The sequence below is a fragment of the Streptomyces sp. NPDC002176 genome (assembly GCF_044903645.1).
Lineage (GTDB): Bacteria > Actinomycetota > Actinomycetes > Streptomycetales > Streptomycetaceae > Streptomyces.
Map to the genome: position 1 here is coordinate 900,642 of NZ_JBJDQW010000003.1, position 57,339 is coordinate 957,980.

Annotated in this window: 46 protein-coding genes (2 of these 46 running past the window's edge); 18 read left to right on the top strand and 28 right to left on the bottom strand. The window is 71.8% G+C overall.

Annotated features, from left to right (window positions below):
* The 4 genes from ACI2LY_RS17960 to ACI2LY_RS17975 form a co-directional block, all read right to left on the bottom strand.
* Nucleotides 1-966 carry the 5' portion of a glycoside hydrolase family 26 protein gene (locus ACI2LY_RS17960; protein ID WP_404707965.1) on the bottom strand. 285 nt of this gene lie to the left of the window's left edge, so the window shows 966 of its 1,251 coding nt (coding positions 1-966); the start codon lies at nt 964-966; its stop codon lies beyond the left edge, outside the window.
* Between the two features lie 304 nt (nt 967-1,270).
* On the bottom strand, nt 1,271-2,341 hold the full coding sequence (locus tag ACI2LY_RS17965) for a chaplin family protein (protein WP_404707966.1): 1,071 nt from the start codon (nt 2,339-2,341) through the stop codon (nt 1,271-1,273).
* Between the two features lie 123 nt (nt 2,342-2,464).
* Complete coding sequence (gene chpD / locus ACI2LY_RS17970; protein WP_404708172.1) at nt 2,465-2,692, bottom strand: chaplin ChpD; 228 nt, start codon at nt 2,690-2,692, stop codon at nt 2,465-2,467.
* Nucleotides 2,693-2,938: 246 nt separating this feature from the next.
* Nucleotides 2,939-3,349: a rodlin gene (locus ACI2LY_RS17975; protein WP_030816673.1), complete on the bottom strand. Its 411-nt coding sequence runs from the start codon at nt 3,347-3,349 to the stop codon at nt 2,939-2,941.
* A gap of 281 nt (nt 3,350-3,630) precedes the next feature.
* On the opposite strand from ACI2LY_RS17975, the gene ACI2LY_RS17980 reads away from it, so the two are divergent.
* Together ACI2LY_RS17980 and ACI2LY_RS17985 are read left to right on the top strand one after the other, a co-directional pair.
* Entirely contained in the window at nt 3,631-4,038 is a 408-nt protein-coding gene (locus ACI2LY_RS17980) for a rodlin (protein ID WP_404707967.1), read from the top strand.
* Between the two features lie 224 nt (nt 4,039-4,262).
* Nucleotides 4,263-4,670: a rodlin gene (locus tag ACI2LY_RS17985; RefSeq protein ID WP_131589631.1), complete on the top strand. Its 408-nt coding sequence runs from the start codon at nt 4,263-4,265 to the stop codon at nt 4,668-4,670.
* A 66-nt stretch (nt 4,671-4,736) separates the two neighbouring features.
* Here ACI2LY_RS17985 and ACI2LY_RS17990 read toward each other — a convergent pair whose 3' ends face one another.
* From ACI2LY_RS17990 to iolC, 8 genes are all read right to left on the bottom strand, one after another.
* Nucleotides 4,737-5,600 carry an ABC transporter permease gene (locus tag ACI2LY_RS17990; RefSeq protein WP_404707968.1) on the bottom strand — a complete coding sequence of 288 codons (864 nt, stop codon included), beginning with the start codon at nt 5,598-5,600 and terminating at the stop codon, nt 4,737-4,739.
* Nucleotides 5,597-8,227: an alpha/beta fold hydrolase gene (locus tag ACI2LY_RS17995; protein ID WP_404707969.1), complete on the bottom strand. Its 2,631-nt coding sequence runs from the start codon at nt 8,225-8,227 to the stop codon at nt 5,597-5,599. Before ACI2LY_RS17995 ends, ACI2LY_RS17990 begins: the two co-directional genes overlap by 4 nt.
* A 129-nt stretch (nt 8,228-8,356) precedes the next feature.
* Entirely contained in the window at nt 8,357-9,754 is a 1,398-nt protein-coding gene (locus tag ACI2LY_RS18000; RefSeq protein ID WP_393913642.1) for an APC family permease, read from the bottom strand.
* Between the two features lie 299 nt (nt 9,755-10,053).
* Nucleotides 10,054-11,556 (bottom strand): CoA-acylating methylmalonate-semialdehyde dehydrogenase, encoded by a 1,503-nt coding sequence (gene mmsA / locus ACI2LY_RS18005; RefSeq protein ID WP_388993851.1) that lies wholly within the window; start codon nt 11,554-11,556, stop codon nt 10,054-10,056.
* A gap of 15 nt (nt 11,557-11,571) precedes the next feature.
* Nucleotides 11,572-13,449, bottom strand: a complete 1,878-nt coding sequence (gene iolD / locus ACI2LY_RS18010; protein ID WP_404707970.1) for a 3D-(3,5/4)-trihydroxycyclohexane-1,2-dione acylhydrolase (decyclizing) — start codon at nt 13,447-13,449, stop codon at nt 11,572-11,574.
* Nucleotides 13,446-14,258, bottom strand: coding sequence for a 5-deoxy-glucuronate isomerase (gene iolB, locus ACI2LY_RS18015; RefSeq protein ID WP_404707971.1), 813 nt, complete (start codon nt 14,256-14,258; stop codon nt 13,446-13,448). The genes iolD and iolB overlap by 4 nt, the downstream gene beginning before the upstream one ends.
* 8 nt (nt 14,259-14,266) lie before the next feature.
* Nucleotides 14,267-15,166 (bottom strand): deoxyribose-phosphate aldolase, encoded by a 900-nt coding sequence (locus ACI2LY_RS18020; RefSeq protein ID WP_404707972.1) that lies wholly within the window; start codon nt 15,164-15,166, stop codon nt 14,267-14,269.
* Nucleotides 15,163-16,125: a 5-dehydro-2-deoxygluconokinase gene (gene iolC, locus ACI2LY_RS18025; protein ID WP_404707973.1), complete on the bottom strand. Its 963-nt coding sequence runs from the start codon at nt 16,123-16,125 to the stop codon at nt 15,163-15,165. The genes ACI2LY_RS18020 and iolC overlap by 4 nt, the downstream gene beginning before the upstream one ends.
* 126 nt (nt 16,126-16,251) lie before the next feature.
* On the opposite strand from iolC, the gene ACI2LY_RS18030 reads away from it, so the two are divergent.
* From ACI2LY_RS18030 to ACI2LY_RS18045, 4 genes are all read left to right on the top strand, one after another.
* Nucleotides 16,252-17,166, top strand: a complete 915-nt coding sequence (locus tag ACI2LY_RS18030; RefSeq protein WP_404707974.1) for a sugar phosphate isomerase/epimerase family protein — start codon at nt 16,252-16,254, stop codon at nt 17,164-17,166.
* 327 nt (nt 17,167-17,493) lie between these two features.
* Nucleotides 17,494-17,694 (top strand): helix-turn-helix transcriptional regulator, encoded by a 201-nt coding sequence (locus ACI2LY_RS18035; protein ID WP_404707975.1) that lies wholly within the window; start codon nt 17,494-17,496, stop codon nt 17,692-17,694.
* Between the two features lie 243 nt (nt 17,695-17,937).
* Nucleotides 17,938-18,177 carry a heavy-metal-associated domain-containing protein gene (locus ACI2LY_RS18040; RefSeq protein WP_031182388.1) on the top strand — a complete coding sequence of 80 codons (240 nt, stop codon included), beginning with the start codon at nt 17,938-17,940 and terminating at the stop codon, nt 18,175-18,177.
* Between the two features lie 84 nt (nt 18,178-18,261).
* Complete coding sequence (locus ACI2LY_RS18045; protein ID WP_404707976.1) at nt 18,262-20,526, top strand: heavy metal translocating P-type ATPase; 2,265 nt, start codon at nt 18,262-18,264, stop codon at nt 20,524-20,526.
* Between the two features lie 535 nt (nt 20,527-21,061).
* On the opposite strand, the gene ACI2LY_RS18050 is transcribed toward ACI2LY_RS18045, so the two are convergent.
* Complete coding sequence (locus ACI2LY_RS18050; RefSeq protein ID WP_388993874.1) at nt 21,062-22,363, bottom strand: citrate synthase; 1,302 nt, start codon at nt 22,361-22,363, stop codon at nt 21,062-21,064.
* A gap of 177 nt (nt 22,364-22,540) precedes the next feature.
* Nucleotides 22,541-24,829, bottom strand: a complete 2,289-nt coding sequence (locus tag ACI2LY_RS18055; protein WP_404707977.1) for an ATP-dependent RecD-like DNA helicase — start codon at nt 24,827-24,829, stop codon at nt 22,541-22,543.
* Nucleotides 24,830-25,009: 180 nt separating this feature from the next.
* Between ACI2LY_RS18055 and ACI2LY_RS18060 the strand changes: the two genes are divergently transcribed.
* From ACI2LY_RS18060 to ACI2LY_RS18075, 4 genes are read left to right on the top strand one after another with little or no spacing between them, the layout of a single operon-like run.
* Nucleotides 25,010-26,068 carry a LacI family DNA-binding transcriptional regulator gene (locus ACI2LY_RS18060; protein WP_404707978.1) on the top strand — a complete coding sequence of 353 codons (1,059 nt, stop codon included), beginning with the start codon at nt 25,010-25,012 and terminating at the stop codon, nt 26,066-26,068.
* Nucleotides 26,065-27,609 carry a sugar ABC transporter ATP-binding protein gene (locus ACI2LY_RS18065; protein WP_404707979.1) on the top strand — a complete coding sequence of 515 codons (1,545 nt, stop codon included), beginning with the start codon at nt 26,065-26,067 and terminating at the stop codon, nt 27,607-27,609. Before ACI2LY_RS18060 ends, ACI2LY_RS18065 begins: the two co-directional genes overlap by 4 nt.
* The gene (locus tag ACI2LY_RS18070; RefSeq protein ID WP_404707980.1) at nt 27,599-29,551 is read left to right on the top strand and encodes a substrate-binding domain-containing protein; all 1,953 of its coding nucleotides are present in this window, start codon (nt 27,599-27,601) and stop codon (nt 29,549-29,551) included. The genes ACI2LY_RS18065 and ACI2LY_RS18070 overlap by 11 nt, the downstream gene beginning before the upstream one ends.
* A 31-nt stretch (nt 29,552-29,582) precedes the next feature.
* On the top strand, nt 29,583-30,485 hold the full coding sequence (locus ACI2LY_RS18075) for a ribokinase (RefSeq protein WP_404707981.1): 903 nt from the start codon (nt 29,583-29,585) through the stop codon (nt 30,483-30,485).
* A 185-nt stretch (nt 30,486-30,670) separates the two neighbouring features.
* On the opposite strand, the gene ACI2LY_RS18080 is transcribed toward ACI2LY_RS18075, so the two are convergent.
* A complete protein-coding gene (locus tag ACI2LY_RS18080; protein ID WP_404707982.1) occupies nt 30,671-31,270 on the bottom strand; it encodes a TetR family transcriptional regulator in 600 nt (199 codons plus the stop codon).
* Nucleotides 31,271-31,397: 127 nt separating this feature from the next.
* Between ACI2LY_RS18080 and ACI2LY_RS18085 the strand changes: the two genes are divergently transcribed.
* Nucleotides 31,398-32,339, top strand: coding sequence for an aldo/keto reductase (locus tag ACI2LY_RS18085; protein WP_404707983.1), 942 nt, complete (start codon nt 31,398-31,400; stop codon nt 32,337-32,339).
* Nucleotides 32,340-32,400: 61 nt separating this feature from the next.
* Here ACI2LY_RS18085 and ACI2LY_RS18090 read toward each other — a convergent pair whose 3' ends face one another.
* The 4 genes from ACI2LY_RS18090 to ACI2LY_RS18105 all read right to left on the bottom strand — a co-directional run bounded on the left by ACI2LY_RS18090 (nt 32,401) and on the right by ACI2LY_RS18105 (nt 40,178).
* Nucleotides 32,401-34,248, bottom strand: a complete 1,848-nt coding sequence (locus tag ACI2LY_RS18090; RefSeq protein ID WP_404707984.1) for a glycoside hydrolase family 3 protein — start codon at nt 34,246-34,248, stop codon at nt 32,401-32,403.
* Between the two features lie 164 nt (nt 34,249-34,412).
* Nucleotides 34,413-35,846: a S28 family serine protease gene (locus ACI2LY_RS18095; RefSeq protein WP_404707985.1), complete on the bottom strand. Its 1,434-nt coding sequence runs from the start codon at nt 35,844-35,846 to the stop codon at nt 34,413-34,415.
* An 87-nt stretch (nt 35,847-35,933) separates the two neighbouring features.
* A complete protein-coding gene (locus ACI2LY_RS18100; protein WP_404707986.1) occupies nt 35,934-36,353 on the bottom strand; it encodes a hypothetical protein in 420 nt (139 codons plus the stop codon).
* 105 nt (nt 36,354-36,458) lie between these two features.
* Nucleotides 36,459-40,178, bottom strand: coding sequence for an ABC transporter ATP-binding protein (locus tag ACI2LY_RS18105; protein WP_404707987.1), 3,720 nt, complete (start codon nt 40,176-40,178; stop codon nt 36,459-36,461).
* Nucleotides 40,179-40,332: 154 nt separating this feature from the next.
* Here ACI2LY_RS18105 and ACI2LY_RS18110 point away from each other — a divergent pair, with 154 nt between their 5' ends.
* A complete protein-coding gene (locus ACI2LY_RS18110) occupies nt 40,333-40,614 on the top strand; it encodes a hypothetical protein (protein WP_404707988.1) in 282 nt (93 codons plus the stop codon).
* Here ACI2LY_RS18110 and ACI2LY_RS18115 read toward each other — a convergent pair.
* Together ACI2LY_RS18115 and ACI2LY_RS18120 are read right to left on the bottom strand one after the other, a co-directional pair.
* Nucleotides 40,607-41,605 carry an esterase-like activity of phytase family protein gene (locus ACI2LY_RS18115; RefSeq protein ID WP_404707989.1) on the bottom strand — a complete coding sequence of 333 codons (999 nt, stop codon included), beginning with the start codon at nt 41,603-41,605 and terminating at the stop codon, nt 40,607-40,609. The two genes, ACI2LY_RS18110 and ACI2LY_RS18115, sit on opposite strands and share 8 nt — an antisense overlap.
* A gap of 54 nt (nt 41,606-41,659) precedes the next feature.
* Nucleotides 41,660-42,583, bottom strand: a complete 924-nt coding sequence (locus tag ACI2LY_RS18120) for a serine hydrolase (RefSeq protein ID WP_404707990.1) — start codon at nt 42,581-42,583, stop codon at nt 41,660-41,662.
* A gap of 76 nt (nt 42,584-42,659) precedes the next feature.
* Between ACI2LY_RS18120 and ACI2LY_RS18125 the strand changes: the two genes are divergently transcribed.
* Entirely contained in the window at nt 42,660-43,583 is a 924-nt protein-coding gene (locus ACI2LY_RS18125; RefSeq protein ID WP_404707991.1) for a hypothetical protein, read from the top strand.
* 274 nt (nt 43,584-43,857) lie between these two features.
* Here ACI2LY_RS18125 and ACI2LY_RS18130 read toward each other — a convergent pair whose 3' ends face one another.
* Nucleotides 43,858-44,736, bottom strand: a complete 879-nt coding sequence (locus ACI2LY_RS18130; RefSeq protein WP_404707992.1) for a helix-turn-helix transcriptional regulator — start codon at nt 44,734-44,736, stop codon at nt 43,858-43,860.
* A gap of 123 nt (nt 44,737-44,859) precedes the next feature.
* Between ACI2LY_RS18130 and ACI2LY_RS18135 the strand changes: the two genes are divergently transcribed.
* The 3 genes from ACI2LY_RS18135 (at nt 44,860) to ACI2LY_RS18145 (ending at nt 47,959) form a co-directional block, all read left to right on the top strand.
* Entirely contained in the window at nt 44,860-46,248 is a 1,389-nt protein-coding gene (locus tag ACI2LY_RS18135) for an MFS transporter (protein WP_404707993.1), read from the top strand.
* Nucleotides 46,249-46,276: 28 nt separating this feature from the next.
* Complete coding sequence (locus ACI2LY_RS18140; RefSeq protein WP_404707994.1) at nt 46,277-46,975, top strand: alpha/beta fold hydrolase; 699 nt, start codon at nt 46,277-46,279, stop codon at nt 46,973-46,975.
* Nucleotides 46,976-47,155: 180 nt separating this feature from the next.
* Nucleotides 47,156-47,959, top strand: coding sequence for an endonuclease I family protein (locus ACI2LY_RS18145; RefSeq protein WP_404707995.1), 804 nt, complete (start codon nt 47,156-47,158; stop codon nt 47,957-47,959).
* Nucleotides 47,960-48,017: 58 nt separating this feature from the next.
* On the opposite strand, the gene ACI2LY_RS18150 is transcribed toward ACI2LY_RS18145, so the two are convergent.
* The 3 genes from ACI2LY_RS18150 to ACI2LY_RS18160 are packed head-to-tail and all read right to left on the bottom strand — an operon-like array spanning nt 48,018 to nt 52,185.
* Nucleotides 48,018-49,703 carry a thiamine pyrophosphate-binding protein gene (locus ACI2LY_RS18150; protein ID WP_404707996.1) on the bottom strand — a complete coding sequence of 562 codons (1,686 nt, stop codon included), beginning with the start codon at nt 49,701-49,703 and terminating at the stop codon, nt 48,018-48,020.
* Entirely contained in the window at nt 49,700-50,668 is a 969-nt protein-coding gene (gene speB, locus ACI2LY_RS18155) for an agmatinase (RefSeq protein WP_393596808.1), read from the bottom strand. Before speB ends, ACI2LY_RS18150 begins: the two co-directional genes overlap by 4 nt.
* Before the next feature lie 56 nt (nt 50,669-50,724).
* A complete protein-coding gene (locus ACI2LY_RS18160) occupies nt 50,725-52,185 on the bottom strand; it encodes a sodium:solute symporter (protein WP_404707997.1) in 1,461 nt (486 codons plus the stop codon).
* A gap of 196 nt (nt 52,186-52,381) precedes the next feature.
* Here ACI2LY_RS18160 and ACI2LY_RS18165 point away from each other — a divergent pair, with 196 nt between their 5' ends.
* Entirely contained in the window at nt 52,382-53,866 is a 1,485-nt protein-coding gene (locus tag ACI2LY_RS18165; protein WP_404707998.1) for a PucR family transcriptional regulator ligand-binding domain-containing protein, read from the top strand.
* A gap of 80 nt (nt 53,867-53,946) precedes the next feature.
* Nucleotides 53,947-54,735 carry a phosphatase gene (locus ACI2LY_RS18170; RefSeq protein WP_404707999.1) on the top strand — a complete coding sequence of 263 codons (789 nt, stop codon included), beginning with the start codon at nt 53,947-53,949 and terminating at the stop codon, nt 54,733-54,735.
* A gap of 67 nt (nt 54,736-54,802) precedes the next feature.
* Here ACI2LY_RS18170 and ACI2LY_RS18175 read toward each other — a convergent pair whose 3' ends face one another.
* The 3 genes from ACI2LY_RS18175 to ACI2LY_RS18185 form a co-directional block, all read right to left on the bottom strand.
* On the bottom strand, nt 54,803-55,255 hold the full coding sequence (locus ACI2LY_RS18175; RefSeq protein ID WP_404708000.1) for a hypothetical protein: 453 nt from the start codon (nt 55,253-55,255) through the stop codon (nt 54,803-54,805).
* A gap of 409 nt (nt 55,256-55,664) precedes the next feature.
* The gene (tesB, locus tag ACI2LY_RS18180) at nt 55,665-56,531 is read right to left on the bottom strand and encodes an acyl-CoA thioesterase II (RefSeq protein ID WP_393596799.1); all 867 of its coding nucleotides are present in this window, start codon (nt 56,529-56,531) and stop codon (nt 55,665-55,667) included.
* 36 nt (nt 56,532-56,567) lie between these two features.
* A protein-coding gene (locus ACI2LY_RS18185) for an acyl-CoA dehydrogenase family protein (protein WP_404708001.1) crosses the window boundary here: on the bottom strand, nt 56,568-57,339 show its 3' portion. The gene runs 386 nt beyond the window's last position; the window shows 772 of its 1,158 coding nt (coding positions 387-1,158); its start codon lies beyond the right edge, outside the window; the stop codon is at nt 56,568-56,570.

The following is a 57,339-nucleotide window of genomic DNA, read 5'->3' on the forward strand; positions in this document are numbered from 1 at the left end:
GTGCGGGCAGTAGTCGGTGAGGGTGTTGTACAGCGGCCGGTGTTCGTCCATCCAGGCGAGCATCCGTCGCATGTACTCGGGGTTGTCGCCGTTGCGGAACAGCCCCCACTCCGGGTACGAGATCGGCTTGCCGTGCGCCTTGGCGAAGTCGACGTGGGCCTGAAGGCCGTAGGGCTCGGCGATCTGCTCGTCGAAGGGCATCCCGGCGGGCTGGTCGTAGGAGTCCATGCCGATGATGTCGACGGTGTCGTCACCGGGGTAGCACTCGGTCCACGGCACGGCGTCCCGGCCCCTGCTGGGCGTGAAGTCGAACCGGAACCGCTGCCCCGGCACCGCGCGCATGGTGGCGACGATCCGGTTCCAGTACGCCTTCCACGCCTCGGGGTCGGGCCCGCAGCGGTGGGTGTAGGTGATGCCGTTCATCTCCCAGCCGAGGACGAGCACCGTGTCCGGCACCCCGAGCTTGACCAGCTTCTCGGCGAGCGTGCGGAAGTGCTGGTCGAACTGTCCGGCGGCGGCCTGCTTCAGCAGCAGCCGTACCTGGGCGTCGGAGAGGTGCTCCTCGTTGCGCTCCTGCATCGGCACGTTGAGGACGAGGGTGCGGTCGGCCTTCTCGCGCCGCCAGTGCGCCCACGGTTCCAGGAAACCGGGCGACCCCTCGATGTCCCGCCACTGCCCGCCCGGCAGATAGGTGTGCGCGACCTTCAGCTCGGCCCCGCCCAGCCAGTTGCTCAGGGCGGGAATCCGGGCGATCCCGAGCGGGCCGGAGTCGAGGAACGCCCCGAAGTCGGGGCCCCGGTTGACGGGCGGGGGTGCCGGGGTCGCGGTCGGCGCGGGGGTCGGTTCCGGTGCCGTCCGGTGCGGTCCGGCCGCGACGCCGGGTCCGGCCAGGACGACCGACACGGTGATCCCCGCGGCGAGGAGGGACAGCCGCCCTCGCCGGGTCCTGCGCCACTGTGGAGCCATCTCGGCCCCTCCCTCCGCCCGGCCCTGCCCTCGCGCCGTGTGCGACGCCTGTACTGACACCCAGTCACACACTCCGGGTGCTCGCCAGCGCGGTTACGGCCAGCGGGTGGCCGCGGCCCCCGCCCGGGTGAACGGCGAAGGCCCCGCCGGAGTTATCCGTGCGGGGCCGCCCGGCTGGCCGCTCCCGGCCCGTCGGCGTGGCGAGCCACCGGACGGGAGGCGGCCGGAAAGGATGCGTACGGCGCCGTGGCGGTACGGCGCCGTCACCTCTGGGTGCCGGGCGCTCGGGTCCGGCACCCGGTGGTCAGCGGTGCCGGGACATGGTGCGGCCGCGCCGGAACAGCAGGACTCCGGCGGCCATCAGCACGGCACCGGCACCCGAAGTCGCCCACAGCATCCGCGAGTTGTTACCTGTGTGCGGAAGGGTGGGCGGAGTGGTGTGCCCACCCGGAGGCGGAGTGGTGTGACCTCCCGGCGGGGGCGTGGTGTGGCCCCCGGGAGGCGGTGTCGTGTGACCTCCGGGCGGGGGCGTGGTGTGCCCACCGGGAGGAGGCGTGCTCTCCTCGCCGCCGTACGGAGGCGGAGTCGTCTCCTCACCGCCGTAGGGAGGAGGCGTGCTCTCGTTGCCCCCGTAGGGCGGAGGGGTGGTCTCCTCACCGCCGTAAGGGGGAGGAGACGTTTCTTCACCGCCGTAGGGAGGCGGAGTCGTCTCCTCACCGCCGTAGGGAGGAGGCGTCGTCTCGTCGTCGCCGTACGAGGGCGGACGGGTGGTCTCCTCGTCGTGGCCGTACGACGGCGGGGATGTCGTCTCGTCGTCGTGGCCGTACGACGGGGGCGGTGTCGTCTCGTCGTCGTCGCCGTACGACGGCGGAGGGGTCGTCTCCTCGTCGTCGCCGTACGAGGCGGGCGCGGTGGTCGCCGGGGCGCTCGGCTCGTCGTGGCCGTACGACGGCGGAGGAGTCGTCTCCTCGTGGCCGTAGGACGGCGGAGGGGTGGTCTCCTCGTCGTCCCCGTACGAGGCGGGCGGCTTGGTGTGCTCGGCGCCGTACGCGGGCGGGGTCTTGACCGGGGTGCTCGGCTCGTCGTCGTCGCCGTAGGACGACGGCGCGGTGGTGCGGGGCGCCTTGGGGAGGGCGTCCTTGACACAGGCGTTGCCGACGGCCGGGTTCAGCGCGGCCGTCACATCGACGGAGTGTCCGCAGATGTTGACCGGGACGTGCACCGGCACCTGGAGGGTGTTGCCGGACAACGCGCCGGGAGAGCCCTGTGCGGCTCCATGCGCTCCCGAATCGGCGAGCGCCTGACTGACGTACAAGGACAGCACACCTGTCGCGGCGGCGGCCACGACGATGCCCTTGCTCAGGGTCTGTCGCAATCTCGTGGTCTTTCTGCTCGTAGAAGAAGGGAAGGCCGGCCCCGGAACGCAGATTCAAAGTGGATCAACGGTCCGGGGCCGGCCTGTACGCAGCCGTGGGGCTGGTGCCTTGCGTTATGCGCGTCAGTCGTTGACGCAGGTGTTGCCGAACGCCGGGTTCAGCAGGGCGATGACGTTGACGGAGTTACCGCAAACGTTGACGGGGATGTGGATCGGGACCTGGATCACGTTGCCGGACAGCACACCCGGCGAACCGACCGCGGCACCCTCGGCACCGGCGTCGGCGAAGGCGGGAGCCGCCCCACCCAGAGCCAGGATGGCGCCGGCGATGACAGCAGCGCTCTTCTTCATGGTCTTTCCCTTCTCTGCGGTCATGCCTTGTGACGGCCGAAACCGAGCGAGCACAGCTTGAACGGCTCGCACCATGACCGGCAGGCTGTAGAACGAGGAATAGACGGCGGAAGAAACTATGGAACGCGCGTCGCCTGTCAATTCACTCGAACGCCCCCAGGGAATTGACAGCATGGAGCAGCGAAAACCGCCCGGGGCACGGAAATCCGTGCCGCCGGGCGGTTTTTACGAGCGCTCGCGCGTGCGTCAGTTATTGGCGACGCCGTTGCCCGCGAGGACGGAGACGTCGTCGACGAGGTGCGACAGCGGCTCGTCGTTCTTCGCCTGGGTGGAGTTCTCGGCGCACTGCTGGTTCTGCGGCGAGGACAGGACGGGGATGTCCTGGACGCCGACGTTGATCAGGGCGAGCACCGACTGGACGTTGGCCTTGACCGGCAGACCGACGCAGAGCTTGTTCAGGGAGCTCTGCACGAGCGTGGCCTGCGGGCTGAGGTCGCCGTTGGTCACGTTGTTGCCGAACGCCTCCGTGGCGCCGTTGCCGCTGAACGACGTGGTGCCCGTGTCGTTGCCGATGGCAAGCGCCTGAGGGGCCGCCGCCGCCGACACGCCCACGAAGGACGCGGCGACCGCCGCCGCGGCCATTGCCTTCTTCAGCATTTCGCTTTCCTTTCCTGGCTGCTCGCCAGACGCTTTCCTGGCTGCTCGCCAGACGTTCGTTCCTGCGGAGACATCAACCGGGAGGGCGCCGATTGGTTGCGGCAAGTCACCCGATCGGATCTTTTCGGGTGCACGGAGGAGACGGAATTCTCCTGACGGCGCGCGGCCGATTTCCCGCGCGCTCCGTCGGCCATCCGGGTGAACGGCAGCAACCCCGCCCCCGGCCCGGCAGTTGAGCCGGGCACTCCGATGGACGGGGTTTCTCCAGAAGGGAATCGCAAGTGATCAAGAAGGTTCTGGCCGTCGCCGCGGTCGCCGCGTCCGTTGCCGGCGTCTCCGCCGCCGCGTCGCCGGCCCTGGCCATCGGCAACGACACCGGCACGACGTCGTTCAGCGGCAACGGCGCCTCCCAGGCGTTCGGCAACTCCGCGACGTACGGCAACATGAGCCCGCAGATGGCGCTCATCCAGGGTTCGCTGAACAAGCCCTGCATCGGTCTGCCCGCGAAGGTCAACGCGCAGTCCCTGGTGGGTCTGCTCAACGTCGGCGTGCAGGACATCCCGATCCTGTCCTCGCCGCAGAACCAGCAGTGCGTCGAGAACTCCACCCAGGCCAAGGGCGACGAGCCGCTCTCCCACATCCTGGACGACATCTCCGCGCTGTCCGGCAACGGCGCCGCCAACAACTGAGCCGCCGCACGCTCTCGGGCCCCGCGCGGGGCCCGGCCCTCCGGGCCGCCGACACGACCGGCGGCCCGTCGGTGTTTCCGGGAGCGGGTGCGACAAGGGGGGCGTTTGTGAACTTATCGGAATGCGCTACCCCGATAGGGTCAAAGACCGCAACCCCGACGCCCGCCGACCCGTTGACGATCACGCAGCTCCTCCCCGGAGTCCGCCTTTCGAAGGGAACCAACATGAAGAAGCTGTGGGCAACCGCGGCCGTCGCCGCCTCCGTCGCCGGTCTCGCGGGCGCGGCCGCCCCGCAGGCCCTGGCCATCGGTGACGACCACGGCACCACGTCGTTCAGCGGCAACGGCGCCTCGCAGTCGTTCGGCAACTCGGCCACGTACGGCAACATGAGCCCGCAGCTGGCTCTGGTCCAGGGTTCGCTGAACAAGCCCTGCATCGGCCTGCCCGCGAAGCTCAACGCCCAGTCGCTGGTGGCCCTGGTCAACGTCGGCATCCAGGACATCCCCGTCCTGTCCTCGCCGCAGAACCAGCAGTGCGTCGAGAACTCCACCCAGGCCAAGGGCGACGAGCCGCTCTCCCACATCCTGGACGACATCTCCGCGCTGTCCGGCAACGGTGCCGGCAACGGCTGATCGAGCCCTCGCAGCGGCGGCCCACCGGTTCCGACCGGTGGGCCGCCGCCGTGTTTCCGGAACCGGTCAGGACACGATGTCCTTGCGGCTGAATCCCCGGAAGGCCAGTGCGAAAAGCACCAGGGCGTAGGTGACCGACACCGAGGCGCCCTGGGCCATGCCCGCCCACTCGGCGTTCGGCTGGAGGATGTCGGCCCAGGCGAACTGCCAGTGCGCGGGCAGGAAGTCCCGCCAGTCGCCGAGGGCCGTCACGGCGTCCAGGACGTTGCCGACGATGGTCAGGCCGACCGCGCCGCCCACCGCGCCGAGCGGGGCGTCCGTCCGGGTGGAGAGCCAGAACGCGAGCCCGGCCGTGACCAGTTGCGAGACGAAGAGGTACAGCACCACCACGGCCAGCCGCCCGACCGCCGTCCCCGCCTCCACCGCCCCGCCGGTCGGCACCAGCAGCGGACCCCAGCCGTACGCGGCCGTGCCCACGGCCAGCGCCACCGTGGGCAGCAGGATCATCGCGGCCAGGCTCATCCCCAGCCCCACCACCAGCTTGGACCACAGCAGCCGCGCCCGAGGCACAGGTGCCGCCAGCAGATAGCGCAGCGAGGACCAGCCCGCCTCGGAGGCGACGGTGTCCCCGCAGAACAGGGCGACCGGGATGACCAGCAGGAAGCCCGCCGAGACGAAGACGCTGACGGCGGCGAAGTTGGCGCCGGACGCGGTGGCCGTGTCCATCAGGGTGATCCGGCGTCCCCGTCCGGCCGGGTCGCCGCCGATCGCGAACGCGGCCAGCAGGATCAGCGGCAGCGCGGCCAGGATCGCGCCCATGACGAGGGTGCGGCGCCGCCCGAGCTGGCGGACGAGTTCCACCCGTACGGGCAGGGTGCGGGAGGCGCGGTAACCGGGTGCCGTCGCCGCGGTCTCGGTGAGCGTGCTCACGCGGAGCCTCCGATCAGGGTGAGGAAGGCGTCCTCCAGACGCCGGTGCGGGCCGACGGAGAGGACGGGCACCTCCAGCCGGACCAGGTCGACTACGAGTTCGCCCGCGGTGGTGCCGGGTTCCAGGCGGACCAACAGCCCGTCCTCGGCGCGTACCGCGGAGGCGACGCCGGGCAGCGCGGCCACCTTCTCCACGACCGGCTCGGCGACGGGGGTGCCGGTGCCGACGAGCAGGGTGTCGCCGGAGCCGACGATGTCCCGGACCCCGCCCGCCTCGACCAGTCGGCCGCGGTCCATGACCACCAGGTGGGTGCAGGACTGCTCGACCTCGGCGAGCAGGTGGCTGGAGACGATGACGGTGCGCCCGGCGGCCGCGTAGCGGATCAGCACCTCGCGCATCTCGCGGATCTGCGGCGGGTCCAGGCCGTTGGTGGGCTCGTCCAGGATCAGCAGGTCGGGCAGGCCCAGCATGGCCTGGGCGATGGCCAGGCGCTGGCGCATGCCCTGGGAGTAGGTGCGTACCGCGCGGGCCAGGGCGTCGCCGAGTCCGGCGATCTCCAGGGCCTCGTCCAGGTGGGCGTCCTCGGGCGGGCGGCCGGTGGCCCGCCAGTACAGCTCGAGGTTCTCCCGGCCGGTGAGGTGGGGCAGGAAACCGGCGCCCTCCACGAAGGCGCCGACGCGGGAGAGGACGGGGGCGCCGGGGCGGATGGCGTGGCCGAAGACGCGGATCTCGCCGCCGTCGGGCCGGATCAGGCCCATCAGCATGCGCAGGGTGGTGGTCTTGCCCGCGCCGTTGGGCCCGAGCAGGCCGAGCACCTGGCCCTTCTCGACTCGGAAGGAGAGGTCGCGTACGGCGTACCGGTCGGAGGAGCGGGTGTAGCGCTTGCTCAAGTCGTTGATGAGCAGGGGGACTTCGGCCAGCTCGGGGTCGGGAGCGGGGGCGCTCGTGCGGCGGCGGGTGGTGAGGAGGAGGGCGAGGGCCGCTGCGGCGCCCGCGAGGGGGAGCCACCAGACCCAGGAGGGCAGCGGGGTGGCCGCGGTGGTGACGGCGGGGGCCGTGGGCACGCTCAGGGGGCCCTTGAGGGAGACCGTGTAGGTCGCGGGGGCGTTCGGGGAGGCGTAGCCGAGGTCGGTGGAGGCGAGGACCAGGCGGAGCCGGTGACCCTGCTGCACCTCGTGGTCGACGGGCGGGAGCGTGACGGTGACGTCCTTGCCGGACTTGGCGCCGGTGATCCTGAGCGGGGTGACGAGCTGGCCGGGGAGCACCTGGCCGCCGCTCGGGCCGACGTCGTAGAGCTTGGCGAAGAGGACAGCGTCGTCGGTGGTGGACGTGACGTGGACGCGGGCGGTCGGGGTGCCGGTGACGCGGAGGGCGGTGCGCTGAGGGCGCGCGTCGAACTTGGCGTACTGGCCGGGGAAGTCGAAGGAGACGCCGGTGCCGAGGGCGGAGAGCTGGGCGAGGCCGCCGCCGCCGAGGCCGGGCAGGGCGGAGACGGCGGGCGGACTGGCGCCTGCCGGGTTGGTGACGCGCTGCTCGCGGCCGCCGAGGGCGATGGTGCGGGGGTCGCCACGCAGGCCGGGGTAGGCGCTGGCGGTGGCGCCCCGGCTGCGGGTGCTGCCGTCGGTGGAGTCGACGCCTCCGGTGCGGGTGATCCGGAAGGCGGGCCCGGTGCCGACCGACGAGCCCTTGAGGTAGTGGTCGAACCAGTCCCGCATCCGCCCCTGGACCCGGTCGGTCTCCAGGTCTCCCCCGTCGTGGCCGCCCGCGATCCAGTCGACCTTGACGGGCGCGCCGTTGGCCCGGATCGCGCGCTCGGCGGCGTCGGACTGGGCGAGGGTGAACAGGGAGTCGGTCTGGCCCTGGAAGAGCAGGGTGGGGACCTTGACGCGGGCGGCGACGGCGGAGGGCGAGCGGCGCTGGAGCAGTGCGCGGGCGTCGGCGTCGGGGATGCCGGACTGGGCGACGCGCTGGTACATCTGGCACAGGTCGGGCTCGAACTGCCCGCAGCCGCCGCCGGAGTTGAAGAAGACGCCGGTCCACAGCTTCTTGAAGACGCCGTTCGGGAAGAGGGCGTCGGAGAGGTCCCAGTAGGTGACGGCGGGTGCGATGGCGTCGACGCGCGGGTCGTGTCCGGCGGCCAGCAGGGAGATCGCGCCGCCGTAGGAGCCGCCCGCGATGCCGACGCGCGGGTCGCCGGGCTTGTCGAGGCGGACCTCGGGCCTCTTGGCCAGCCAGTCGATGAGGCGGGAGACGTCGGTGACCTCGTGTGCGGGGTCGTTCAGCCCGATCTTCCCGGTGGAGTGCCCGAACCCCCGTGCGGACCAGGTGAGTACGGCGTATCCGTGTCCGGCGAGGTTCTCGGCCTGGGCGCGCAGGTCGTCCTTGCTGCCGCCGAAGCCGTGGGCGAGGAGGACGGCCGGTCGGCGGCCGCCGCCCCCGGAGGTGAAGTAGGAGGTGTCCACGCGGGTGCCGTCCGCCATGGTCAGGACCTGGTCGTCACGGTGCGGGCGGGGCGTGTCGGAGGCGGTCGCCGTCCAGGTGCCGGTGGCCGCCAGCAGTACGGCGGCCCCCAGCGCGGCGGCGGCCCGCCGGGGCCTCTTCAGCAGCCGGGACACTCGAAGATCCATGACCCAACGGTACGGGCCGCCCTCCCCGCCGGACGGCGCCGCCGGGCTGAACCCCCGCCCCTCCTTCGGGAGTACGGTCCCGGCCGGGTGTACTGCGGGCGCGGTAGGGGTCTCCCCGGTCAGGCACGGTCAGGCTTCGGTGTCCTCGGGGAGCGAGACCAGCCAGTGGGTGTCGCGGCGGGGCCGCAGGTACAGCGCCCAGTAGAGGGTGGCGACGGCGGTGATGCCACCGGTCCACAGCAGGTAGGCGGGGTCCTGCTGGACGAGGACGTAGCCGAGGACGGCGATGAGTAGCACGGGCACGGCGGGCCACAGCGGCATCCGCCAGGCGGGGAGGTGCCGGTGGCTGTCGCGGCGGCCCCGCAGGGCGGCGATGGCGACGAGCAGGTACATGCCGGTGACGGAGACCCCGGTGACGCCGTAGAGGGTGTCCAGGTCGACGAAGCAGAACAGCGCGCCGGGGACGCCGACGGCGAGGGTGGCGACCCAGGGCGAGCCGAAGCGGCCGAGCCGGGACAGCAGGCTGTTGACCGGGGCGGGCCATGCCTTGTCGCGGGCGGAGGCGAACAGGACGCGGGAGTTCTGGATGACCATCACGATGCCCGCGTTGACGATGGCCAGGGCGACGCAGAGGCTGACGAAGGTGCCGACGGCGGTGTTGGACCAGGCCGTCACCATGGCACTGAGGTCGCCGCCGGTCAGTTCCCTCAGGTCGGTGGCGCCCATGGTGATGGCGGCGACCGGCACCAGGATGATCACGGTGGAGATGGCGAGGGTGGCGAGCACGGTACGGGCCACGTCCCGGCGCGGGTGCTCCAGTTCCTCGGAGAGGTAGACGGCGGTCGAGAAGCCCTGGGTGACGAAGAGGGCGATGGCGAGACCGGAGACGACCAGCAGGGCGGTCACGGGGTCGGTGCCATGGGCTCCCGCCACCTCCATGGAGACCAGGCTGCCGACGCCCCGGTGGGCGTGGGAGAAGCCGAGCACCGCGACGACGGCCGCCGCGATCACCTCCAGGACCAGGAAGACGCCGGTGATCCAGGCGTTGGCGCGCAGGTCGAGCAGTCCGGCGAGGGTGGCGAGCAGCATGACGCCCGCGCCGGTGAGCGCGGGGTCCAGGTGGACGAGGGGGGCGAGGTAGTCGGCGGTGCCCATGGCGATGACGGGCGGCACGATCATCACGACCAGCAGGGAGAGCACGAACACCAGCCAGCCCGTGAGCCGTCCGGCGAGGGTGGAGACCATGGCGTACTCGCCGCCCGCGCTCGGGATGAGGGTGCCCAGCTCGGCGTAGCAGAACGCCACGGCGATACAGAGCAGGGAGCCGATGGCGATGGTGAGGGCGGTCGCGGTGCCGAGGGTGCCGAAGAGGTCGGGGACGACCACGAAGAGGGTGGAGGCGGGCGTCACGCAGGAGAGGGTCAGCAGGGTGCCGCCGACGACGCCGATGGACCGCTTGAGTTTCTGCCTCCCGTCGCCGGTCTCTTCGGCGGTGGCTGGCTCGGCGGGGCGGAGCGTGTCGGTCATGCGGCGTCCGATCGACTCGTGCGGTGAGGATTCGGGCGGGAGCGGTATCGCCTCCGGCGGCTCGCTGTGTGTCGTACGTCTCGCTCCCGGCGCTGCATCGAACACCGACGAAAACCATCACGTCAATGGCTGTTCACCTACGAAATCCGCAGCCCTGAACACCTTTTGGTGACGTGAACGGCAGCATCTCGCAGGCGCCCGCGCCCTTCTCGCCCGTACGGGAACCGCAGGCGGTGGCCGAAAAAAGACCGGGCCCCGAGGCAGCGGGTGCTGTCTCGGGGCCCGGATGTGCGCGCGGGTCAGTGGTTGCGGGGGAAGCCCAGGTCGACTCCGGCGGGGGCGTCGGACGGGTCGGGCCAGCGGGTGGTGACGACCTTGCCGCGGGTGTAGAAGTGCGTGCCGTCGTTGCCGTAGATGTGGTGGTCCCCGAAGAGGGAGTCCTTCCAGCCACCGAAGGAGTGGTAGCCGACCGGGACCGGGATGGGGACGTTGACGCCGACCATGCCCGCCTCGATCTCCAGCTGGAAGCGGCGGGCGGCGCCGCCGTCGCGGGTGAAGATCGCGGTGCCGTTGCCGTAGGGGGAGGCGTTGATGAGGGCGACGCCGTCCTCGTAGGTGTCGACGCGCAGCACGGACAGCACCGGGCCGAAGATCTCGTCCTGGTACGCCTTCGCGCTGGTCGGCACCTTGTCGAGCAGGGAGATGCCGATCCAGTGGCCGTTCTCGTGGCCGTCCACGGTGTAGCCGGTGCCGTCGAGCACCACCTCGGCGCCCTCGTCGGCGGCGCCGGAGACGTAGGAGGCCACCTTGTCGCGGTGGACCTTGGTGATCAGCGGGCCCATCTCCGAGGTGGGGTCGGTGCCGGGGCCGATCTTGATCTTCTCGGCGCGCTCGCGGATCTTCTGCACCAGCTCGTCGCCGATGGAGCCGACGGCGACGACCGCCGAGATGGCCATGCAGCGCTCGCCCGCCGAGCCGTAGGCGGCGGACACGGCGGCGTCGGCGGCCGCGTCGAGGTCGGCGTCGGGCAGCACCAGCATGTGGTTCTTGGCGCCGCCGAGGGCCTGGACGCGCTTGCCGTGGGCGGAGGCGGTGGTGTGGATGTAGCGGGCGATCGGGGTGGAGCCGACGAAGGACACCGCCTTCACGTCCGGGTGCTCCAGCAGCCGGTCGACGGCCACCTTGTCGCCGTGCACGACGTTGAAGACGCCGTCCGGCAGCCCGGCCTCGGCCAGCAGTTCCGCCAGCTTGAGAGCCGCCGACGGGTCCTTCTCCGACGGCTTCAGCACGAAGGTGTTGCCGCACGCGATGGCCAGCGGGAACATCCACATCGGCACCATCGCCGGGAAGTTGAACGGGGTGATGCCCGCGACCACGCCGAGCGGCTGCCGGATCGCGGCCACGTCGACGCCGGTGGCGACCTGGGTGGACAGCTCGCCCTTGAGCTGGACGCTGATCCCGCAGGCCAGGTCCACGATCTCCAGGCCGCGCGCGACCTCGCCCAGGGCGTCGGAGTGCACCTTGCCGTGCTCGGCGGTGATCAGCGCGGCGATCTCGTCGCGGTGCTCGTCCAGCAGCGCACGGAACTTGAAGAGGATCGAGGTGCGCTGGGCCAGCGAGGACTGGCCCCAGGTGGCGAAGGCGTCCTTGGCGGCCGCGACCGCCGCGTCCACCTCCTCCACGGAGGCGAAGGCGACCTTGGTGGTGACCTCGCCGGTCGCCGGGTCGGTGACCGGGCCGTACGAGCCCGACGCGCCCTCGGCGGTCTTGCCGCCGATCCAGTGGTTGACGATCTTCGTCATGTCCTCGGGCTCCTTCTACAGATGGCGGCGGCGGGCCGGCAGGTGCCGTTCGTACAGCTCGCGTGCCTTGACCGCGGACGGTCGGGTCGCGGTCTCGGCCACAGGAACATCCCACCAGGCCGCGGCCCCAGGCGCGCCCGACACACTGTCGGACGTTTCGGTCTCCACGTAGACACAAGTGGGAGTGTCGGCGGCGCGGGCCTCGGCGAGGGCGGTCCGCAGGTCGGAGATGGTCCGGGCGCGCAGCACCCGCATGCCGAGGCTGGCCGCGTTGGCGGCGAGGTCGACGGGGAGCGGCGGCCCGGTGAGGGTGCCGTCCTCGGCGGGGTAGCGGTAGGCGGTGCCGAAGCGCTCGGCGCCGACCGACTCGGACAGCCCGCCGATGGACGCGTACCCATGGTTCTGGATGAGCACCATCTTCACCGCCACGCCCTCCTGGACGGCGGTGACGATCTCGGTCGGCATCATCAGATAGGTGCCGTCGCCGACCAGCGCCCAGACGTGCCGCTCGGGCGCGGCGAGCTTCACGCCGAGGGCGGCGGGGATCTCGTAGCCCATGCAGGAGTAGCCGTACTCCAGGTGGTACTGGTCGCGGGCGCGGGTCCGCCAGAGTTTGTGCAGGTCGCCGGGGAGGGAACCGGCGGCGTTGACGATGATGTCGCTCTCGTCCACCAGGGCGTCCAGCGCGCCGATCACCTGGGCCTGGGTCGGCACCGCGTCCGGGTCCTCGGCGGCGAAGCAGGCGTCCACGCGAGCCTCCCAGCGGGCCTTGCCCTCGGTGTACCCGGCCACCAGGGCGTCCGGCACCCGATACCCGTGCATCCCCAGCGCCTCGGTCAGCTCGCCGAGGCCGCTGCGGGCGTCGGCGATCAGCGGGAGTCCGGCCATCTTGTGGCCGTCGAAGGGCGCGATGTTGAGGTTGAGGAAGCGGACACCGGGGTCTGCGAAGAGGGTGCCGGAGGCGGTGGTGAAGTCGGTCCAGCGGGTGCCGATCCCGATCACCAGGTCTGCCGTGCGGGCGAGTTCGTCGGCGGTGTCGGTGCCGGTGTGGCCGATGCCGCCCACGTCCTGGGGATGGTCGTGACGCAGGGAGCCCTTGCCCGCCTGGGTGGCGGCGACCGGGATGCCGGTGGCGGCGGCGAACTCCGCGAGCGCGTCCTCGGCGCGGCTGTGGTGGACCCCGCCGCCCGCGACGACGAGGGGACGCCGGGCCGCCCTGATCTCCCGTACCGCTTCCGCGAGTTCGGCCGGGTCGGCACCGGGCCTGCGCACGGTCCACACCCGGTCGGTGAAGAACTCCTCGGGCCAGTCGTACGCCTCCGCCTGCACGTCCTGCGGGAGGGCGAGGGTGACGGCGCCGGTGTCCACCGGGTCGGTGAGCACCCGCATCGCCGCCAGCGCGGCCGGGATCAGGGCCTCGGGGCGGGTGACGCGGTCGAAGTACCGGGACACCGGGCGCAGGGTGTCGTTCACCGACACATCGCCCGCGTAAGGGAGTTCGAGCTGCTGGAGGACGGGGTCGGCGGGGCGGGTGGCGAAGACGTCGCCGGGGAGCAGCAGGACGGGCAGGTGGTTGATCGTGGCGAGGGCGGCGCCGGTGACGAGGTTGGTGGCGCCGGGGCCGATGGAGGTGGTCACCGCGTGGGTGGAGAGGCGGTTCGACTGGCGGGCGTACCCGACGGCCGCGTGCACCATCGCCTGCTCGTTGCGGCCCTGGTGGTAGGGCATCAAGTCCCGGTGTTCCAGCAGGGCTTGGCCGATCCCGGCGACGTTGCCGTGGCCGAAGATCCCCCAGGTGGCGCCGATGAGCCGCCGCCGTACGCCGTCGCGCTCGGTGTACTGGGCGGCGAGGAAGCGGACGAGCGCCTGCGCGACCGTGAGCCTGGTGGTCACCGGTAACCCCCTGCGTGGTCGGGGTGGAAGCTGATCCGCCATTCCCGGTCCGCGCCGGGTCCGGCCATCACGTTCAGGTAGTACATGGCGTGGCCGGGCTGGGCGATCGACGGGCCGTGCCAGCCGTCGGGGACCAGCACCGCGTCACCCGTGCGGACCTCGGCGAGCAGGTCGGCGCCGCCGGGGCGGGAGGGGAAGACGCGCTGGTAGCCGAGGCCGCCGTCCTCGATCTCGAAGTAGTAGATCTCCTCCAGCTCGGACTCCTCCCCCGGCCGGTGCTCGTCGTGCTTGTGCGGCGGGTAGGACGACCAGTTGCCGCCGGGGGTGATGACCTCCACGGCGATGAGCCGGTCGCAGTCGAAGGTGTCGGCGGCGGCGAAGTTGCGCACCTGGCGGGCGCAGCCGCCGCTGCCGCGTTCTTCGACGGGGACCTCCGGCGCGGGGCCGTAGCGGGCGGGGAGTCGTCGCTCGCACTTCGCTCCTGCCAGGGCGAAGCGGCCTCCCGCGCCGGAGGCGATCTGGACCCGGCTGTCGCGGGGGGCGTACGCGAAGTCGGAGACTGCCGCGAACACGTTCTCCCGGCCCCGGATCTGAAACTCGTTCTCGTCAATTTGTACGGTACATGCACCTTGCAGGGGGAGCACGATCCATTCGGCGTCACCGGTGTCGAAGGTATGGGTGCCGCCCGCTTCCAGCGCCACGACGCGCAGACGCGTATACGCCCAACCCTCCTGACCTGGCCCGATGTCGAGCGCGTACGGGCCGTTCGCGGCCTCGCCGTGCGGGAGGTGGAGTCGGGTGCTGGTCATGCGGGCCCTCACAGCAGTCCTGCGGCGGTGTCCACGGCGGCGACCACGTCGCCGTCCGCCGGGTACAGCAGTGTGCGGCCGACCACCAGGCCGCGCACGGTGGGCAGTCGCAGCGCGCCGCGCCACTTCTCGTACGCGGCGGCCTGCTCCTGCGGGGAGCCGCCGGTCTCGCCGCCGAGCAGCACGGCGGGGAGCGTGGTGGTCGCCATGACGTCGGCCATGTCGTCCGGGTTCTCCGTGACGGGCACCTTCAACCAGGTGTAGGCGGAGGTGCCGCCGAGTCCGGAGGCGATGGCGAGGGAGGTGGTGACGGCTTCGGCGGACAGATCGTTGCGCAGCTGCCCGTCCGGGCCGCGTCGGCTGAGGAACGGCTCGACGAACAACGGGAGTCGGCGTTCCGCCATGGCGTCGACGGCGCGGGCGGCGGCCTCCAGCGTGGTCAGCGAGCCGGGGTCGGTGTGGTCGATGCGCAGCAGCAGCTTGCCCGCGTCGAAGCGGCGGCGCTGGATGTCCTCGGGGCGGTGTCCGGTGAAGCGGTCGTCCAGTTCGAAGCGGGCGCCCTGGAGACCGCCCCGGTTCATGGAGCCGAGGACGACCTTGCCGTGCAGGGCGCCGAGCAGCAGCAGGTCGTCGAGGATGTCGGCGGTGGCCAGCACCCCGTCGACGCCGGGCCGGGACAGCGCCACGCACAGCCGGTCCAGCAGATCGGCGCGGTTGGCCATGGCGAGGGGACGGCCGCCCGCGCCGAGCGCCCCGCGCGCCGGATGGTCGGCGGCGACGATCAGCAGCCGCTCGCTGGGCCCGAGCAGCGGGCGCCGCACCCGGCGCGCGGCGGCCTCGGCGATCGCCTCGGGGTGCCGGGTGCGCAGGTGGACCAGCGCGGCCACGTCGACCTGGGCGGTGCTCATCGCACCGCTCCGGCGGACAGCGCGGCCGCCACCTCGTCCGGGGTCGGCATCGCCGAGGAGCACTCCAGGCGGGAGGCCACGATGGCCCCGGCCGCGTTGGCGTGCCGCATGACCGTCTCCAGGTCCCACCCGGCCAGCAGGCCACGGCACAGCGAGCCGCCGAACGCGTCGCCCGCGCCGAGGCCGTTGAGGACGGTGACGGGCAGCGGGGGCACCTCCGCGCTCTCGCCGTCGCGGTGGACGGCGAGGACGCCCTTGGGGCCCTGCTTCACCACCGCCAGCTCCACCCCCGCGGCCAGCAGCGCGCGGGCGGCGGCGTGCGGTTCGCGGGTGCCGGTGGCGATCTCCACCTCGTCCACGTTGCCGACGGCGACGGTGGCGTGCCGCAGGGCCTCCGCGTAGAAGGGGCGGGCGGTGTCGGGGTCCGCCCAGAACATGGGGCGCCAGTCCAGGTCGAACACGGTGATGCCGGACCGGGCGCGGTGGGCGAGGGCGTCGAGGGTGGCGGTGCGGCTGGGCTCCTCGCTCAGGCCGGTGCCGGTGACCCAGAAGACGCGGGCCGCGCGGATCGCGTCGAGGTCGAGTTCGCCGGGGTGGATCTCCAGGTCGGGGGCCTTGGGCAGCCGGTAGAAGTAGAGCGGGAAGTCGTCCGGCGGGAAGACCTCGCAGAAGGTGACCGGGGTGGGCAGTCCGGGCACCGGGGTGACCCAGCGGTCGTCGACGCCGAAGCCGCGCAGGGCCTCATGGAGGTACGTACCGAACGGATCGTCACCGGTACGGGTGATGACGGCGGTTCCGAGTCCGAGGCGGGCGGCGGCGACGGCGACATTGGTGGCGGAGCCGCCGAGGAACTTGCCGAAGGAGGACACCCGGGCGAGCGGGACACCGGTCTGGAGGGGGTAGAGGTCCACCCCGATACGTCCCATGGTGATCAGGTCGTACGCCGCCGAACTCGCCATCGACTCCCCTTCGTCACGTCTCTCCCCCGGCTTTCTAGTCCGGTCCGGTGAGCCCTGTCAACGTTTTGTCCAGACATTCGGACCAGCTATTGACACCCTGTTCGGACGGCCCGCACGCTGGCGGCCATGACGTCGATGCCGTCCTCCCCACTGTCCCGCGTCCGTATCGGGTCGGCGCCCGATTCCTGGGGTGTCTGGTTCCCGGACGACCCCGCCCAGGTCCCCTGGCGGCGCTTCCTCGACGAGGTGGCCGAGTCCGGCTACGAGTGGATCGAGCTGGGCCCCTACGGGTATCTGCCCACCGACCCCGAGGTGCTCGCCGAGGAGACCGCCCGGCGTGGCCTGAAGGTGTCGGCCGGGACCGTCTTCACCGGGCTGCACCACGGCCCGGCGGTGTGGGAGAAGACCTGGGAGCACGTCTCCGCCATCGCCGCGCTGACGCGGGCGACGGGTGCCCGGCATCTGGTCGTCATCCCGTCTTTCTGGCGGGACGACCGCACCGGCGCGGTACTGGAGCCCGCCGAACTGACCCCGGCCCAGTGGCGCGACCTGACCACGCAGACCGAACGGCTGGGCCACGAGGTGCGGGAGCGGTACGGCCTGACGATCGTCGTCCACCCGCATGCCGACACCCACATCGACACCGAGGCCAACGTCACCCGCTTCCTCGACGCCACCGACCCCGCCCTGGTCTCCCTCTGCCTGGACACCGGCCACTACGCCTACTGCGGCGGCGACAGCGTCGAGCTGATCGAGACCTACGGCGAGCGGATCGGCTACCTCCATCTGAAGCAGGTCGACCCGGAGATCCTGGCCCGGGTGCGGGCGGACGGCACCCCGTTCGGCCCGGCGGTCGCGCGGGGCGTGATGTGCGAACCCCCCGCCGGGGTACCCGCCCTCGGCCCGGTCCTGGAGGCGGCCGCGAAACTCGACACCGACCTCTTCGCCATCGTCGAGCAGGACATGTACCCCTGCGCGCCGGACCGCCCGCTGCCGATCGCCCGCCGCACCCGCGCGTTCCTGAGGTCCTGCGGCGTATAAACGCACCGCAGACCGGACGCCCCCCTGATAAACGCACCGCGGAACGCCCCGCGCGCGGGCGTGCGCGACGGTCCCGCCCGTACGGGTCAACCCGCCACGCCCGGCGTACGCCCGCCTCTTCTGCTGTGGTTGTGTCACGAACGCGCCCCTCCTGTCACATATGTCGCGCGTACGCGGGTTCTCCGTCACACCCGGCCCACAGCCGCTTGCTCGTGGTCACTCTGCGTCGTTGACCGGGCACAGGCTTGGTGATCACCAGCACAGCGCCCGGCTCCCCCGACGGCCGTTCCCCGGCCGCCGCCGCGGCGCGCGCAGGAGGTGCGACGCATGACCGACCGCAGGCTCTGGTCCTACAAGGAGATCGCGGCACACATCCGGGTGCAGCCGGACACCGTACGGTCCTACCGGAAACACGGCCTGCTGCCACCGCCCGACCTCGTGGAGAGCGGCAAGCCCTTCTGGTACGCCGACACCGTGCGCGCCTGGGTCGCCTCCCGACCCGGCAACCGGGGCCGCAGGGACGACTGACGCCCACGCCACCCGACCAGGAACGCCCGTGCGCCTCTCCTCCGGGACGGCGTGCGGGCGTTCGTCGTACTGCGACAAAGCGGGCGTATACATAGGGTGCCGGTGAATTCCCCTCGCATTCGGCACCCCCTTGGGGAATACCCCCTAGGGGTATAGTGTTCGAAGAGTGAGGGTCCCCCGAGGACACCCCGGTACGACCCCAGTACCACCCCAGTACGACCCCAGTACGACGAGGAGAACGACATGAGCGCCCAGACCGACACCCCCGGCTCCGTCACCGCCGTCTACCAGGTGAGCGGCATGAGCTGCGGCCACTGCGAGGGCTCCGTCTCCGCCGAGATCTCCGAGATCCCCGGCGTCAGCTCGGTGAAGGCCGTCGCCTCCAGCGGCGAGGTCACCGTCGTCTCGGCGGCCCCGCTCGACGAGGAGGCCGTGCGCGCCGCCGTCGACGAGGCCGGCTTCGAGCTGACCGGCCGGGCCTGAGCGAGAAACCCTTCCCCGACCGGGCCGTACCGACCAGCTCATACTGGATTCCGTAAGGTCCGGTCCGATGTCTGGAGTCCGGGCATGACCAGCACCACCGCAGAGACGGGGCGCACGGCGCCCGAGGCGGACGAAAGCCGGGTCGAGCTGCTCATCGGCGGCATGACCTGCGCGTCCTGCGCCGCGCGCGTGGAGAAGAAGCTCAACCGCATGGACGGCGTGAGCGCCACCGTGAACTACGCGACGGAGAAGGCGAAGGTCAGCTTCGGCGACGGCGTCCGGGTCGCGGACCTGATCGCGGTCGTCGAGAAGACCGGGTACACCGCCGAGGAGCCCGCGCCCCCGGAGCCCGAACCGGCCGCCGGAGCAGGCGAATCCGCTGGACCGGCCGAGCGCGACCCCGAGCTGGCCGCGCTCCGGCAGCGGCTGCTCGTCTCCGCCCTGCTCGCCGCGCCCGTCATCCTGATGGCCATGGTCCCGGCGCTCCAGTTCGACAACTGGCAGTGGCTCTCGCTGACCCTCGCCGCGCCCGTGGTCGTCTGGGGCGGGCTGCCCTTCCACCGGGCCGCCTGGACCAACCTGCGGCACGGCGCGGCCACCATGGACACCCTGGTCTCGGTCGGCACGCTGGCCGCGTTCGGCTGGTCGCTGTGGGCGCTGTTCTTCGGGCACGCGGGCATGCCCGGCATGCGGCACGCCTTCTCGTTCACCGTCTCCCGCACCGAGGGCACCTCCGTCATCTATCTGGAGGTCGCCGCCGGGGTCGTCGCGCTGATCCTGCTCGGCCGCTATCTGGAGGCCCGCTCCAAGCGCCGGGCCGGTGCCGCGCTCAGGGCGCTGATGGAGCTGGGCGCCAAGGACGTGACCGTGCTGCGGGACGGGCGCGAGACCCGGATTCCGGTGGGCTCGCTCGTCGTGGGCGACCGGTTCGTGGTGCGGCCCGGCGAGAAGATCGCCACCGACGGCACGGTGCTGGAGGGCACCTCCGCCGTCGACGCCTCCATGCTGACCGGCGAGTCCGTGCCCGTCGACGTCTCCCCCGGCGACCGGGTCACCGGCGCCACCGTCAACGCGGGCGGGCGGCTGCTGGTCGAGGCGACCCGGGTCGGCGGCGACACCCAGCTGGCCCGGATGGCCCGGCTGGTGGAGGACGCGCAGAACGGCAAGGCCGAGGTGCAGCGCCTGGCCGACCGGATCTCCGCCGTGTTCGTGCCCGTCGTCATCCTCATCGCACTCGGCACCTTCGGCGTCTGGCTGGGCGTCACCGGGGACACGGTCGCCGCGTTCACCGCCGCCGTCGCCGTGCTGATCATCGCCTGCCCCTGCGCCCTGGGCCTCGCCACCCCGACCGCGCTGATGGTCGGCACCGGGCGGGGCGCGCAGCTCGGCATCCTCATCAAGGGCCCCGAGGTGCTGGAGTCCACCCGCCGCGTCGACACCGTCGTCCTGGACAAGACCGGCACCGTCACCACCGGGCGGATGACGCTCCAGGAGGTGTACACCGCCCCCGGCGAGGACGAGAAGCAGGTGCTGCGGCTGGTCGGCGCCCTGGAGCACGCCTCCGAGCACCCCGTGGCACGCGCCGTCGCGGAGGGCGCCGAGGAGCGGGTCGGCACGCTGCCCCCCGCCGAGCACTTCGAGAACGTCCCCGGCCGTGGCGTACGCGGCCGCGTGGACGGCCACGAGGTGGCCGCCGGACGGCTCTGGGACGACCTGCCCCAGGAACTGGCCGCCGCCCGCTCCAGGGCCGAACAGGAGGGCCGTACGGCCGTCGTGGCGGGCTGGGACGGCGCGCCGCGCGCGGTGCTCGCCGTCGCGGACGCGGTGAAGGAGACCAGCGCCGAGGCGGTACGCGAGCTGCGCGCCCTCGGCCTGACGCCGGTGCTGCTCACCGGGGACAACCACACGGTCGCCGAGGCGGTCGCGCGCGAGGTCGGCATCGACGAGGTCATCGCCGAGGTGCTGCCCGAGGACAAGGTGGACGTGGTCCGGAAGCTGCAGCGGGAGGGCAGGTCCGTCGCCATGGTCGGGGACGGGGTGAACGACGCGGCCGCGCTCGCCACCGCCGACCTCGGTCTCGCCATGGGCACCGGCACCGACGCGGCCATCGAGGCCGGGGACCTCACCCTGGTCCGCGGTGATCTGCGGGTGGCCGCCGACGCCATCCGGCTCTCCCGGCGCACGCTGGCCACTATCAAGGGCAATCTGGTGTGGGCCTTCGGCTACAACGTCGCCGCGCTGCCGCTGGCCGCGGCGGGGCTGCTGAACCCGATGATCGCGGGGGCGGCGATGGCGTTCTCCTCGGTGTTCGTGGTGACCAACAGCCTGCGGCTGCGCCGGTTCCACTGAACCGGGCCAGGAAGTCACCGGGAAGAAGCTGGCCCAGGAGAAGTAAGAGTCCCCCTAGAGTCCGGCGCGCACCTCACATAAGCTCTTCACAAGGCTCGCGCATCTTCCTTACGCTTGGGTCCCGATAGCCGTATCGGGGCTCTTGCGCAGTTATGGGACGTATGCAAGAGACGCAGATCACAGTGACGCGAACGTAACCATCGAAGGGGTTCGAAGGTCTAAGTTGGCGGTGTCAGTCCAGCGTCTTGGGGGGCGCCGGCTGGCATCTGGAGTCGTCTTGGGGGACTTCTTCAGAGATGCGTTGCCGGGGCACGTACACCGGGAAGCTTTGAGCGGCCCTCCCAGCGTGCGCTGTCCCGGCAGACCGCACACACGTTTCACATCACTGACAGCGAATTCAGGCGCTGTCTCTCCAAGCGCCCGGCCCGGATCCCGTGGGGGGAATCCGCACCGGGGCATGGGAAGGCGCCCTGGACGTCGGCCCGTGGGGGGACCGACGCCAGGGCGCCTTCCGCTTTTCTGCTTTTCTACGTGGTTAGCGCTGCTCGACCGGCACGAAGTCGCGCTCGACGACGCCCGTGTAGATCTGGCGCGGGCGGCCGATGCGGGAACCCGGCTCCTTGATCATCTCGGTCCACTGGGCGATCCAGCCCGGCAGTCGGCCGAGGGCGAACAGGACCGTGAACATCTCGGTCGGGAAGCCCATGGCCCGGTAGATCAGACCGGTGTAGAAGTCCACGTTGGGGTAGAGGTTGCGCGAGACGAAGTAGTCGTCGGAGAGCGCGTGCTCCTCCAGCTTGAGCGCGATGTCCAGCAGCTCGTCGGACTTGCCGAGCGCGGAGAGGACGTCGTGCGCGGCGGCCTTGATGATCTTGGCGCGCGGGTCGAAGGACTTGTACACCCGGTGGCCGAAGCCCATCAGGCGGACGCCGTCCTCCTTGTTCTTCACCTTGCGGATGAAGGAGTCGACGTCGCCGCCGTTGGCCTTGATGCCCTCCAGCATCTCCAGCACCGACTGGTTGGCGCCGCCGTGCAGCGGGCCCCACAGCGCGTTGATGCCCGCGGAGATCGAGGCGAACATGTTGGCCTGCGAGGAGCCGACCAGCCGGACCGTGGAGGTCGAGCAGTTCTGCTCGTGGTCCGCGTGCAGGATCAGCAGCTTGTCCAGCGCGGAGACGACGACCGGGTCGAGGTCGTACTCCTGCGCGGGCACCGAGAACGTCATGCGCAGGAAGTTCTCGACGTAGCCGAGGTCGTTGCGCGGGTAGACGAACGGGTGGCCGATCGACTTCTTGTACGCGTACGCCGCGATCGTCGGGAGCTTGGCGAGCAGCCGGATCGTGGAGAGGTCGCGCTGCTGCTCGTCGAAGGGGTTGTGGCTGTCCTGGTAGAAGGTGGACAGCGCCGAGACCACCGAGGACAGCATGGCCATCGGGTGGGCGTCGCGCGGGAAGCCCCGGTAGAAGTTCTTGACGTCCTCGTGCAGCAGGGTGTGCCGCGTGATGTCGTTCTTGAACGTGGCCAGCTCGTCGACGGTCGGGAGCTCACCGTTGATCAGCAGGTACGCCACCTCGAGGAAGGTGGAGCGCTCGGCCAGCTGCTCGATCGGGTAGCCGCGGTAGCGGAGGATGCCCGCCTCGCCGTCGAGGTAGGTGACGGCGGATTTGTACGCGGCCGTGTTGCCGTAGCCGCTGTCCAGGGTCACCAGACCGGTCTGGGCGCGGAGCTTCCCGATGTCGAAGCCCTTGTCACCGACGGTGCTGTCGACCACCGGATAGGTGTACTCGCCGTCGCCGACCCGCAGTACTACCTGGTCGTTCTTGGTGTGCTCGCTCACGTCTTCCCTCACCGACTTAGTGCCTCATCTTCGAGGTGCCCTGACTGTCTCTACCATCCCCCATTTGGCTCAGGAGAGTGCACTCGGGGTCGCCACTTGGCCCACTGGCGGCACTCAGTGCCGTCAACCTGCTCATCCTGCCCCCTGGGCGGGGCATCCGGAAGTGCTCTGTGACCTTCACGACTCGTTTGATCGATCATTTTCGCCGAGGCGTCCGGAACCGGCGAGCCTGAAGTCGAGCGCCGTGCACCGCCGACCGGCCGACACGGTGCGTACGGCCTGCCCGATGGCCTTGCGCGAACCCACCAGCACCACAAGCCTCTTGGCGCGGGTCACCGCCGTGTACAGCAGGTTCCGCTGGAGCATCATCCAGGCCCCGGTGGTGACCGGGATCACCACGGCCGGGTATTCACTGCCCTGGGAGCGGTGAATGGTCACGGCGTAGGCGTGGGCCAGTTCGTCCAGTTCGTCGAATTCGTACCCCACCTCCTCGTCCTCGTCCGTCAGCACCGTCAGCCGCTGCTCGACCGGATCGAGTGAGGTCACCACGCCCACGGTGCCGTTGAAGACGCCGTTCTCGCCCTTCTCGTAGTTGTTGCGGATCTGGGTGACCTTGTCGCCGACCCGGAAGACCCGGCCGCCGAACCGCTTCTCCGGCACGTCGGGGCGGCCGGGGGTGACGGCCTGCTGGAGCAGGGCGTTGAGGGCTCCGGCCCCCGCGGGGCCCCGGTGCATGGGGGCGAGGACCTGCACGTCGCGGCGGGGGTCGAGGCCGAAGCGGGCCGGGATGCGGCGGGCGGCCACGTCCACGGTGAGCCGCCCGGCCTCCTCGGTGTCGTCCTCGACGAAGAGGAAGAAGTCGTCCAGCCCCTCGGTGAGCGGGTGTTGGCCCGCGTTGATCCGGTGCGCGTTGGTGACCACACCGGACCGCTGGGCCTGACGGAAGACCCGGGTGAGCCGGACGGCGGGCACCGGGCTCCCCTCGGCCAGCAGATCGCGCAGCACCTCCCCGGCACCGACGCTGGGCAGCTGGTCCACGTCGCCGACGAACAGCAGATGGGCGCCGGGCGGTACGGCCTTGACCAGCTTGTTGGCGAGGAGGAGGTCCAGCATGGACGCCTCGTCCACCACCACGAGGTCGGCGTCCAGCGGGCGGTCGCGGTCGTAGGCGGCGTCCCCGCCGGGCTTCAGCTCCAGCAGCCGGTGCACGGTGGACGCCTCGGCGCCGGTCAGCTCGGCCAGCCGCTTGGCGGCGCGTCCGGTGGGCGCGGCGAGCACCACCTTGGCCCGGCGGGCGCGGGCGAGTTCGACGACCGAGCGGACGGTGAAGGACTTGCCGCAGCCGGGGCCGCCGGTGAGGACGGCGACCTTCTCGGTGAGCGCGAGCCGGACGGCGGCCTCCTGCTCGGGCGCGAGGTCGGTGCCGGTACGGCCCTTCAGCCAGCCGAGCGCCTTGTCCCAGTTCACGTCCCGGAAGGCGGGCATCCGGTCCTCGCCGGTGCGCAGCAGGCGCGACAGCTGGGCGGCGAGGGAGAGTTCGGCCCGGTGGAAGGGCACGAGGTACACGGCGGTGACGGGCTCCCCGCCGTCCGGTCCGGGGACCTTCTCCCGTACGACGCCGGGTTCCTCGCCCTCCTCGCCGGGGGCCGCGAGGTCGGCCAGGCACTCGATGACCAGGCCGGTGTCGACCTGGAGGAGCTTGACCGCGTCCGCGATGAGGCGTTCCTCGGGGAGATAGCAGTGGCCCTGGTCGGTGGACTGGGAGAGGGCGTACTGGAGCCCGGCCTTGACGCGTTCGGGGCTGTCGTGCGGGATGCCGACGGACTGGGCGATCTTGTCGGCGGTGAGGAAGCCGATGCCCCAGACGTCGGCGGCGAGCCGGTACGGCTGGTTCTTCACCACGGAGATGGAGGCGTCGCCGTACTTCTTGTAGATGCGCACGGCGATGGAGGTGGAGACCTCGACGGTCTGGAGGAAGAGCATCACCTCCTTGATCGCCTTCTGCTCCTCCCAGGCGTCGGTGATGCGCGCGGTGCGCTTGGGGCCGAGGCCGGGGACCTCGATCAGGCGCTTCGGCTCCTCCTCGATGATCCGCAGGGTGTCCAGGCCGAAGTGCCGGGTGATGCGGTCGGCGAAGACCGGGCCGATGCCCTTGACCAGTCCGGAGCCGAGATAGCGGCGGATGCCCTGGATGGTGGCGGGGAGGACGGTCGTGTAGTTCTCGCAGGTGAACTGCTTGCCGTACTGCGGATGCGAGCCCCAGCGCCCCTGCATCCGCAGCGACTCCCCCACCTGGGCGCCGAGCAGCGCGCCGACCACGGTGAGCAGGTCGCCGCCGCCCCGGCCGGTGTCGAGGCGGGCGACGGTGTACCCGGTCTCCTCGTCGGCGTAGGTGATGCGCTCCAGTACGCCTTCCAGCACGGCCAACTGCCGTTCGCCCGTGGGGTTCCCCGCCTTCTGAGCCATGGGGTGACGGTACCGGCGAGGACGGACAGGGAACCTCACACCGCTCGCGCTCACATGAGCGGACTTCATCACAATCTGATTTCAGCCACCCCTGAGGGGGTTGTCCGGAACCCGTGTAATCGATTCCAATCCTCCGGAACACGTCGTTGAAAACGATTCCACAAGGAGGTGGAGCCGTCGATGGCGAGCATCAAGGACGTCGCCGCCGCGGCGGGTGTCTCCGTCGCCACGGTCTCGCGCGTGCTGAACGCTCATCCCTCGGTGAGCGCCGAGGCGCGCTCCCGTGTGCTGGCCGCCGTGGCCGCGCTGGGCTACCGGCCCAACGCCGTGGCCCGCTCCCTGCGCACCGACCAGACCCACGCCCTCGGCCTGGTGATCGGCGATGTGCTGAACCCGTACTTCACCGAGCTGGCCCGCTCGGTGGAGGAGGCGGCCCGCGACCTCGGGTACAGCGTGATCATCGGCAACGCCGACGAGCGCCCCGACCTCCAGGACCATCACGTACGGACCCTGCTGGACCGCCGGATCGACGGTCTGCTGGTCTCCCCGGCCCCCGGTGACTCCCCGCTGCTGCTGGACGCGGCCCGCGCGGGAACCCCGGTGGTCTTCGTGGACCGCTGGATTCCGGGCGCCGAGGTCCCGGTGGTCCGGGCCGACGGGCGCCGGGCGGTACGGGACCTGGTGGCGCATCTGCATCTGCTCGGGCACCGGCGGCTCGCCATCATCGCGGGCCCGGCGGGCACCACGACCGGCAGCGAGCGGGTCACCGCGTTCCGGGACGCGCTGGCCGCGTACGGGCTGCCGCTGGCGGCCGAGTACATCGGCCACGGCGACTTCCAGGCGGCCAGCGGACGGCGGGTCACCGAGGGCTTCCTCGACCTGCCCGAGCCGCCGCACGCGGTGTTCGCCGCCGACAACCTGATGGCGCTCGGCGCGCTGGACGCGATCCGGGCGCGCGGGCTGCGGGTGCCGGACGACATCGCGCTGGCGGTGTTCGACGACATCCCGTGGTTCGTGCACACCGACCCGCCGATCACCGCCATCGCCCAGCCCACCGGCGACCTGGGCCGGGCCGCCGTACGCGCCCTGGTCGACCGGATCGAGGGGCGCGCCGCCGAGTCCGTGACCCTCGACGCCCGGCTGGTGGTCCGCCGCTCGTGCGGTGCCCCGGCCCCCGTACTCATTCCTCCCACGTCCCCCATGCGAAGGAGCACCCCCGTGCAGAGGAGCACACCGTGAGCGATCCCGACGAACTGCTGCGCGTCGAGGGCATCCGCAAGGCGTTCCCCGGTGTGGTCGCGCTGGACGGCGTCGACTTCGGCCTGCGCCGGGGCGAGGTCCATGTCCTGCTCGGCGAGAACGGCGCGGGCAAGTCCACCCTGATCAAGACCCTGTCCGGCGCCTGCCCGCCCGACTCCGGGCGCATCCTGGTCGACGGCACCGAGGTCCGGGTGCGCACCGCGCGGGACGCGGAGGCGCTCGGGATCGCCACCATCTACCAGGAGTTCAACCTCGTCCCCGATCTGACGGTGGCCGAGAACATCTTCCTGGGCCGCCAGCCGCGCCGGTTCGGCATGGTGGACCGGGGGCGGATGGAGGCGGACGCCGAGGCCCTGCTGAAGCGGGTCGGCCTGGACGTCCACCCGCGCACCCGGGTGCGTGAACTGGGCATCGCCCGGCTGCAGATGGTGGAGATCGCCAAGGCGCTCAGCCTGGACGCCCGCGTGCTGATCATGGACGAGCCGACCGCGGTGCTCACCTCCGAGGAGGTCGGCCGGCTGTTCACGCTGGTGCGCTCGCTGCGCGCGGACGGCGTCGGCATCGTGTTCATCACCCACCACCTGGACGAGATCGCCGCGCTCGGCGACCGGGTCACCGTGATCCGGGACGGCCGCAGCGTCGGCCAGGTCCCGGCGTCCACGCCCGAGGACGAACTGGTCCGGCTGATGGTGGGCCGCTCCATCGAGCAGCAGTACCCGCGCGAGCGCCCCGAGCGGGGCGAGCCGTTGCTCGCCGTGGAGGGGCTGACCAGGAACGGCGTCTTCCACGACGTGAGCTTCGAGGTGCGCGCCGGTGAGGTCGTCGGCATCGCCGGGCTGGTCGGCGCGGGCCGTACGGAGGTGGCGCGGGCGGTGTTCGGCGCCGACCCGTACGACGCGGGCACGGTCAAGGTGCGCGGCACCGTGCTGCGGCGGCACGACGTGGACGCGGCGCTGACCGCCGGGATCGGGCTGGTGCCCGAGGACCGCAAGGGCCAGGGCCTGGTGCTGGACGCCTCGGTGGCGGAGAACCTGGGCCTGGTGACCCTGCGTTCGGCGAGCCGGGGCGGGCTGGTGGACCGCAAGGGCCAGTACGCGGCGGCCGGGCGGATCGCCGAGCGGCTGAACGTGCGGATGGCGGGCCTCGGCCAGCACGCGCGCACCCTGTCCGGCGGCAACCAGCAGAAGGTCGTCATCGGCAAGTGGCTGCTGGCCGACGCCCGGGTGCTGATCCTCGACGAGCCGACGCGCGGCATCGACGTCGGTGCCAAGGTCGAGATCTACCAGCTCGTCAACGAACTCACCGCGGCCGGTGCCGCCGTCCTGATGATCTCCAGCGATCTGCCCGAGGTGCTCGGCATGAGCGACCGGGTGCTGGTGATGGCCCAGGGCCGGATCGCGGGCGAACTCGACGCCGCCGAGGCCACCCAGGACGCCGTCATGTCCCTCGCCGTGGGCACCCCCGCGGCCGACCCCTCGACCGACCCCAGTACCGAAACGGAGGCCCCCGGTGGCCACTGACACCCTCAAGAGCCGGGCGGAATCCGGCAGTTCCACGGCGGGCGGCTTCGGCCGGCTGCTGCTCGACAACGGCGCGCTGACCGCGCTGATCGTCCTCGTCATAGCCCTGTCGGTGCTGTCGGGCGACTTCCTGACCACCGACAACCTGCTCAACATCGGTGTGCAGGCGGCCGTGACGGCGATCCTCGCCTTCGGTGTGACCTTCGTGATCGTCTCGGCGGGCATCGACCTGTCGGTGGGCTCGGTGGCCGCGCTGTCGGCGACCGTGCTGGCCTGGAGCGCCACCTCGCACGGCGTACCGGTGGCCCTCGCGGTGGTCCTGGCGCTCGCCACGGGCATCGCGGCGGGCCTGGTCAACGGCTTCCTGACGGCGTACGGGAAGCTGCCGCCGTTCATCGCGACGCTGGCCATGCTGTCGGTGGCGCGCGGTCTGTCGCTGGTGATCTCCGGGGGCGTGCCGATCCCGTTCCCGGACTCCGTCTCCCACCTCGGGGACACCCTCGGCGACTGGCTGCCGGTGCCGGTGCTGGTCATGGTGGTGATGGGGCTGCTCGCGGCGTTCGTGCTGGGGCGGACCTACATCGGCCGGTCGATGTACGCGATCGGCGGCAACGAGGAGGCCGCGCGCCTCTCCGGCCTGCGGGTGAAGCGGCAGAAGCTCGCCGTGTACGCGCTGTCCGGCGTGTTCGCGGCCGTCGCCGGTGTGGTGCTGGCCTCCCGGCTGTCCTCGGCGCAGCCGCAGGCCGCCGACGGCTATGAGCTGGACGCCATCGCGGCCGTCGTCATCGGCGGTGCCTCGCTGGCGGGCGGCACCGGCAAGGCGTCGGGCACCCTGATCGGCGCGCTGATCCTCGCGGTGCTGCGCAACGGCCTCAACCTGCTCTCGGTCTCCGCGTTCTGGCAGCAGGTCGTGATCGGTGTGGTCATCGCGCTGGCGGTGCTGCTGGACACCGTGCGCCGCAAGGCGGGGGCGACCCCGGTGGCGGCCGGTACCGGCGGCGGGAACCGGGGCAAGCAGGCGGCGACGTACGGACTCGCGGCCGTGGTGACCGTGGCCATCGTCGGCGCGACCTCCTTCCTGCACAACGGTTCCGCCTCGGCCAACCCGAAGCTGGGCCTGTCCCTGTCGACGCTGAACAACCCGTTCTTCGTGCAGATCCGGGACGGCGCCCAGGCGGAGGCGAAGAAGCGGGGCGTGGACCTCACCGTCACCGACGCCCGCGACGACGCCTCCCAGCAGGCCGACCAGCTGCAGAACTTCACCAGCTCCGGCTACGGCGCGGTCATCGTCAACCCGGTGGACTCCGACGCGGCCGGTAACTCGGTGAAGGCCGCGGGCAAGGCGGACATCCCGGTGATCGCGGTGGACCGCGGGGTCAACAAGGCGAAGGTGGCCGCGCTGGTCGCCTCCGACAACGTGGCGGGCGGCGAGCTGGCCGCGAAGACGGTCGCGGAGAAGCTCGGCGGCAAGGGCCGGATCGTGGTCCTCCAGGGCCAGGCGGGCACCTCCGCCGCGCGTGAGCGGGCCGAGGGCTTCGCCAAGGGGCTGAAGAAGTTCCCCGGCATCAAGGTGCTGGCCCAGCAGCCCGCCGACTTCGACCGGGCCAAGGGTCTGGACGTGATGTCCAACCTGCTCCAGGCCCACCCCGACGTCCAGGGCGTCATCGCGGCCAACGACGAGATGGCCCTCGGCGCGATCAAGGCGCTCGGCGCGAAGGCGGGCAAGTCCGTGCAGGTCGTCGGCTTCGACGGCACCCCGGACGGACTGAAGGCCGTCAAGGACGGCAGTCTGTACGCGTCGGTGGCGCAGCAGCCGACCCAGCTCGGCCGGATCGCCGTCACCAACGCCCTCAAGGCGCTGGACGGCGGCAAGCTCGCGCCGATGGTGAAGGTGCCGGTCAAGGTGGTCACCCGCGAGAACGTGACCGGCTTCACCGGCTGACCGCGCCTCACATCTCTTAGGGAGCCTCTTGATGTACGACTACGACCTGCTGGTCGTGGGGTCCGCCAACGCCGATCTGGTGGTCGGGGTGGAGCGGCGGCCGGGTGCCGGGGAGACGGTGCTCGGCGGTGACCTGGCCGTCCATCCGGGCGGCAAGGGCGCCAACCAGGCGGTCGCCGCCGCCCGCCTCGGCGCCCGTACGGCGCTGCTGGCGCGGGTCGGTGACGACGGCCACGGCCGTCTGCTGCTGGACTCGCTCCGCTCGGCCGGGGTGGACACCTCGGCCGTGCTGACCGGCGGGGCGCCGACCGGGGTCGCGCTGATCACCGTCGACCCGTCCGGGGACAACAGCATCGTGGTCTCCCCCGGCGCCAACGCCCGTCTCACCGAGGGTGATGTGCGGGCGGACGTGCTGGGCGCGGCCCGGGTGGTGTCGGCGCAGCTGGAGATCCCGTTGGAGACGGTGGCGGCCGTGGTGCGGGGGCTGCCCGAGGGCACCCGGTTCGTACTCAACCCGTCCCCGCCGCGCCCGCTGCCCGCCGAGGTGCTGGCCGCCTGCGATCCGCTGGTGGTCAACGAGCACGAGGCGCGGGTGCTGCTCGGCGACGCGGAGACCGGCGACGACCCGGCCGACTGGGCGCGGCGGCTGCTGGCCCTCGGCCCGCGTTCGGTGGTGGTGACGCTGGGCGCGAAGGGCGCGCTGGTGTGCGACGCCTCGGGTGCGCGGGCGGTGCCGTCGGTGGCGGTGGCCGCGGTGGACACCACGGGTGCCGGGGACGCGTTCACGGCCGCGCTGGCCTGGCGGCTGGGCGCGGGGGCCGAGTTGGCGGAGGCGGCGGCGTTCGCGGCCCGGGTGGGCGCGGCCGCGGTGACCCGGCGCGGGGCGCAGGAGTCGTACCCGACGGCGGCGGAAGTGGCGGCGCTGGACGCCTGACCTATTTCGAGGGGGCGTCCCCGGTCTCATCGACCGGGGACGCCCCCTCGGCTTTCCCCCTCATTGCCAGAACTTCGCGATCCCCCCACGGAATCCCCCCCCGAAGCCCTGACGCGTAGTACGACACGGGATGGCGGCGAAGGGTTGCACGTCCGCTGAAGATTTTTTTCGCGGGCTCCCGGCTCTCAGGACGCGGTGGCCGGAAATAGGCGGTGCACCGCCTGGACGACGGCGGCCCGGCGGGCGGCGAGGAAGGCGGTCCGTTCGGCCTCGTCGGTGGGCAGAAGCTCGCTCTGGCCGACCCAGGACATGGCGAGCTGGCTGACGAACAGCAGGATGTCGGCGGGGTCCCAGTCCGGGTCGAGCCCGCCGGACCGCTGTGCGGCGCGGAGCTGCTCGGTCTTGTGCCGCATGGCCGCTTGGACCGGGTCGTCGGCGCTCGCGGGCGCGGCCCCGTCCAGTTCCAGGCGGCCCCAGCCCATCAGCCGCAGCCGCTCGGGGTGGGCCGCGAAGTGGTCGTGGAGTCGGCCCGCGTATCCGGGCAGGTCCAGGGGGTCGAGCCGGGTGGCCTCGGTGACGGCCGTCAACTCACGGGCGGCGACGGTGGCGTACAGCTCCTCCTTGCCCCGGAAGTGGGCGTAGAGGCGCTCCTTGCTGGTCCGCGCGGCCTTGGCGATCCGCTCGATACGGGCCCCCGCGATCCCGTACTGGGCGAACTCGGCGGTGGCCGCGGCGAGGATGCGTTCGCGGGTCGAGTCGGGGGCGGAGGTCGTCGCGGAAGGCATACGCCCAGAATAACGGACCGAACCGTTCGGTTTGGAGAGTGGCCGGACGAGGCGTACGGTAGAACCAAACGGTTTGGTTTGGTCCCGCCGCCGGGCGGAGACCCCCTACGGACAAGCGGGAGATCACATGGAACTGCGGACTCTGGGGTCACAGGGGCTCAAGGTCTCTGCCCTCGGCTACGGCGCGATGGGCACGGCGATGGGGTACGGACCGTCGGACGACACCGAGTCGATCGCCGCGATCCGGCACGCGCACGAGCTGGGCGTCACGCACTTCGACACGGCGGAGATGTACGGCTGGGGCGAGGGCGAGAAGCTGCTCGGGCACGCCCTGGCGCCGATCCGCGACGAGGTCACCATCGCCACGAAGTTCGGCCTCACCCCGACCTTCGCCAGCGACTCGCGACCCGAGCACATCCGCGAGGTCGTCGACAACAGCCTGCGCAACCTCGGCGTCGACGTGATCGACGTCCTCTACCAGCACATGCCCGACCCCGAGGTCCCGGTCGAGGAAGTGGTGGGCGTGATGAAGGAGCTCGTCGACGCGGGCAAGGTGCGGCACCTCGGGCTGTCCAACACCGACGAGGACGCCCTTCGCCGGGCCCACGCCGTGCACCCGATCTCGGTGCTGCAGCAGGAGTACTCGGTCTTCGAGCACGGCGTGCGGTCCCTGCTGCCCGTCCTGGAGGAGCTGGGCATCGGCCTCGTCGCCTACTCGCCCCTCGCGCGCGGCTTCCTCAGCGGCGCCCCGGTGAAGTCCCGGGAGCACTACGCCGCCGACGACTTCCGTCAGCGCCTGGCCTGGTGGGCGCCGGAGAACATCGACGCCAACCGTGCCGTCGCCGCCGAACTCGGCCGCCTCGCGGACGACAAGGGCGTCACCCTCTCCCAGCTCGCGCTGGCCTGGCTGCTCGCGCAGAGGGACTACATCGTCCCCATCCCCGGCTCGCGCGACGCCGGACGCGTCGCCCAGAACGTCGCCGCGGCCGAGGTCACCCTGACCGCCGGGGACCTCGCCCGCATCGCGGAGATCGCCCCGGCCGGGGCCGTCGGCGGGCACCTGGGCTGACACCGGGCACGGCCTCCGACCGGCACCGATCCGGTCGGAGGCCGACTGGCGTCCGGGGCCTCTAGTACGTCAGCCCGTACCCGAGCGGATACAGCTCCTTCGCGGGGTCGTCCGCCCGGGCGATGGGTACCGGGAGCTTGCCGCGCGGCTTCACACGGCCCGCGATCACCCGTGCGGCGGCCCGGAGTTCGACGTCGGTCCAGCAGTAGGCGGCGAGGTGTGCCTTGACGTCGGGGAGCTGGGCGACGTCGTACGGGTTGCGGATCGCCAGGGCGATCACCGGGCGTCCGGTGGCCAATAGCCTCTGCACCAGGGTGCGTTGGGAGCTGGACGCCGTCACGTTGTACGTGGCCACGATCACCGCGTCGGCGGCCTGGGCGGCGGTGACCGCCTTGGTGATGGCGTCCGCCGTGGGGGCGGTGCCGGTGGACAACGCCGTGGCGGTGAAGCCGAGTTCGGTGAGCGCGGTGGCCAGTACGCCGGTGGGCGGGCCGGTGGTGCCGGACGGGGAGGCCGGGTCGGCGCCGACGACCAGGATCTTCGGCTGCCTGCGGCGGTCGAGCGGGAGCAGGCGGCCCTCGTTGACGAGCAGGGTCGTGGTGCGCTCGGCGATGTGGTCGGCGGCGGCCAGGTGCTGCCGGTTGCCGACGGTCCGGTCGACTCCGGCGCGGGTGACGCGGGTGCCCTGGAAGAGGCCGAGCTTGGCCTTCATGCGCAGGATGCGGAGAACCGATTCCTCCACGCGGGCCTCGGTCAGCTCGCCCCCGCGCACGGCCGCCAGCACCGCGTTGTAGGCCACGTCCATCGAGGGCGGGTTGAGCAGCTGGTCCACCCCGGCCTTGAGCGCGAGCACCGGCACCCGGTCGTCGCCGTACTTGGTGCGGACGCCCTCCATGCCGAGGGAGTCGGTGATGACGACGCCGTCGTAGCCGAGTTCGCCGCGCAGGATGCCGGTGACGATCGGGTGGGAGAGGGTCGCGGGGTCGCCCGAGGGGTCCAGCGCGGGGAACTGGATGTGCGCGGTCATCACGGAGTCGATGCCCGCGGCGACGGCGGCCCGGAACGGCACCGCGTCCAGCTTGTCCCACAGTTCCCGGCTGTGGGTGATGACCGGGAAGCCGGTGTGGCTGTCGACGGCGGTGTCGCCGTGGCCCGGGAAGTGCTTGGCGGTGGCCGCGACCCCGGCCGCCTGGTAGCCCTTCACCTCGGCCGCCACCAGGGCGCCGACCAGTTCGGGGTCGGCGCCGAAGGACCGTACGCCGATGACCGGGTTGGCCGGGTTGACGTTGACGTCGGCGTCGGGCGCGTAGTCCTGGTTGACGCCCAGCGCGCGCAGCTCGGTGCCGGAGATGCGACCGGTGGTGCGGACGTCGGTGCGCGAGCGGCCCGCGGCCAGGGCCATGGCGCCGGGGAGCAGGGTGGCGGGCTTGCCGATCCGGCAGACGGCGCCGTGCTCCTGGTCGGTGGCGATGAGCATGGGCAGCCCGCGCGGCCGGGTCAGCGAGGAGCGCTGGATGCCGTTGGAGAGGTCGGCGATCTGGTGCGGGTCGCGGGTGTTGTGCGCCCAGGTGAAGTAGATGATGCCGCCGACCCGGTACCGCTCGATCAGCTCGTCGGCCGTGCGGACGCCGAGTTCCTTGAGGTTGGCGTCGATGTCCGCCTGGTCGGGGGCGGTGGCGGAGTGGCCGTAGATCCGGGAGACGAAGAGCTGGCCGACCTTCTCCTCCAGCGTCATCCGGGCGATGACCGCGCGCAGTGCCGCGTCGTTCGGGGTGGCCGCGTGGGCCTGTGCCTTGCCGGAGGCGGCGGGGACGGCGAGCGCGGCGCCGAGGCCGGCCGTCGCGGCGAACAGGGACCGTCTGGAGGGCCCCGCGGTGTTTCCCGTGCTTCCCGTGCTGGTGTGGTGCACGTGCGCCCCTTCCGAAGGAGAGAACCGCTGAAGGAAACTTTCGGAAGTCACCAATATCCGGGAAGTTTCTTTCCGTCAAGGGAACGCACGGGACGTCATCCGCCGGGCCGGAAAACGGCGAAGGGGGCGCCGGACCAGACCCGACACCCCCTCCCCCGCCTGTCCTACGGGCGCAGCGCGGGCTCGCGCTCCACGTCCCGTACGTCGAGCTTGCCGTCGAACCGGGCCAGCGGCTTGGCCGCCGACGGGTCGGCCTGGACCGCCGGGGACGCCACCCCGGCCCACTTGAGGATGCGGGCGGTGGCGAAGGCCCGCTCGTCGGCGACGAGTCCGGCGACGTTCGCGCCGTGGTTCATGCCGGGCGCGGTGAACACGTAGGAGTCACGGGCGCCCGCGCCGGGGCGGAACCGCTCGGAGCCCCACGGGTCGTTCTGCCCGTACACCCAGAGCATGTGCCGGGCGTCGTGCCGGACCCAGTTGTCCACGTCCCGCATGGCGCCCTTCTGGAAGCGCATCGGGATGGAGCGGGGCACGAAGTTGCGCGGCGGCTGGTAGCCGTAGCGGATGTACTTCCGCTCGATGTGCGGGAAGCCGATGGTGGGCGCGCCGAGCTGGGTGCCCGCCTGGTAGTAGTACGGCGTGTACTGCTCCAGGCCCTGGTCGGTGTAGGCGGAGAAGCCGGAGATGGTGTCGACCGAGTCCCAGATCGCGTCGTCGGTCGCGGTGGCCGCGCCGGACGGGATGGAGTCGCAGTCGGCGAGGCCGCTGTACTGCCAGAAGCCCCACACGTAGTCGAGGACGACGGCCTCGTACGCCTTGTCCAGGGAGCCGATGGTGGTGAAGGTGTAGCCGTTGTCGGCGGCGTACTGGGCGTACTTCTTCTCCAGCGGCTCGCGGCGGACGAGGGCCTCGCGCTGGACGGCGTTGAGCTTGTCGCGGCACTCCTTGGTGCCGACGCGCTCGAAGAAGCGGTCGTAGGCCGAATCCTCGTCGTTCACCACGTCATTGGGGGCGACGTAGGCGACCACGCCGTCCATGTCGCGGGGGTAGAAGCGCTCGTAGTAGGTGGCCGTCATGCCGCCCTTGGAGCCGCCGGTGGCCAGCCAGTTGGCGGAGTACAGCGGCTTCAGCGCCTCGTAGACGGCGTGCTGGTCGCTCGCGGCCTGCCAGATGTCCAGCTTGGACCAGTCGGCCGGGGCCGGGCGGGACGGGGTGAAGAAGCGGTACTCCAGCGAGACCTGGTTGCCGTCCACGATCTGGGTGGGCTCGCGGCGGGACGGCGTGGTGGAGACGTTGTAGCCGCCGGTGTAGAAGACGGTCGGGCGGCTGGTGTCCTTGTGCAGCACGGTGATCCGCTGCTGGAAGGTGCCCCTGGCCGGGTGCCGGTGGTCGACCGGCTGGGTGAAGTTCAGGACGAAGTAGCGGTAGCCGGTGTACGGCTTCTCCTCCACCAGGCTGATGCCGGGTATCGCCAGCAGCCGGTCCTTGATGTCCGTGGGTGCCTGCGGTGCGGTGGTGGCCGCCCCCGCTGTGCCCGCCGTGCCCAGTGTGCCGATGAGCACCGTGAGCGCCAGCAGCCATCTCAGCGCCTTGCGCATGCGCACTCTCCCCTGTGAGACAGATGTCCGCCGGAAGCTATCCGAGCAACTGCCTTCGCACCAGGGGGGATTGACCGGTTCGCGTGATCAGCACAGAATCCAGCCGGAGCTGACGGCACCCCGGCCGGCCGCTCCGCGCACCTTGACGCACCGGTGCCCGGCGTGGACGGTGACGGGTCCGGCCTGGTACCGGTAGCGGCCCTGGTCGGTCACCGGCCGGTTGCCGCGCGCCTGCACACTGACCAGGAGGACGCCGGAGCCGGGCTTCCTGGCGACGGTGGTGGCGCAGACATAGCCGTTGTGCCGGTAGAGGTGGACGGTGCCGGTGGCGAACGGCAGGGCGCGCACCTGGCGCCCGGCACACCGCCCGGCCGTGGCGGCCTCGGCCGTGCCGGGGGCCGCGAGGGCGAACACCCCGGACAAGGTCAGCGCGGCCGCGCCGAGCGCCGCGAACCGCCGTACCGCCCCACCGGCCCCACCGTTCACGGCCGTCCCTCCCCGCCCCATGGGCACGCTCTCGGCCCCATGGGCACACTTTTGCGATCTACGTACTGATGTACGGACGCACCGGATGTGCCGGATGGTTGCGCGGCCGTCAGCGAGACGCGTCACTCAGGGGGTGACGCCGACCGGCTCCTCCGGCTCCGACTGGCCCACGAAGGTCCGCCACATGTCGGCGTACCGGCCGTCGAGGGCGAGGAGTTCGGTGTGGTGGCCGTCCTCCACGACCCGGCCGTGCTCCATCACCACGACCCGGTCGGCGCGGGCGGCCGTGGTCAGCCGGTGCGCCACCACCAGGGTGGTACGGCGGCCCGCGAGCCGGTCGGTGGCGTGGTTGACCTGGGCCTCGGTGGCCAGGTCCAGCGCGGCGGTCGCCTCGTCCAGCAGCAGCACGTCGGGGTCGACGAGTTCGGCGCGGGCGAGCGCGATCAGCTGGCGCTGGCCCGCCGAGAGGTTGCGGCCGCGCTCGGCGACCTCGTGCAGATAGCCGCCGTCGAGGGTGGCGATCATCTCGTGCGCGCCGACCGCCCGCGCCGCCGCCTCCACCTCGGCGTCACTCGCCTCGGGCCGCCCGTACGCGATGGCGTCGCGCACCGTGCCGGGGAACAGGTACGCCTCCTGCGGCACCACCCCGAGCCGGTGCCGGTACGAGGTGAGGTCGAGCGCGCGCAGATCGGTGCCGTCGGCGGTGACCCGGCCCGAGGTCGGGTCGTAGAACCGCGCGACCAGCTTGACCAGGGTCGACTTGCCCGCGCCGGTCTCGCCGACGAACGCCACGGTCTGCCCGGCCGGGATGGCCAGGTCGATCCCGGTGAGCGCCTCCTCCTCGTCGCCGTACGCGAAGGACACGTCCTCGAAGGCGATGTCCCCGCGCAGCGAGAGCACGTCCAGCGGGGCGTCGGCGGACCCGGTGGAGGCGGGTTCGCGCAGCAGCTCCTGGATGCGGCCCAGCGAGACGGTGGCCTGCTGGTAGCCGTCGAAGACCTGGGAGAGCTGCTGCACCGGGGCGAAGAACAGGTCGATGTAGAGCAGGTAGGCGACCAGCGCGCCCGTGGTCAGCGTGGCCGCCTCCACCCGCCCGGCGCCGGAGATCAGCACGGCGGCGGCCGCGACCGAGGACAGCAGCTGCACGAACGGGAAGTAGATCGAGATCAGCCACTGGCCCCGGATACGGGCCCGCCGGTAGTCGGCGCTGCGCTCGGCGAACCGGCGCCCGCCGTCCCGCTCGCGCCGGAACGCCTGCACGATCCTGAGGCCCGCCACCGACTCCTGGAGGTCGGCGTTGACCACCGACACCCGCTCCCGCGCCAGCTCGTACGCCTTCACGCTGGCCCGGCGGAAGAAGAAGGTGGCGAGGATCAGCGGGGGCAGGGTGGCGAACACGACCAGCGCCAGCTGGATGTCCAGCACCAGCAGGGTGCCCATGATGCCGAAGAAGGTGACGACCGAGACGAACGCGGTGACCAGACCGGTCTGCAGGAACGTGGACAGCGCGTCCACGTCGGTGGTCATCCGGGTCATGATCCGCCCGGTCAGCTCGCGCTCGTAGTAGTCCAGGCCGAGCCGCTGGAGCTGGGTGAAGATCTTCAGCCGCAGCGCGTACAGCACCCGTTCGCCGGTGCGGCCGGTCATCCGGGTCTCGCCGTACTGCGCGGTCCACTGCACCAGCACGGTGAGCAGGCCGAGCAGGGAGGCCGCCCAGACCGCGCCGAGGGCGGTCCGGGTGACGCCCTCGTCGATGCCGTGCCGGATCAGCACCGGCAGCAGCAGGCCGGAGCCCGCGTCGACGGCGACCAGCGCCAGGCTGATCAGCAGGGGGCGACCGAAGCCGTGCAGCAGGCGGCGCAGGCCGTAGGAGTCCTCGGCGCGGACCGCGCGGGCCTCGTCGACGTCCGGGGTGTCGGTGGCCGGGGGCAGCGCCTCGACCTGGGCGAGCAGCTCGGGGGTGGTGGGGGCGGAGGAGAGCGTCTGTTCCCTGGGCGTGCGGTCGCCGGTCCACAGCCGGGGGGTGACCCCACGCTCGGCGTCGAACTCGGCGTCCAGCTCGTCGCGGAGGGTCGTGTCCTCGGTGGGCTCGGCCGGGCGGGCGTGGCCCGGCGAGGGGGCGCCCAGTTCGTCGGGGTCGGTGAGCAGCCTGCGGTAGAGCGGACAGCGCTGCTGGAGTTCCTCGTCGGTGCCGAGGTCGACCAGGCGGCCGCCGTCCAGCACGGCGATGCGGTCGGCGAGGCTGAGGGTGGAGCGGCGGTGGGCGATCAGGAGGGTGGTGCGGCCCGCCATGACGTGGGCGAGCGCCTCGTGGATCTCGTGCTCGACCCGGACGTCCACCGCCGAGGTGGCGTCGTCCAGCACCAGCAGGCGGGGGTCGGTGAGCAGGGCGCGGGCGAGCGCGAGGCGCTGGCGCTGGCCGCCGGAGAGGGTGAGGCCGTGCTCGCCGACCTTGGTGTCGTACCCCTCGGGCAGCTCGCGGACGAACCGGTCGGCCTGGGCGGCGCGGGCGGCGGCCTCGATCTCGTCCTGGGTGGCGTCGGGGCGGCCGTACGCGATGTTCTCGCGGACGGTGGTGGAGAACAGGAAGGAGTCCTCCGGGACCAGGCCGATCGCGGCGCGCAGCGAGTCGAGTGTCAGCTCGCGCACGTCGTGGCCGCCGACCAGGACGGCGCCGTGGGTGACGTCGTAGAAGCGCGGCAGCAGCAGGGAGAGGGTGGACTTGCCGGAGCCGGAGGAGCCGACGACGGCCAGGGTCTCGCCGGGGCGGATCTCCAGGCTGAGCCCGTCGAGCACCGGGCGCTCGGGGTCGTAGCCGAAGGAGACGTCGTCGAACTCGACGGAGGCGGGGGCGTCGGCGGGGAGGGTCTTGGTGCCGTCCTTCAGGGTCGGCTCGGTGTCGATCAGCTCCAGCACGCGTTCGGTGCCCGCGCGGGCCTGCTGGCCGATGGTGAGCACCACGGCGAGCATCCGCACCGGGCCGACGAGCTGGGCGAGGTAGGTGGAGAAGGCGACGAAGGTGCCCAGCGTGATGTGCCCGCGCACCGCCAGCCAGCCGCCGAGGGCCAGCATCGCGACCTGGCCGAGCGCCGGGACGGCCTGGAGGGCGGGGGTGTACCTGCTGTTCAGCCGGATGGTGCGCAGCCGCCCCGCGAACAGCCTGCGGCCGACCTCGCGCAGCTTCCCGGTCTCCTGGTCCTCCTGCCCGAACCCCTTCACCACGCGGACACCGCTCACCGCGCCGTCCACCACACCGGCGACGGCGGCGGCCTGGGCCTGGGCGTACCAGGTGGCGGGGTGCAGCCGGGTGCGGCTGCGGCGGGCGATCCAGCCGAGGGCGGGGGCGACGGCGAGCGCGACCAGGGTCAGCGGGAGCGACAGCCAGGCCATGATGCCGAGCGAGATCAGGAAGAGCAGGACGTTCCCGATGGTCATCGGGAGCATGAACAGCAGGCCCTGGATCAGCTGGAGGTCGCTGGTGGCGCGGCCGACGACCTGCCCGGTGGACAGCTCGTCCTGGCGGCGGCCGTCGAGCCGGGTGATCGTGTCGTACATCCCGGTGCGCAGGTCGTGCTGGACGTCCAGGGCGAGCCTGCCGCCGTAGTAGCGGCGGACGTAGGTGAGGGCGTAGATCAGCACGGCGGCGCCGAGCAGGGCGCCCGCCCAGGGGGCCATGTCCCGGGTGTGGTCGCCGATCACGTCGTCGATGATCACCTTGGTGATCAGCGGGACCACGGCCATGACGGCCATGCCGCCCAGGGAGGCGCCGAGCGCCAGGACGACGTCCTTCGGATGGCGCCAGGCGTAACCCGCCAGCCGTCGCGCCCATCCCCGTTGCGGTCCCACGCGGGTGTCCTCCGTCGCTCTGCCTGATCTTCCGTGAGGCACAAACGCGGGGTGGCAGGGGGGTATTCCGGGCGGGGGTGTCGCCCGGCGGGCAGGGTGTATGGATATGTGCTGGAATGCGTCGCGTCGTAGGGACTCCGCACGGGAGGCTGGCATGGACAAGGGCAACATCGACACACCGGACGCGGCCGACCTGGACGCGGCGGCCCGGCGCTACTGCGCCGCGGAGGGCTGGGCCCTGCCGGACGGCGGCTACCCGGTCCGCCCGGCGGACCTGCACGGCGCGGAGGACCTGCGCCGGGCGATCCACGCGGTCGGCCGGGGCCGCCGCGATCCGCACGACGAGATCCGGCGGCACATCGAGGAGCGGGCGCGGGCGCTGGGCCTGACGGCGGAGATCCCGGCGGACTGGAACGCGGACGGGAGTCTCAGCTGAGGCGGACGCGGAGGCGGTAGAGGCGGGTCGTCTGGGCCGGGTTCTGGTTGTCGTCGCTGACGAGGAGCACCTTGAGGGTGTGCCGGTGACCTGTGACCGCCATCCCCTCGATGTTGTCCAGCAGCGGGTTCGGCTGGGGCTGGCGGGCGGTCGCGCCGAGGGTGGGGCAGTCGGCGAGGTCGGCCAGCCGGGTCTTGCCCATCGGGCGTACGCCGGGCTGCCCGGTGAGGTGCTCGACGCGTGAGGTGTCCGTGGCACGGCTCGGGTCGGCGAGGCTCAGCCGGACCGTATTGCCGACGCCCGCCTCGAAGCCGCGCTCCAGCACCAGGAGGCGTCCGTCGGGGGTGGCCTGCACCTCGGGCACGCCCAGGCTGGGGTCGTCGGTGCGGTACGCGTACTGGGCGCCGAGGCGGAAGCGGCCGTGGTCCCGCGTCCAGGTCTGGAAGCGGACGGTGCCGGGGTCGTCACCGGCGAGGGCGTACTCCATGGCGGCGAGGAGGGCGCGGCCGCCGGGGAGGAGGGTCAGGCCCTCGAAGGTCTGGTTGGCGGTGGCGCGGCCGACGGGGGTGACGTGGAGGTCCGGCGGGACGGGGAGCCGCTCCAGGAGCTGGCCCTCGCGGGAGTAGCGGCGTACGGAGGGCTCGGTCTCGGAGGTGACCAGGCGGGTGCCGTCCCGGTCGATGGCGAGTCCCTCGGAATCGAGGTCGCCGGGGAGCGTCACGACTCCGGTCGGCCCCTTCGCGTCCAGCCGGAACAGGGCGGACCGGTCCGAGAGCGCGGCGAGTTTCCCGTCGCGGTCGACGGCGAGGGCGGAGAGGTTGCCGACGTAGGCGCCGTCGTAGGTGGTCTTGTCGAGGGCGTCGGAGAAGCCGTCGAGGGCGACGGAGGCCGAACAGGCGTGCTTTTCAGGGGGGTTGGCGTTCGCGGTGCCGGGGATGGTCGCGGCGAGGGTGGCGGCGGCGAGGGCCGCGAGCACGATGCGTGGGCGCATGCCGGTCACCGTAGGGCGTGCACGGTGACCGGCGGGAGAGCGCCCGGTGAAGGATCAGCCCTGCGGCGGGGTCGCGACGAACGCCTCGCGCGGGGTGCTGGTGGGGACGTAGAGGGACGTCTTGGCGGCGGTGGGGACGAGGTCCTTGTGGATGGCCTTGGCGACGTTCTGGATGGTGGTGACGCCGTAGTCCATCGTGCTGTTGTCCTGGGTCAGCACGGTGATCGTGTAGTCGTGGCCGCCGCCGTTGAAGGTGCCGAGGCTGTGGACGCGCCAGCCGTGGGTGGCGCGGCTGAGCCAGCCGTTCTTGACGTGCACGGCGACGGTGGAGGGGGCGCCGGCGGGGGTGCCCCAGCGCTGGGACGAGACGACCTGGCCCATCAACTTCAGGATGTAGGCGCGGGAGTTGTCGCTCAGCACGGAGTTCTTGGCGGTGACGAGCTTGAGCAGCTTCTGCTCGTCGGTGACGTTGATCTGGGTCAGGCCCCAGTAGCCGTTGGCGCCCGGCGTCGTCTTCGTCATCCCGGCGGCCGTCAGGAAGCTCTTGACCTTCGTCGCGCCGAGCTGCTTCCACAGCTTGCTGGTCGCGGTGTTGTCCGACTTCGTGATCATCGCCGTGGCGAGCGAGGTCTCGGTGCTCGTCAGATACCGGTTGTGCTTCTTCGCGTCCCACAACAGGGTGGCCAGCACGGTGACCTTGACGGTGCTGGCCGAGTCGTACGCACTGGTCGCGCGCAGCGTGCACGTGGTGTTGGTGCCGCGCTCGTACACCCCGAGCGCGACGCTTCCCTTCCGCTGGGCGAGCGCGGCGGTGATGTCCTTGCTCAACTTGGCCGCGAGGCCCGCCTTGGCGGAGGTACAGCTGACCGCGGTGGCGGCGGATGCGGGGGCCGCGCCGACGACGGGCACGAGCAGCGCCCCTCCGACCACGGCGGCGAGCGCTCCCTTGCGGGCGCGGGGTGATATCCGGTGCGTCATGCACGGATTGACTCTTGGGGAGGGGGGAGGGTTGCACTGGTGTTCGTGAAGGTGTGGGGACGATTAGGGTTTTCGGGTGGGGAGATCGCAGGGCGGAGAGAACGGCGACGGTATGCGATACCGCTTCCACAGCCCTCTCGGCGGCCTGGCAGCGGATCTGACGGCCGAATGGAGTCCGCTGGGCGCCTACCGCGGATTCTCGCTGCAGGTCGAGCGGAAGATCCACCTCGCCCCGCCTGCCGGAATCCACTGGCGTGACGCCACCTGGCTATCCTTCGGCCTGGCCGCGCATGCGGAGGCCTTGATGGGACGGCACCCCAGCGGACTCGTCGTCTGCGTCACCGAACTCACCTGTCCACTCGCACACTTCCGTCCGGAGGTGGCCGCACTGGCCATCGACAGCTGGATCAGGGGAGAGTTCGGGGTTCCGGACAGGGGATTCCGAGTGTCGTTCGACCGGGACGCCGATGACTACCGCTTCGCGTGGGGGGCGTGTGCGCCTCCCACCGAGGCCGTTGGGGCGGCTCGGCTGGACTCGGACCCCTCGTGGCAGACCTGGGAGGCAGCGCGCGACCGGGCCGTCGGCCGGATGTACGACGACTGTCAGGACATCGAGACCAGGCTTCGGTGGGCGGAACTCGCGATCGCGGCCTCCAGGCGGAGGGACGTGTCCTCCGGCTTCGACGCGGCTAGGACACTTGCCGATGAGGCCAACGTCCGGGCTTACGCCATCCGGGAGTTCGGCGTGGTGCCAGGAGATGAGATCCGCGACGCGGCCGACCTGTGCGAGACCGTCTTCCGAGGTATCGGGAGGTCACACGAGGAAGTGGCGGCCGAAGCGATCGACTGGCGAGAACTTCCCAGAGAACGGATGCTCCACCTTCGGCACGTGAAGAACCTGCTGACACCGCTTCAGGGGATCGTGGACGTGTTCCCCCCGGACGACCCGCTCCACCCGGAGCTGTCGGCATGGCTGACCCTGATTCCCGATCTTCCCTGAATCGGCCGCGCGGACCGGTGCCCCCAAGGAGGCGTGGATGGACTCGGCTGCGAAATTGCAGATCTACTCGGTCGAGGAGCGGGACTTCGGTACGGCCGTATGCGTTGTTCGCTGTGTGGGTGGCATCGCACGGGTCGGGCAGGAGTTCGCGGGACTCATGACCCTGGACTGGATTCTTCGCTACGAGAAGGAAGTCGGTTTCCTGGACCACCGAACAGTGCGAAGGTCCGTCTGTCGGGAGCGGCGGTCCGCGTGCTCGAACGGAGCGTCGTCGTCACCGCTCTACGGACCGGGGAATGACCGGGCATTCCGCCGGAGGGGCCTGCGTCAGGTCCTGGAGCGCTCGCTCTGAGGTCGAGCCCGCCTCCGCCGTGTAGGTGATCAGGCGTTGGCCCGACGGGGACGGGAGGGTCAGGGTTTCGAAGGTCAGGTCCAGGGGGCCCACGGTCGGGTGATGCAGGCGCTTCACGCCCGAGGTGCACGTACGGACCGGGTGGCGCTTCCAGTGGGACGTGAATTCGTCGGAGTGGATCGTCAGTTGGCCCACCAGGTCCGTCAGCCGTCGGTCGTCGGGATGGCGGGCCGTCACCTGGCGGAGGGAGGCGACCGCCAGAACCGCTTCCGTGGGCCAGTCTCGGTGCAGGGCGCGGTAAGTCGGGTCCAGGAAGAGCATGCGGGTCAGGTTGGGACGGGTGGCGGGGGTCTCCGGGGAGTCGGCGGGGAGGTGGGGGGCCAGGAGGGCGTGGCCGGGGATGTTCCAGGCCAGGATGTCGTTGCGGCGGTCCAACGCCAGGGCGGGGACGCCCGGCATCGCGGACAGCAACTGGCGCACCGACGCGCTCGCGTGCTCCGGGCGGGCCGGGGCCGTACGGCGGGACGGGCGGGCCAGGGCGCGCAGGTGGGCCGTCTCGTCGTCGGTCAGGCGGAGGGTGCGGGCGATGGCGGTCAGGACGGAGTCCGAGGCGCCGGACGCGCGGCCCTGTTCCAGGCGGGTGTAGTGGGTGACGCTGACGCCGGAGAGCATGGCCAGCTCCTCCCGGCGCAGGCCGCTCACCCGGCGCCGGGTCGGCAGCGGAGTGAGGCCCACCTCCTCCGGACGCAGCGCGGCACGGCGGGACTTGAGGAACTCGCCCAGGTCGGAGGGGACGTCCATCGCTGCCTCCTGGAAGTCGGGGCTCCCATGATGGCGCGCTCCGCCCCGCCAAGGGTGGTCACGTCATGACCACCCTCGTCAGGGTTCTGGCTGGCCCCAGCCCCTCCGGCCAGCCTGACGGGCATGACGACGACGCTCGCACCGACTCTCACCCCCCGCCTCCGCCTCACCCTCGTCCTCCTCCTCGCCGCCCAGTTCATGCTCGCCGTGGACTTCTCCATCCTCAACGTCGCCCTCCCCGTCATCGGTGAGGGCCTCGGCTTCCCCCTCGGTCGACTCCAGTGGATCGGGACCTCCTTCGCCCTCTGCGCGGCAGGCTTCACCCTCCTCTTCGGCCGCGTAGCCGACCTCTTCGGGCGCCGTCGGCTGTTCCTGGGCGGCCTCGCCGTACTCGCCGTCGCCTCCCTCGCGGGCGGCCTCGCCACCAGCCCCGAGGTGCTGCTCGCCGCCCGCGTGTTGCAAGGGCTGGCCACGGCCGCGGTGACCCCGGCGGGGCTGTCGCTGATGACGACCTCGTTCCCCGAGGGACCTCTGCGGGAGAAGGCGCTCGGGCTCAACGGAGCTTTGATGTCAGCGGGGTTCACCACCGGCGCGGTCCTCGGCGGCGTTCTGACCGACCTGCTCTCCTGGCGCTGGGCCTTCTTCATCAACGTCCCCGTCGCCCTCGCCGTACTGCTCCTCGCCCCGACGGTCGTCGCGGAGTCCAGGCCCGTCCACCGTCCCCGGCTGGACCTCCCCGGCGCCCTCACCGTCACCCTCGGCCTGCTCGCCGTGGTCCTCGGCCTCACGCAGGCCGGTGAGCGCGGCTGGACCTCCCCGTACGCGCTGCTCTCGCTCGCCGTCGGCGCCGCCCTGCTGCTTGCCTTCCGCGCCGTGGAGCACCGCGCGCCTGCTCCGCTGGTGCCGCTCGGGGTGCTGCGGAAGCCCACCGTGGCCTGGGGGAACGTCGTCGGGCTGCTCGCGTTCCTCACCGAGACCTCGCTGGTCTTCCTGCTGACGCTCTACCTCCAGGAGGTGCTCGGCTTCTCCCCGCTCGCGGCCGGGCTGGCCTTCGGCGTGCTGGGCGCGGGTACGGTCATCGGGGGCTCGGCCGCGCCTCGGGTCATCGGGCGGCTGGGCAACAGGCGGACGCTGATCGTCGGCGGCCTCGTCCAGGCGGTGTCCACGGCCGCGCTGCTGGGGCTCGGCGAGGGGCACGGCTCGCTGGCCCTGCTGCTCGCCGCCACCTTCACCGGCGGCGTCGGCAACATGCTCGTCATCGTCGGCTTCATGGTCACCGCCACGTCCGGGCTGGCCGACCATGAACAGGGCCTCGCCACCGGCCTGGCCACGATGACCCAGCAGATCGGCATCACCATGGGCGCCCCGGTCATGAGCGCGATCGCCACCGCCGCGATGCCCGGCACGACCGCCCCGGCCGTCCTGACCGGCCTGAAGACGGCGATCGCGGTGAACGCGGCCCTCGTACTCCTGGGCGTGCTGGCCGGACGCAGGGCCGCCCGGCGGTCCTGACGCCCGGGACCACCGCTACCGTGCCCCCATGGTCAACTTCGTACTGGTGGCGGGCGCTCGTCTCGGCGCGTGGGCGTGGGACGACGTCGTGCCGTGGCTGCGGGAGGCCGGGCACGGGGTGCGTCCGGTGACGCTCTCCGGGCTCGCCGAGAAACAGGGGGTCCCGGCGGGGCAGCAGACCCATGTGCGGGACATCGTGGACGAGGTCGAGCGGCTGGACCTGCGCGATGTCGTGCTGGTGGCGCACAGTTACGCCGGTGTCCCGGCCGGACAGGCCGCGGAGCGGATCGGGAAGCGGCTGGCCCGCGTGGTGTTCGTCGACTCCGATGTCCCGGTCGACGGGGAGTCGTTCGCCGGGGCGTGGCCGGACGGAGGAGCGGGCGTGGAGGCGTCCCTCGCCGAGAACAACGGCTTCTGGCCGCCCGCCCCCGCCTCCCACTACGACGGCCACGGTCTCACCGAGCGGCAGATCGCCCGGATCGTGGCCGACTCCACGCCCCACCCGGGCCGCACGTTGACCGAGCCCGCCGTACTGTCCGGCCCGCTCAGCAGTCTCCGGGCGACCTACGTCCTCTGCGCGCCCGCGGGGGAGGAACCCGACGACGACGTGGCCCAGTTGGTGGCCGACGGCCACTGGCGGCTGGTCCGCATGGACACCGGCCACTGGCCGATGTTCTCCCGGCCGCGCGAGCTGGCACAGGTGCTGCTCGACGCGGCCGGGGAGTGACGCCCTCCAGAGCCACCGCCCCAGCTCGTCCAGGTCCGCCACCGCCGCGCCGGACCACGCTCATGACAGGCGACGTGCCGGATCTCGACACACAACAGCCACTTCTCCTTCACCGCCATGTACGCGTGTCCATGTCACGCTCGTCGTCCGCTCAATCAACCCGCGTAGATCGGCACCCTCATGCCCGTGACGCACATGCACCGTTGGAAGGCTCCGGCACTGGCCGTTTCGGCCCTGCTCGTCGGCCTCACTCTGCCCGCGGCGGTCGCCACCCCGGCAAGCGCGACGACGACCTCGTACGACACCACGTACTACAAGAATGCCGTCGGCAAGACGGGCGCGAGTCTCAAGTCCTCGCTGCACACCATCATCAGCAGCCAGAGCAAGATCTCGTACGCGGCGGTCTGGGACGCGCTGAAGGTCACCGACCAGGACCCGAACAACAGCAACAACGTGATCCTGCTCTACAGCGGCGTCTCACGCGCCAAGTCCCTCAACGGCGGCGACGTCGGCGACTGGAACCGCGAGCACGTGTGGGCCAAGTCGCACGGCGACTTCGGCGAGGTGACCGGTCCCGGCACCGACCTGCACCACCTGCGCCCCGCGGACGTCCAGGTCAACAGCGTGCGCGGCAACAAGGACTTCGACGACGGCGGCAGCGCGGTCAGCGGCGGGGGCGGCAGCCTCACCGACTCCGACTCCTTCGAGCCGCGCGACGCGGACAAGGGCGACGTGGCCCGGATGATCCTCTACATGGCGGTCCGCTACGACGGGGGCGACGGCTTCGCCGACCTGGAGCCCAACGAGAAGGTCAGCAACGGCAGCAACCCGTACATCGGCAAGCTGTCCGTCCTCAAGCAGTGGAGCGACGAGGACCCGCCGAGCGCCTTCGAGGAGAAGCGCAACCAGGTCATCTACGACACCTACCAGCACAACCGCAACCCGTTCATCGACCACCCGGAGTGGGTCGACGCGATCTGGTAGGAGCACGACGGTGGTGAACTCCCGCGTGTGAAAGGGGAATTCACCACCGTCCGGCCGGTCAGTCCAAGTGCGTGGGGGCGAACATCCGCAGCACCGCCGGGAGGACGACCACCGACGGGCCGGGGGAAGCCAACGCCTTCGACAGGTCCGCCTCCAGGGTCTCGGGGGACGTGCGTACCCCCGGCACCCCGAAGGACTCCGCGAGGGCGACATAGTCCGGCCGGGTCAGCTCGGTCGCCGTCGGTTCGCCGAAGGCGTCCGTCATGTACTCGCGGAGGATGCCGTAGCCGCCGTCGTCGATGATCAGCCAGGTGACGGGGAGGTCGTACTGCTTCGCCGTCGCCAGCTCGGCGATGGAGTACAGGGCGCCGCCGTCGCCGGAGACGGCGAGGACCGGGTGGGTCGGGTCGGCGGCGGCCGCGCCGAGGGCGGCGGGGAAGCCGTAGCCGAGGCCGCCCGCGCCCTGGGCGGAGTGCATGGTGTTGGCGCCGCGCGGGTCGAAGGCGGACCAGGCCCAGTAGGCGAGGATCGTCATGTCCCAGAAGGACGGTGAGCCTGCCGGGAGGGCGCGGCGGACGGACGCCAACACGTCCTGTTCCAGGGTGAGTTCCTGGCCCGCGATCCGGTCCGCGACCCGGCTCAGTACGTCCCGGACCCGGTCCGGCGCCATCGAGTCCGTCCGCTCCGTCACCGTCTCCAGCAGCGCCTGCAGGGCGAGGCGGGCGTCCGCGTGGATGCCCAGTGCCGGGTGGTTGGACTCCAGCTTGCCGAGGTCGGCCTCGATCTGGATGACGCGGCCGCGTGGCTTGAACGTGTGGTAGTTCGAGGAGAGTTCGCCGAGCCCGGACCCGACCACCAGCAGGACGTCCGCGTCCTCCAGCAGGTCGGTCATGTGCCGGTCCTCCAGCCAGGACTGGAGGGACAGCGGGTGCTCCCAGGGGAAGGCGCCCTTGCCGCCGAAGGTGGTCACCACGGGGGCGTCCAGCTTCTCGGCGAGCTGACGCAGCTTGCCCGAGGCGTCCGACCGTACGACTCCGCCGCCCGCGATGATCGCGGGACGCAGCGCACGGGACAGCAAGTCGGCCGCCACGGCCGTGAGTTCGACGCGCGGGACGAGTTCCTCCGGGGTCGCGTCCGGGGCCGTCACCACCGGCAGCGAGGTCTCCGCGAGGAGCACGTCCTGCGGGATCTCCACCCACACCGGGCCGTGCGGAGCGGTGAGCGCGGACCGCCAGGCTTCCGCGATGGCCGACGGGATCTGCGACTGCGCGCGGACCGTGTGAACCGACTTCACCACGCCCCGGAACGACGCCGACTGATCGGGGAGTTCATGCAGATAACCGTGTCGACCACCGCCCAGCCCCGCCGTCGGGATCTGGCTGCTGATCGCCAGGACGGGCGCCGAGGCCGAGGCCGCCTCCTGGAGCGCCGCCAGCGAGGTCAGCGCCCCCGGCCCGGTGGAGAGCAGCAGCGGTGCCGCCTCCCCCGTGATCCGGCCGTACGCGTCCGCCGCGAAGCCCGCGTTGTTCTCGACCCGGAGGCCGATGTACCGCAGCGCGGAGCGGCGCAGCGCGTCGAACATGCCGAGCGCGTGCTGGCCGGGCAGGCCGAAGACGGTCGTCGCGCCGAGCCCGGCCAGGGTCTCCACGACCAGGTCGCCGCCGTTGCGCCCCGGCGGGGGATTCAGGGCCGCCTCTGTCTGCGCCTCGGTCGGGCGGAGTTCCAGGTCGTGGTCGTGCGTCACTTGGCGCGTGCCTCCGCGATCTGCCGGGACATGATGGTGGTGAGTTCGTACGCGGTGTGCGAGGCCGCGACCGAGGTGATCTCCGCGTGGTCGTAGGCCGGGGCGACCTCGACCACGTCGGCCGAGACCAGGTTGCAGGAGGCGAGGCCGCGCAGGATCTCCAGCAGCTCGCGGGAGGTCATGCCGCCCGCCTCGGGGGTGCCGGTGCCGGGGGCGTGGGCCGGGTCGAGGCAGTCGATGTCGATGGAGATGTACAGCGGGCGGTCCCCGATGCGCTGGCGGAGCTGGTCGGCGACCTCGTCCGCGCCCCGGCGGTAGACGTCGGCCGAGGTGACGATGCCGAAGCCCAGCTTCTCGTCGTCGGTGAGGTCCTGCTTGCCGTACAGCGGGCCGCGGGTGCCGACGTGGGAGAGCGCCTCGGTGTCGAGGATGCCCTCCTCCACCGCGCGGCGGAACGGCGTGCCGTGGGTGTACTCGGCGCCGAAGTAGGTGTCCCAGGTGTCGAGGTGCGCGTCGAAGTGCAGCAGGGCCACCGGGCCGTGCTTCTTGGCGACCGAGCGCAGCAGCGGCAGCGCGATGGTGTGGTCGCCGCCCAGCGTCATCAGGCGGGCGCCGGTGCCGAGCAGGTCGTCCGCGGCGGCCTCGATGGTGTCGACGGCCTCGTTGATGTTGAACGGGTTCACCGCGATGTCGCCGCCGTCGGCGACCTGCGCGAGGGCGAAGGGGGAGGCGTCCTGCGCGGGGTTGTACGGGCGCAGCAGCCGGGACGCCTCGCGGATGGCGTTGCCGCCGAAGCGGGCGCCCGGCCGGTACGAGACGCCGGAGTCGAACGGCACGCCGACCACGGCGACGTCGGCGCGGCCGACCTCGTCCAGCCGGGGCAGCCGGGCGAAGGTCGCGGGGCCCGCGTAGCGCGGGATGCGGGAGGAGTCGACGGGCCCGCGGGGCGTCTCGGAGCTGCTCATCGTGAAATGCCTTCTTCCTTGCGCTTCGTCGCGCATGTACTGCTTTCCGTACGACTCTACTGGTGAGCCGGGACCGGTTCGGACGGGAGTTCGGGGGACTGTCCGGCGAGGCGGTCGCGCCAGACGGCGAGGACGCGTTCGTCGGTGGGCTTCGTGGCCAGGGAGACCACGATGTAGGCGGCCAGGGAGGCGAGCAGGCCGTAGTAGACGGGCTCGTTGGCGAGGATGCCGTAGCCCGCCATCAGGCCGATCACCGCGAGGCCGCCGACGATCACGGAGGCCAGCGCGCCCTGCACGGTGCCGCGCTTCCACAGCAGGCCGCCGAGGATCGGTACGAGGAGGCCGCCGACGAGGAGGTTGTACGCGACGGTCAGCGCCTCGACGACGTTGTTCAGCGCGATGGCGGTGCCGATCACGGCGAGGCCCATGATCAGGATGAAGACGCGGTTGCCCTTCACCTCGTCGTGCTCCTCGTCGCCGGGGCGGACCAGGCCCCGCAGCCGGGACCAGATGTCGTTGTTGGCGACGGTCGCGCAGGCGATCAGGGCGCCGGAGGAGGTCGACATCACGGCGGCGAGGGCGGCGGCCAGCACCAGACCCCGGACGCCGATGGGGAGTTCGTCCTTGACGATGGTGGCGAAGGCGTCGTCCGGGCTGGAGAGCTTCGGGTAGAGCACCTTGGCGGCGGTGCCGATCACCGCACCGGCGACGGCGTAGACCAGGCAGTAGGTGCCCGCCACGGTGCCGCCCCACTTGGCGGTGCGGTCGTCGCGGGCGGTGAACACGCGCTGCCAGATGTCCTGGCCGATCAGCATGCCGAAGGTGTAGATCAGCACATAGGTGAAGATCGTCTCGCCGCCGATGCCCAGCGGGTCGAAGTACGAGGTCGGCAGCTTGGCCTTCATCTCCGAGAAGCCGCCCGCCTTGACCACGGCGATGGGCAGCAGCAGGAGCAGCACCCCGATGGTCTTCACCACGAACTGCACCATGTCGGTGAGCGTGATCGACCACATGCCGCCGAGGGTGGAGTACGCGACGACGATCGAGCCGCCGAGGACGATCGCCAGGGTGCGGTTCATGTCGAACAGCACGTCGAAGATCGTGGCGTAGGCGATGGTCGAGGTGACCGCCAGCATCAGGGTGTACGCCCACATGACGACGCCGGAGATGACCCCGGCCCGGCCGCCGTAGCGCAGGTCCAGCATCTCCGAGACGGTGTAGACCTTCAGCCGGGCGATGCGGGCCGAGAAGAACACCGACAGAGCGAGCAGGCCGAGGCCGATGGTGAAGACCATCCAGGCGCCGGAGAGGCCGTACTTGTAGCCGAGGCCGACGCCGCCGATGGTGGACGCGCCGCCGAGGACGATGGCGGCCATGGTGCCGGAGTACATGGCCGGGCCCAGTCTGCGGCCGGCCACCAGGAACTCGCTCTTCGACTTGGCGCGGCGCATGCCCCACCAGCCCATGGCCAGCATCCCGACGAGATAGACGACGATCACTGTGTAGTCGACGGCCATGGTGCGGGGCCCTCCTTCGCGCGCTTGTCCGGTGGCGTGTCGTGCGGTGGCGTGGGGGTTTCGACGGCAGCGGCTCGCGGGGACATCCGCCCGTACCCGCGGCTGCCGTTCCGCCTAGACACTAGGTGGCCGGAAAGCGACTGCGAAGTGTACGTTTCATCCATATGAACGGGGTGGACAGGAGGATGTGCACACCATGTCGGAGCCAACCACCCCGTCCGTCCCGCCGACCCCGCCCGTGCCGCTCTCCGCGCTGCTGGCCCGCGAGGACCTGGGCCTGCGCCAGATAGCCGGTCCCCCGGCCCCGGACACCGTGATCCACTGGGCGCACACCTCGGAGATGGCCGACCCGTACCCGTACCTGCTGGGCGGCGAGCTGCTGCTGACGGCGGGGGTGCATGTGCCGGAGGCGGCGGGGGCAGGCGCCTACTTCGACGACTACGTGTCCCGGATCGTCGCCGCGGGCGGCGCGGCCCTCGGCTTCGGCCTGGCCCCGGTGCACGACACGGTGCCGCGCGCACTGGTCGCCGCCTGCGACGCGTACGGGCTCCCGCTGCTGGAGGTGCCGCCCCGGACCACGTTCTCCGGGGTCGCCCGCGCGGTGTGGCAGCTGATGGCGCAGGCCCGGCTGGCCGAGCTGCGCCGGATCACGGAGGCCCAGCAGAGCCTGGCCGCCGCCGCCTCCCGCCCCGACCCGGTGCCCTCGGTGCTGCGCCAGCTGGCCCAGCGCCTCTCCGCCCAGGCTCTCCTGTACGCCCCCGACGGCACGGTGATCGCGAGCGCGGGCCGCGCCCCGGTACCGGGCACCCAGGAGGCGCTGCGCCAGCTGACCGGGGTCGTGCGACCGGGCACCGCCCGCGACGCCCCCGCCTCGGCCACCGACTCCCTCGGGGACATCCAGCTCGCCGCCTACGCCCTCGGCGGGAGCAGCGGGTTCGTGCTCGGGGTGGCGACCGGGCGGCGCGAACCGGCCGACCACACCATCGCCTCCGTCGCCGCCGTGCTCCTCTCCCTGCTGACCGGTGAGCACCAGAGCGGGGCGGGCGCGGCCCGCTCCTCCGCGCTGGTCCGGCTGCTGCTGGGCGCGGCCCCGGCGGAGGTGGCCGCGCTGCTCGGCGGTACGGACGGCGCCGGGTGGCTCGTGGTGCACGCCCGGCCGGAGAACGGCACGCCGGACCCGGTGGGCGCGGCCGCCCTCGGCACGGCGCTCGGCTCCCCCCTGATCGACCTGGCCCGTGACGTCGTACGCGTCCTCGTGCCCGCCGGGCGGGAACCGGTCGCGCAGCCCGGCTGGACGCTGGGCGTCGGCGCGCCCGCCGGGCCCGCCGACTGGCCGTCCGCCGACGCGCAGGCCGCCCGCGCGCTGGCCCGCGCCCGCGCCACCCGTACCCCGCTGGTCCGGCACGGCGCCCGGCCCGGGCTGTCGGAGCTGGTGCCGCGCGCGGACGCGGAGGAGCACGCGCGGGCCCTGCTCGCCCCGCTCGCGGCGGGCCCCGCACTCACCGAGACCCTGCGCACCTGGCTTTCCCTGCACGGGAGTTGGGACCGTACGGCGGTCGCGCTGGACGTGCACCGCAACACCGTCCGCCAGCGCATCACCCGCTGCGCGGCCCTCCTCGACACGGATCTGGACGATCCGGACGTCCGCATGGAGCTGTGGTTCGCCCTGCGGCAGGGATAGGTCTACAGAGATCCACAAGGTCCCCCGGAAGAGGGGCGTCCCGGAGACGGCAGATCGTTCGCTGCCCCACAATGGGGGGCATGCCGATATCCGGGACGCCCAGCCGTGCTCAGCTCGTCGACCATCTGGTGAGAACGCGGATCGCGGGGGACGTGGCCACGCCCCGCGAGAACAACCTCTCCCACTACCGCAGGCTGGCCAACGGCGACCGGCACTACTGGCTCGGCCTGGAGCTGGGCGACCGCTGGACCGACGAGCAGGACGTGCTCGCGGTGATGGCCGAGCGGGTCGGCGTGAACGACGACGCCGAGCACCGGTACGGGCAGGACACCATCGACCCGGAGCTGACGGTGGACGCGCTGGAGCGGCTCGCGCTCAGGCTGCGCAAGGCCGCCGAGGACCGGCAGCGGGTGCTGTTCGCCACCGGGCACCCCGGCGGCCTGCTGGACGTGCACCGGGCCACCGCCGCCGCGCTGCGCGCCGCGGGCTGCGAGATCGTCGTCATCCCGGAGCGGCTGCAGACCGACGAGGGGTACGTCGTGCAGTTCGCGGACGTGGCCGTGCTGGAGCACGGCGCGACCCTCTGGCACACCCACTCCGGTGAGCCGATGCGCGCCATTCTCACGGGACTTGAGCGCGAGGGCCGCGACCTGCCGGACCTCGTCGTGGCCGACCACGGCTGGGCCGGGTACGCGGCGCAGCACGGCGTGGACGCGGCCGGGTACGCCGACTGCAACGACCCGGCGCTGTTCCTCGCCGAGTCCGAGGGCACCCTCCAGGTGGCGGTGCCGCTCGACGACCATGTGGTCAGCCCCCGGCACTACGACCCGATGACGGCGTATCTGCTGAGCGGGGCCGAGCTGCTCTGAGCCGGGCCCCGAACGCGAGGTGCGGCCCCCGATGAGGGCCGCACGTCGCGCTCAGATCGCGGTGCTGTCAGCGACCGTGGCCTCCGCCACCGCCGTGACCGCCACCGCCGTGGCCGCCACCGCCGTGGCCGCCGCCACCGTGGCCGCCGCCGTAGCCGCCGCCATGGCCGCCACCGTAGCCGCCGCCGTGACCGCCGCCGTAGCCGCCGTCATGGCCGTAGCCGCCGTGGCCGTAGCCGCCGTGGCCGTAGCCACCCCAGTAGTTGTCGTTGTCGCCCCAGTAGTTCCAGTTCCAGTTGTTGTGGTGACGGTGGTGACGGCCCCAGCCGTCATCGTTCCACCAGCCGCGGTCGTTGTTGTACCTGTTGTGGTGACCGTCCCGGTAGTCCCGGTCGTAGGAGCTGTGGTGCCCGTTCTGGGTCGCCGAAGCGGTGCCCGCGGCGCCCACCGCTGCTCCGCCGGCCAGCAGGAGACCGGTGGCGGACAGGGCGACGAGGCGCCTCGCGCGCGTTGATCGCATGGGAAATTACCTTCCATCTCCATCGTTCTCGCGATCCCGATCTGGGCGCGAGGTGGATGGCCGTCACCGCGAAGAGGAAGATGCGGCACGGTCTTCAGGTATCCGCAGTCTGCTGAGCGGCACGGTCTGGTGCCGCCGACGCCTGCAGGTCACTCGGGAACGCGCTCACGCCCCGGGCGCCGCGGCTGAGGTCCGGGACACCGGAGTCCTCGTCGGCCGGGCAAACCGTGTGCTGCGGCTTTCACTCATAGAGCCTAGTCCCGGATGCGTCGCGCGTCCTGTTGAGCGGTCTACTGAGTGACGGGGCCTCGCAGGCACCAGCCGCACGGCCCGGCACCCCTGGCAACCGAGGGCGCCGGAGACCCCGTGGGCGGGGTCATCTCCGGCGCCCGGCAGCGGAATTGACGCCTCAGCGGGGGACCCGGACCACGCCCTCCTGGACGACGGAGATGGCGAGCCTGCCGTCCGTCGTGTAGATCCGGGCCTGGCCCAGACCCCGGCCGCCGTGCGCGGACGGTGACTCCTGGTCGTAGAGCAGCCACTCGTCGGCGCGGAAGGGGCGGTGGAACCACATCGCGTGGTCCAGGGAGGCCCCGACGACGTCCCCGACGGCCCAGCCGCCGCGCCCGTGGGCGAGGAGCACCGAGTCGAGCAGGGTCATGTCGGAGACGTAGGTGGCGAGGACGACGTGCAGCAGGGGGTCGTCGTCCAGCTTGCCGTTGGCGCGGAACCAGACCTGGCTGTGCGGTTCGCGCGGGGTGCCGAACTCGCCGTACGGCGGCTCGTCCACGTACCGCAGGTCGATCGCCTCGCGGGCCTCCAGGAAGCGTTCCACGACCTCGGGGTCGAGGTGGGCGTAGCCGCGCAGGCGTTCCTGGGACGTGGGCAGGGTGGCCGGGTCGGGCGCGGGCGGCATGGGGGCCTGGTGGTCGAGGCCGTCCTCGTACGCCTGGAAGGACGCGGAGAGGTGGAAGATCGGCTTGCCGTGCTGGACGGCGACCACGCGGCGGGTGGTGAAGGAGCGGCCGTCGCGGATGCGGTCGACGCTGTACACGATGGGCGCGCCGGGGTCGCCGGTGCGCAGGAAGTACGCGTGCAGCGAGTGGGCGGCGCGGTCGGCGGGGACCGTGCGCCCCGCCGCGACCAGCGCCTGGGCGGCGACCTGGCCGCCGAAGACGCGGGGGACGACGGCGGAGCGGGACTGCCCGCGGTAGATGTCCTCCTCGATCCGCTCGAGGTCGAGCAGATCGAGGAGGTCCTGAAGTGCCTGGCTCATGGCGTGTAGTTGTACCGGCCAGTCATTGCGGGGGCCTTACAGGCCCATGTCCTTGGCGATGATCGACTTCATGATCTCGCTGGTGCCGCCGTAGATGCGGTTGACGCGGTTGTCCGCGTACAGGCGGGCGATCGGGTACTCGTTCATGTAGCCGTAGCCGCCGTGCAGCTGGAGGCAGCGGTCGATCACGCGGTGGGCGACCTCGGTGCAGAACAGCTTGGCGGAGGCGGCCTCGGCGGGGGTCAGCTCACCGGCGTCCAGCGCCTCGGTGGCGCGGTCGGCGACGGCCTCGGCGGCGTCCACCTCGGCCTGGCAGGCGGCCAGCTCGAACTTGGTGTTCTGGAAGTGCGAGACCGGCTTGCCGAAGACCGTACGGTCCTGCACGTAACTCTTGGCGAAGCGGACGGCGGCCTTGGCCTGGGCGTAGGCGCCGAAGGCGATGCCCCAGCGCTCGGAGGCCAGGTTGTGGCCGAGGTAGGAGAAGCCCTTGTTCTCCTCGCCGAGCAGGTCCTCGACGGGGACCTTGACGTCCACGAAGGCGAGTTCGGCGGTGTCGGAGGTCTTCAGGCCGAGCTTGTCCAGCTTGCGGCCCACCGAATAGCCCTCGGACTTGGTGTCCACGGCGAAGAGGGAGATGCCGAACCGGCGGTCGTCCTCCTTCGGGGCGGAGGTGCGGGCGCAGACGATGACCTTGTCGGCGTGCACACCGCCGGTGATGAAGGTCTTGGCGCCGTTGAGGACGTAGTGCGTGCCGTCCTCGGAGAGCTTGGCGGTGGTCTTCATGCCCGCGAGGTCCGAGCCGGTGCCG

Excerpts from the sequence above, each read along its gene's own strand:
- tesB (WP_393596799.1), bottom strand. The coding sequence starts at position 56,531 with ATGAGCCAGGCACTTCAGGACCTCCTCGATCTGCTCGACCTCGAGCGG.
- ACI2LY_RS18085 (WP_404707983.1), top strand. The coding sequence starts at position 31,398 with ATGGAACTGCGGACTCTGGGGTCACAGGGGCTCAAGGTCTCTGCCCTC.
- ACI2LY_RS18115 (WP_404707989.1), bottom strand. The coding sequence starts at position 41,605 with ATGCGCCCACGCATCGTGCTCGCGGCCCTCGCCGCCGCCACCCTCGCC.
- mmsA (WP_388993851.1), bottom strand. The coding sequence starts at position 11,556 with ATGACGAAGATCGTCAACCACTGGATCGGCGGCAAGACCGCCGAGGGC.
- ACI2LY_RS18140 (WP_404707994.1), top strand. The coding sequence starts at position 46,277 with ATGGTCAACTTCGTACTGGTGGCGGGCGCTCGTCTCGGCGCGTGGGCG.
- ACI2LY_RS17985 (WP_131589631.1), top strand. The coding sequence starts at position 4,263 with ATGAAGAAGCTGTGGGCAACCGCGGCCGTCGCCGCCTCCGTCGCCGGT.
- ACI2LY_RS18045 (WP_404707976.1), top strand. The coding sequence starts at position 18,262 with ATGACCAGCACCACCGCAGAGACGGGGCGCACGGCGCCCGAGGCGGAC.
- ACI2LY_RS18055 (WP_404707977.1), bottom strand. The coding sequence starts at position 24,829 with ATGGCTCAGAAGGCGGGGAACCCCACGGGCGAACGGCAGTTGGCCGTG.
- ACI2LY_RS18020 (WP_404707972.1), bottom strand. The coding sequence starts at position 15,166 with ATGAGCACCGCCCAGGTCGACGTGGCCGCGCTGGTCCACCTGCGCACC.
- ACI2LY_RS17995 (WP_404707969.1), bottom strand. The coding sequence starts at position 8,227 with ATGGATCTTCGAGTGTCCCGGCTGCTGAAGAGGCCCCGGCGGGCCGCC.
- iolC (WP_404707973.1), bottom strand. The coding sequence starts at position 16,125 with ATGGCGAGTTCGGCGGCGTACGACCTGATCACCATGGGACGTATCGGG.
- ACI2LY_RS18165 (WP_404707998.1), top strand. The coding sequence starts at position 52,382 with ATGTCGGAGCCAACCACCCCGTCCGTCCCGCCGACCCCGCCCGTGCCG.
- ACI2LY_RS18040 (WP_031182388.1), top strand. The coding sequence starts at position 17,938 with ATGAGCGCCCAGACCGACACCCCCGGCTCCGTCACCGCCGTCTACCAG.
- ACI2LY_RS18145 (WP_404707995.1), top strand. The coding sequence starts at position 47,156 with ATGCCCGTGACGCACATGCACCGTTGGAAGGCTCCGGCACTGGCCGTT.
- ACI2LY_RS18095 (WP_404707985.1), bottom strand. The coding sequence starts at position 35,846 with ATGCGCAAGGCGCTGAGATGGCTGCTGGCGCTCACGGTGCTCATCGGC.
- speB (WP_393596808.1), bottom strand. The coding sequence starts at position 50,668 with ATGAGCAGCTCCGAGACGCCCCGCGGGCCCGTCGACTCCTCCCGCATC.
- ACI2LY_RS17975 (WP_030816673.1), bottom strand. The coding sequence starts at position 3,349 with ATGCTGAAGAAGGCAATGGCCGCGGCGGCGGTCGCCGCGTCCTTCGTG.
- ACI2LY_RS18130 (WP_404707992.1), bottom strand. The coding sequence starts at position 44,736 with ATGGACGTCCCCTCCGACCTGGGCGAGTTCCTCAAGTCCCGCCGTGCC.
- ACI2LY_RS18080 (WP_404707982.1), bottom strand. The coding sequence starts at position 31,270 with ATGCCTTCCGCGACGACCTCCGCCCCCGACTCGACCCGCGAACGCATC.
- ACI2LY_RS18175 (WP_404708000.1), bottom strand. The coding sequence starts at position 55,255 with ATGCGATCAACGCGCGCGAGGCGCCTCGTCGCCCTGTCCGCCACCGGT.
- ACI2LY_RS18030 (WP_404707974.1), top strand. The coding sequence starts at position 16,252 with ATGACGTCGATGCCGTCCTCCCCACTGTCCCGCGTCCGTATCGGGTCG.
- ACI2LY_RS18120 (WP_404707990.1), bottom strand. The coding sequence starts at position 42,583 with ATGACGCACCGGATATCACCCCGCGCCCGCAAGGGAGCGCTCGCCGCC.
- chpD (WP_404708172.1), bottom strand. The coding sequence starts at position 2,692 with ATGAAGAAGAGCGCTGCTGTCATCGCCGGCGCCATCCTGGCTCTGGGT.
- ACI2LY_RS18035 (WP_404707975.1), top strand. The coding sequence starts at position 17,494 with ATGACCGACCGCAGGCTCTGGTCCTACAAGGAGATCGCGGCACACATC.
- ACI2LY_RS18110 (WP_404707988.1), top strand. The coding sequence starts at position 40,333 with ATGGACAAGGGCAACATCGACACACCGGACGCGGCCGACCTGGACGCG.
- ACI2LY_RS18000 (WP_393913642.1), bottom strand. The coding sequence starts at position 9,754 with ATGACCGACACGCTCCGCCCCGCCGAGCCAGCCACCGCCGAAGAGACC.
- iolB (WP_404707971.1), bottom strand. The coding sequence starts at position 14,258 with ATGACCAGCACCCGACTCCACCTCCCGCACGGCGAGGCCGCGAACGGC.
- ACI2LY_RS18075 (WP_404707981.1), top strand. The coding sequence starts at position 29,583 with ATGTACGACTACGACCTGCTGGTCGTGGGGTCCGCCAACGCCGATCTG.
- ACI2LY_RS18160 (WP_404707997.1), bottom strand. The coding sequence starts at position 52,185 with ATGGCCGTCGACTACACAGTGATCGTCGTCTATCTCGTCGGGATGCTG.
- ACI2LY_RS18060 (WP_404707978.1), top strand. The coding sequence starts at position 25,010 with ATGGCGAGCATCAAGGACGTCGCCGCCGCGGCGGGTGTCTCCGTCGCC.
- ACI2LY_RS18170 (WP_404707999.1), top strand. The coding sequence starts at position 53,947 with ATGCCGATATCCGGGACGCCCAGCCGTGCTCAGCTCGTCGACCATCTG.
- ACI2LY_RS18135 (WP_404707993.1), top strand. The coding sequence starts at position 44,860 with ATGACGACGACGCTCGCACCGACTCTCACCCCCCGCCTCCGCCTCACC.
- ACI2LY_RS18100 (WP_404707986.1), bottom strand. The coding sequence starts at position 36,353 with ATGGGGCGGGGAGGGACGGCCGTGAACGGTGGGGCCGGTGGGGCGGTA.